Genomic DNA, 41,771 nt, shown 5'->3' on the forward strand with positions numbered 1-41,771 from the left:
CAGGGTGCCGTCGAGCTGCATCTACCCGACGAGCTCTACGCGGCTGCAACAAGTCTGGGGGAAGATTTGAAGTTCCTGTTCATCGTGTCTGACATCCAAATTGCTCGTGCAAACGAGGAAAAAATTGTGGTGAGCACCGCCCAAGGGGAGAAGTGCGAGCGCTGCTGGCATGTTCGACCCGACACTGGGGCAGATCCGGAACACCCAGGCATTTGCGGGCGCTGTGTCAGCAATTTGTTCGGTGAAGGTGAGGTACGCAAGCATGTCTAAGCCCGCAGCAGTTCAGCCCACTCAAAAAGCGCAGGCCGCACTCAAGCCCCCCCGCAAATCCATATTGCCGTGGCTGGGTTTCTCGGTCGTGCTCATTTTGCTCGACCAAATCACCAAGCTTTGGGTGCAAGCCCGGCTCGATTTGGGTGCGGTTGTTGAGGTCACTTCGTTTTTTAATCTTGTTCATGTGCTCAACCCTGGAGCTGCATTCAGTTTTTTGGCAGACCAGTCGGGTTGGCAAAAACATTTCCTCTCTGCCGTGGCGGTGGTGGCCAGCATCGTTATTCTGTTCATGATGCGATCATCCAGCCACCGAAAATTCTCCATGATTTGTTTGGCCAGCATTTTGGGCGGGGCCATCGGCAACCTCATCGACAGGCTTTTGCATGGCGCTGTGATCGACTTTCTCGATTTCTACGTGCAGCACTACCATTGGCCCGCTTTCAACGTGGCCGATGTGGCCATCACCGTGGGCGCAATTGGACTCATCATTGACGAACTATTCTTCAATCGCCAACAATCCAGGTAACCACACCAAACGGACCCACCAGCCATGCCCACTGCAGACTTGCCAACGTTGCCAGGCCTTCAAAACTTGAGGCTCGTCTTGGGCGTGTGTGGAGGTATTGCTGCGTACAAATCAGCCGAGCTGCTTCGTTTGCTGGGCAAGCAGGGCTGCAAGGTTCAGGTGGTGATGACCCCGGCTGCCACTCAATTCGTCGCTCCCCTCACCTTCCAGGCCTTGAGTGGTCAACCAGTGCATGTTTCCCAGTGGCCCGAGGGCGCCGCCGACCGTGGCATGCCTCACATCGACATCAGCCGTGCAGCCGACTTCATGCTGATCGCGCCCTGCACCGCCAACAGCATCGCCAAATACGCCCACGGCTTGGCCGATAATTTATTAGACAACCTGGTGCTGGCACGCAATTGCCCCATCGCCGTCGCCCCGGCCATGAATGTGGAAATGTGGAACAATGCCGCCACGCAACGCAACCTTGCACAACTGCGAGCCGACGGCATGCACGTGTTTGGGCCCGCCGCTGGCGAGCAAGCCTGTGGCGAAGTGGGACAAGGCCGCATGCTAGAACCTTCCGAGCTGGTCTATGAGTTGGCTAGGGCTGTGTCCCCAAAGCCACTGGCGGGAAAATCCGTGTTGATCACAGCCGGCCCCACCTTTGAAGCCATCGACCCGGTGCGAGGCATCACCAACCGATCCAGCGGAAAAATGGGCTACGCGTTGGCGCAGGCAGCCTGGCTGCTGGGCGCGCGCGTCACCATTGTGAGTGGACCCACGGCGTTGGCCACGCCTCACGGTTGCGTTCTTCAATCCGTCGAGTCCGCCAAGCAAATGCACAGCGTTGTGATGGAACAACTGAGCCAACACGACTGCTTCATGGGTGTGGCGGCTGTGGCTGACTACGGCATCAAAAGCCCCAGCGCCCACAAGCAAAAAAAGACTGAGGGCGCGGCCCCCGGCCTGGCCATTGAGTTCGACTTAAACCCCGATATTTTGGCCGATGTGGGTGCCATATCCCAACGCACAGGCCAACCGCGCACCGTGATCGGCTTCGCTGCCGAAACCCAGAACCTCGACGAATACGCCACCCAGAAACTACAAAAAAAACGGGCTCACTACATCATTGGCAACCTGGCGCAACATGCTCTTGGGGCCGACCAGGTGGAGCTAACGGCCTACAGCGCCGATCGAGCGCCTGTGCGCCTACCCAAGTTGCCCAAACTGCAGGCGGCGATTCAACTTCTTGAACACCTTGTTATTTAACCCTTTCGAGCCTTGCACATGACCATCCCAGTAGAACTGAAAATCCTCGACCCGCGCATGAACGAGCAGTTGCCCAGCTACGGCACACCGGGTAGCGCAGGCCTGGACTTGCGCGCTTGCCTGGATGCCCCCCTCACCTTACAACCCGGTCAGGCTGAACTGGTGCCCACCGGCTTGGCGATGCACTTGGGTGACCCTGCTTATTGCGCCACCATTTTGCCGAGGTCGGGTTTGGGTCATAAAAAGGGGCTGGTGCTTGGAAATTTGGTCGGCCTCATCGACTCCGATTACCAGGGCCCACTGATGGTATCGCTGTGGAATCGCAGTGCCGTGCCAGTCACAGTCGAGCCCATGGAGCGAATTGCTCAGCTGGTCATATTGCCGGTGGTACAAGCCAGTTTTAATGTGGTCAACGAATTTACACCTTCTGCACGCGGTGAAGGTGGTTTTGGAAGCACCGGCACCCGCTGAATCGTTTTGTAAACCTGCTGTAGCGGAACTTCCAACACGCGATCAACCACGAAGGTGAATCGTTTGTTGCGAGTTCGCTCATGAAATCCAACGCACTCGGGGCCACCAGCGGCATCCCCACTGCCCCACTCACCAAAGCGAGGCAAACCTGGCCAGTTGGGCATGCCAATGCGGGGCACCTGCGCTGGGCCACTGGCGTGTTGTGCGCTATCTTAGCCAGCGTGGCCATATTCACCTTGCTTCAGTTCAAGCAAGCCGATCAAGCGCTCCAAAAACGTCGGCTCCTCGAAGCCGCCATGCAAGACCTCATTGTTCAAAGTGTGCCCCTGCGCCACCTTGAGGCAACCCACATTGCCCAAACAAGGCTCGCATTAGAGCAGCGTGGCTACACTTCCACACAAGACCTGCTCAACCAACTTTCAGCCCGGCTTGCAGTCATCGAGACCGTGGCGCCACAAACCACACCAATTCATGCACAAGCCAAAGCGCTTCGCAAGCAGCTACAGGCCCTCGATCAAGCCGTCTTGCCCCCAAGCCAACTGCCCCCACAACATCTGGACACCTGGTTCTCAACCTTGGCTCAGTTAAATACACACCTGAAGGCGCTAAGCCTAGAACAAGACCAGGCAATGGCGACACTTCAACGCAGCACCATCGTGTTGGCGCTTGCAGTGCTTGGGTGCTGCGTGACCTATGTTGCACAGTCACTGTGGCGTCACTCCCGCTTTAGAAAGCGCCTGCTGGGTGAACTTCATCGAATCACCCAGCAAGCCCGAACCGACCCACTCACGGGTTTGCTTAATCGCAGGGGCTGGCAGCATGCCACCTCGCAGCACTTGCTCGCCACAAGCCGCCAAGCAGGCAGCAAAACCAGCATCGCCATTCTCGACATCGATTATTTCAAGCAATACAACGACACCTATGGCCATGGAGCGGGGGACACCCGTCTACAAGTGTTTGCCGACCTGTTGAAAATGAATTTCCGCCCCGGCGACTGCATTGCCCGCATCGGCGACGAAGAATTCGCAGTGTTGTTACACAATTGCAACGTGGCCGATGCCAAGCGCATCGTGGATCGCATGAGAGCCCAGGCCCCCAGTGAAGTGGGGTTTTCAGCGGGCTTGGCTGAATACGACGCAAAACTCAGCATCAGCCAGATCATGGCCATGGCCGATCAGGCGTTGTACCAAGCAAAAAAGAAAGGCCGCAATCAAAGCGTGGTGGCCAACAAAAACTAAACTGCCCAAGCAAAGGTCAACAAAAAACCCCGCACCAATACTGATGCGGGGTTTTTGATGTGACAGCTTGGAAGCGGCTTAATCCACCGCTACTTCAGTGCCATTCTCTGACTCTTCGCCGGCGGCACCTTCCGAGAAGGTAAGCACAACCTCATCCTTGCCATCGTCGTAATCCACGGACACCTTGCCACCGTTAACCAACTTGCCAAACAGCAGTTCGTCCGCCAAGGCTTTGCGAATGGTGTCTTGAATAAGACGCTGCATAGGGCGCGCGCCCATCAAGGGGTCAAAGCCTTTCTTGGCCAAGTGCTTGCGCAAAGCATCGGTGAACACCGCATCCACTTTCTTCTGGTGCAATTGCTCCTCGAGCTCCATCAAGAACTTGTCCACCACTCTCAGGATAATTTCCTCGTCCAGGGCGCGGAAGGAGATGATCGAGTCCAAGCGGTTGCGGAATTCAGGCGTGAACATGCGCTTGATGTCTTCCATCTCGTCGCCCTGCACTTTGGCCTCCATAAAGCCAATGCCACGCTTGGTCAAAGCCTCGGCACCCGCGTTGGTCGTCATGATGATGATCACATTGCGGAAGTCTGCCTTGCGACCGTTGTTGTCGGTCAAGGTGCCGTTGTCCATCACCTGCAACAAAATGTTGAACACATCGGGATGAGCCTTTTCGATTTCATCGAGCAACAGCACACAATGCGGCTTCTTGGTGATGGCCTCGGTCAGCAAACCACCTTGGTCAAAACCAACGTACCCGGGTGGCGCGCCAATCAAACGACTCACCGCATGGCGCTCCATGTACTCGGACATGTCGAAACGCAGCAACTCCACGCCCAATATAAACGCCAGTTGCTTGGCCACCTCGGTTTTACCCACCCCGGTGGGACCGCTGAACAACAACGAACCAATCGGCTTGTCGGCCTTGCCCAAACCTGCACGCGACATTTTAATAGCCGCTGCCAGCGCATCAATGGCGGGGTCTTGACCAAACACGGTGGCTTTCAAATCCCGGTCGAGGGTAGACAGCTTGTTGCGATCGTCGGTGTTGACCGACTGAGGCGGAATGCGGGCAATTTTGGACACGATGTCCTCAATATCCCCTTTGGTGATGGTTTTGCGCTGCTTGCTCTTGGGCAAAATGCGTTGCGCGGCACCGGCCTCGTCAATCACGTCAATGGCTTTGTCTGGCAAATGGCGGTCATTGATGAACTTGGCTGACAGCTCCGCAGCCGCGGAAATGGCCGCGCTGGAGTACTTCACGCCATGGTGATCTTCAAAACGGCTCTTCAAACCGCGCAGAATTTCGATGGTTTGCTCAACGGTGGGCTCGGACACATCGATTTTCTGGAATCGGCGTGACAAGGCGTGGTCTTTCTCGAAAATGCCGCGGTATTCGGTGAATGTGGTCGCACCAATGCACTTGAGCTGACCAGAGGACAAGGCAGGCTTGAGCAGGTTGGACGCATCCAGCGTGCCGCCCGATGCAGACCCAGCACCAATCAGCGTGTGGATTTCATCAATAAACAAAATGGAATCCGGGTTGGCCTTCAACTGCTTGAGCACCGACTTCAGACGTTGCTCGAAGTCACCGCGGTATTTGGTGCCAGCCAGCAAGGCGCCCATGTCCAGGGAATGCACTTGGGCACTCTCAAGAATTTCGGGCACATCGCCTTTTACAATGCGCCAAGCCAAACCCTCGGCAATGGCTGTTTTACCCACACCGGCCTCGCCCACCAGCAAGGGGTTGTTTTTACGGCGGCGGCACAGCACTTGAATAACACGCTCAACTTCCTGCTCGCGACCAATCAGGGGGTCGATCTTGCCATCTTTGGCCATCACGTTGAGGTTTTGGGTGTACTGGTCCAGGGGCGATTGCTTGTCGCCGGTGGTTTGTGCGGCCTCAGCTTCTTGCTCCTGATTTTCGTTTTGCTGGTTTTCCTGCTTGGGAGCTGGGGCCTGAGGCGTTTTGGTAATGCCATGCGAAATGTAATTCACCACATCCAGGCGTGTAATGCCCTGCTGATGCAGGTAATACACGGCGTGGGAATCCTTTTCGCCGAAAATGGCCACCAGCACATTGGCGCCGGTAACCTCTTTTTTGCCATTTGACGTGCTTTGCACATGCATGATGGCACGCTGAATCACACGCTGAAAACCCAAGGTGGGCTGCGTGTCGACCTCGTCTTGGCCCGACACCACGGGTGTGTTGTCTTTGATAAAGTTTTGAAGGTTTTTGCGAATCTCTTCGATGTCGCACGAACAGGACCTCAACACCTCGGCTGCAGAGGGGTTATCCAACAAGGCCAGCAGCAGGTGCTCCACCGTGATGAATTCGTGCTTTTGCTGACGGGCGTCAACAAAAGCCATGTGCAAACTTACTTCCAACTCTTGCGCAATCATGTTTCCTCCATCACGCACTGCAGCGGGTGTTGATGCTGCCTTGCGAAACTGCTTACCAGCTCGACCTTGGTCGAGGCAATGTCTTTGGGATATACACCGCAAACCCCTTTGCCCTCACGATGCACTTTCAGCATGATTTGGGTGGCCTGCTCTCGTCCCTTACCAAAAAACTTCTGCAAAACAATCACAACAAATTCCATGGGCGTGTAGTCGTCGTTCAGTAAAACGACTTGGTACATCGGGGGCAGCTTCGCTTTTTGCGTCTGCGCTTCAAGAACGGTTGATGGACTGTTTTGCGAACTCATAACTTCATTGTAATCACTTCTAAGGGGCATGCAACAAGGATTAGAGACCATTCCGCAGCCTTTATTGAAGGCTAGAAATTTCGCTGAAAAGCGGGTGACATATCCTGTTGAAAATTATGCAAATCTGGCTTTTGAAAATCAATTTCCGAATGGGTGGATTCGACCCCTTAAAAACGGTTACTTCTTGGACATGGGGTCGGCTTTGTCTATCACAAGGGGTAAACCCTTAAAAAATGTATTGATTGTATGGTTGACCCGCGCCACAACTGGCCAAAGAATAGTGTTCAAGCCGTTCTTAGTCGGCGAGTGATTGGGCTTTCCCAAGGGCTCCCAATCGTAGTATCAGTTTTTTGAAGGAGGTCTCGCGATGGCGACCGGTACCGTTAAATGGTTCAATGACGCAAAAGGTTTTGGCTTTATTACCCCTGATCAGGGCTCAGACGAGCTTTTTGCACACTTTTCCGCTATCCAGGCATCTGGGTTCCGCACCTTGAAGGAAGGTCAAAAGGTTTCTTTCGAAGTGGTCGATGGCCCCAAGGGCAAGCAGGCTCAAAACATCACTGTCATGGACGCCACAAGCGCCGCTTGACCAACGCTTTCAAGCAAGCATAAAAAAAGCCGGCCCCAAGCCGGCTTTTTTGTTTGGGGCACATCGAATTACATGTTTTCGATCATCACCTTGCCAAAGCCAGAACAGCTCACCTGAGTAGCGCCATCCATCAGTCGTGCAAAGTCGTAGGTCACCTTTTTGGATGCGATGGATTTTTCCATGGATGTCAGAATGAGGTCAGCTGCCTCGGTCCAGCCCATGTGGCGCAGCATCATTTCTGACGACAGAATTTGCGAACCGGGGTTCACATAGTCTTTGCCGGCGTATTTGGGTGCTGTGCCATGGGTGGCCTCAAACATTGCAATGGAGTCAGACAGGTTGGCACCGGGGGCGATACCGATACCGCCCACCTGTGCGGCCAAAGCATCAGAGATGTAGTCACCGTTCAGGTTCATGGTGGCGATCACGCTGTATTCGGCTGGGCGCAACAAGATTTGCTGCAGGAAGGCATCCGCAATCACGTCCTTGATCACGATGTCGCCATGGGCCGCCTTGATTTTCATCCAGGGGCCACCGTCGAGCAGCTCGGCGCCAAACTCGCGTTGAGCCAGTTCGTAGCCCCACTTGGCAAACGCACCTTCGGTGTACTTCATGATGTTGCCCTTGTGGACCAGGGTGACTGAGGGCTTCTTGTTGTCAATGGCGTACTGGATTGCCTTGCGGAACAAACGCTCGGTGCCTTCTTTGGAAATGGGCTTGATGCCAATGCCCGAGGTTTCTGGGAAGCGAATCTTGGTTACACCCATTTCTTCCTGCAAAAACTTGATCAGCTTTTTGGCCTTCTCGCCTTGCGCTTCGTATTCAATACCCGCGTAAATGTCCTCGGAGTTTTCCCGGAAAATCACCATGTCGGTTTTGTGGGGCTCTTTGACCGGGCTGGGTACGCCTTGGAAGTAGCGCACGGGCCGCAGGCAAACGTACAGGTCGAGCTGCTGGCGCAGGGCGACGTTAATGGAGCGAATGCCTCCGCCGACAGGCGTGGTCAGCGGGCCTTTGACAGAAACCACGTATTCTTTCAACACTTCGAGGGTTTCGTCGGGCAGCCACACGTCAGGGCCGTACACCTTGGTTGATTTTTCGCCGGCGTAAATTTCCATCCAGCTGATTTTGCGCTTGCCACCATAGGCCTTGGCCACGGCCGCGTCCACCACATCAATCATCACGGGGGTGATGTCGAACCCTGTGCCGTCTCCTTCAATGTAAGGAATGATGGGTTGATCGGGCACGTTCAAGGAGTAGTCGCTGTTGACGGTAATCTTCTCTCCGACGCTGGGTACTTTAATGTGTTGGTACATGGTCTCTCCGCTGCTTCTTGGGGGTGTTAGAGGGAACACTCTAGTGTATCCGCTCCGCCTCGAAATCACAATTATTCCGCAATATGAAACGCCATTCCTCATGGCGTTATGGCACTATAATAACTTGATCTTCTTGCAGTTCTCTGACGGTCACGACCTTTTCAGGCTTTAGCACCGCATGACACACCATACATTTAAAAACATCACCGCTGCAATCGCCACGGATTGGCCAAGGCAGGCAAATCGAGTTGCAAGGTTTGCCCTGCTGATGTGGTTTGTCAGCCTACAGGCTGCATGCGCTGCCCCCCTCGCGGTGCCACCCAATTTTCTGCCCGCCGCAGTTGTGCACATCCGGGGTGTCGAGATTCAGGCCGAAGTGGCCAACACACCAGCCACGCGGCAAACGGGATTAATGCACCGCAGAAGCCTTGAAAAAAACCATGGCATGCTGTTTGTGTTCGAAGGCCCGCACATCCAGTGCATGTGGATGAAAAACACCTTGATTGACCTGGATGTGGCCTTTATTGATGAATCGCTCAACATTGTGAACATCGAAACGATGCGGGCTGGCACCACCCAAATTCACTGCTCAACACAGCCTGTTGCACTGGCGCTTGAAATGAACGCCGGGTGGTTTGCACGAAATGGGGCCGGGCCTGGTACGCGGGTGGATTGGGCGATGGCCAAATAGACGTTGTGGTTCTTGTAAAAAAAACGGCCCAACACATTGTTGAGCCGTTTTTAATTTGCTTGGGTGCTACATCACGATGGCGTGATTAGCCCTCGAAGTTCTTGGAAACGAATTCCCAGTTCACCAAATTCCAGAAGGTTTCTACGTACTTAGGACGTGCATTGCGGTAGTCGATGTAGTAGGCGTGTTCCCACAGGTCGCAGGTCATCAAGGGTTTGTCTTGCGTGGTCAGGGGAGTGGCGGCATTGCTGGTGTTGACGATATCAACGGTGCCGTCGGGCTTCTTGACCAGCCATGTCCAGCTTGAGCCGAAGTTGCCTACAGCGCTTTTGCTGAAAGCTTCTTTGAACGCATCAAAGCTGCCAAATTTGGCGTTGATGGCCTCGGCCAATTTACCAGTGGGTGCGCCGCCACCGTTGGGCGACAGGCAGTGCCAGTAAAAAGTGTGGTTCCAAATTTGAGCAGCATTGTTGAATACACCGCCTGTTGATTTTTTTACGATGTCTTCCAGGCTGGAATTTTCGAATTCAGTGCCCTTGATCAAGTTGTTCAAGTTGGTCACGTAAGCAGCGTGGTGCTTGCCGTAATGGTATTCCAGGGTTTCTTTAGAAATGTGGGGCGCCAGGGCGTCCATGGCATATGGCAATTCGGGCAATGTATGTTGCATGTCAAGTATCCTCTCTCACTTCAAACATCAGAATGGGTTAGCTGGGGGCATCTCGTGTGTTTTCAAGACAAATTCTATCCTGATTTTGCGCCACCGCCTGCGCTGCTGGCCCCAGCCCGGGCTTTGCCTTCTACGGTTAACATCAATTTGCCATCGGCCAACGTGGCCACCACTGCATCGCCTGGCTTTGCGGAGGCAGCCCGTCCCAGCACCTCGCCGCTGGGCTGCTTTTGTAAAAAGGCAAAACCACGATCCAGGGTGCGTTGGGGAGAAGCCGCTTGCAATACACCAGCGACTTGCGACAGGCGTGTCTCCAAGCGCTCAAGATTTCGACGAAGCCCAACGCTGTGCGCCAGAACTTGTGAATCAAACACGCGCTGTTGGTGTTGAATGGTCTGCCGGGCCGCCACGGTCATAATCGCTTGTTGATGAAGCAGCGTTTGCTGTTTGAATTTGATGCCTTGCACCAAGGCCGAGGGCAAGCGCGCGGCCAGTCCATTCAACCGCGCCCCGAGCGCCTGTACATACGCGGTAGGGGTCACCAAACCGAGCTCTGCGCGGTCCACCGCCTGGCTCCAAGCCAACCATTGTTGCCGGGCCCGGCGGCCAAGTTGTTGCGATAACCGGTCAATGTGGGCCAACAGCTCTTGGGTGGGGGCACTCACCAACTCCGCAGCGGCCGTGGGCGTGGCGGCGCGTACATCGGCAGCCAATTCGGCCAAGGTGACGTCCGACTCGTGCCCCACCCCAACAACAATCGGGGTGTGACAAGCGGCCACAGCACGCACCACTTCTTCCATATTGAAGCACCAGAGGTCTTCCAGGCTGCCACCGCCACGGCATAACACGAGGGCGTCGTGGCCTGCCGCATCTGCCTTGCCCAGGGCCAGGGCGATCTGCGATGCAGCCAACTCGCCTTGGACTGGCGTGTGGTAGACCGTGTATTGCACATGGGGGCACCGGCGCTTCAAGGCTTGCCGCACATCGGCCAAGGCTGCCGCCTGCAAGGAGGTAACCACGCCGAGGCTAAAGACCATGCCGGGCAAACGGCGCTTGCGATCTGAATCAAACAGGCCTTCTTGGGCCAAGCGATTTTTGAGCTGAAGGTACTGCTCGTGCAAACTACCCTGACCGGCCTTGCGCATGACCTCAACAATCAGCTGAAGCTCGCCCCGCTGTTCGTAAATCGCCAATTGCGCCAGCACCTCCACCTGCTCGCCCACCACGGGCCGAAAGCCAGCCAACACATTTCGGGGCCGAAACATCACGGCTTTGATCTGCGCTTGCGCGTCTTTGAGCGTGAGGTACCAATGCCCCGAAGAAGCCGGGGTGAAGCTGGCGATTTCACCTTTTAGGCGCACGGCCGAGTGATGTTGCCGCAATTGATCATTGAGCAAACGGACAAACTGGCTAATGCTAAAAATGGGTTTGGGGTCAATCATTTATCGACAAACCATGGACTCGGCGAGGTACATTTCCACAACCGCTAGCAAAAACAAAGTTACCGTGCAAGCCGCAGGAGAAAGGCATTAAACCGTTCAACATATTGATTTTTATGGATTTAATTTAACCATGACACTGCACAAAAAGTTCATCTTTCGATGATTTTTGAGCAAAATCAAAAACGGAAGTGCTTTTTCCACAAAGTTATCCACAATTACATGAATTTCACGCAATAAAGGCGTTTGTGTAACTAACGCTTTTTCGCTACAGTCGCTGTCTTATTCACGAGGAGTCTACTGTGTGGGCGATCATCACAGCCGCTGGTTGGCCGATTTGGCCTTTGATTTTTGCATCCATCATTGCCCTGGGCATCATCTTTGAACGATGCTGGGCCCTGCGTGAAAGCAATTGGTTGCCCCCCCAGTTGGTGGCGGATGTATGTCGCGGTTTGGGCAACTTCAAAGACAAGCAAAATTTGGCGCGACTCGCAGGGCACAGCCCTTTGGGTGCAATGCTGGCCGCAGGCATTGTGGCGCACGCCCGCGGCGAATCGCCCGATGATGCCATGCAAACCCAAGCCGGCAGCCTTCAAGCCAACATGGAAAAGCACCTCGATGTGCTTTCCATGATTGCCAGTGCAGCGCCTTTGATGGGGCTGCTGGGTACGGTCATCGGAATGATCGAGATCTTCGCTGTTCAGGGCAGCAGTGTGCAATCCCCAGAGGCAATCGCCGCGGGCATCGCGGTGGCCTTGTACAACACTGCATTTGGCCTGATTGTGGCTATTCCTGCCTTGGTGGCCTATCGCCTGTTCAGGATTCGAATCAACACCCTGCTAGATAAAATTGGTGAGGCCATCAAGCCCTTTGAGGATTTGCTGGAACCCAATCGCAAAGCCAGACCATGAAAATCAAGCGCACTCAGCCAGGGCCGGAGGCCCCAGACATCAACCTGATTCCACTGATCGATGTGCTGTTGGTGATTGTTATTTTCTTGGTGGTTTCAACCACGTTTTTAAAGCCAAGTGCTCTGGCGGTTGACCTTCCTAGCACCCAGGCGGCACAAACACAAACCGAACAACCCGACGCCTTGCGCATACGTGTTGGGCGGGATGGCAACTTTGCCTATGGCAACCAAACAACCCTGGATGCCAAACAATTGCGCAGCGAACTCACCAAGGCGCTAGCCTCCTTGCCCAGCGACCCGCTGGGGCGACGCGCCATTGTAGAGGCCGACGCGGCGGCCAGCCATCAGTCGGTGGTCACGGTCATGGACGTTTTGGCAGGTTTGGGTGTGGCCAGGGTGTCGATTGCTACATCTGGCAAGCAACCATGAGCAAACCCTCGGGCAACCCGTGGCGTGCCCGCCTTGAAGAGCGCTTGCTCGGCATCTGGTACCAAGGCCAACCCACCGGCTTTTGGCTGGCCATCGCCTTAAATGGCCTCACCCTGCTGCACCGCCTGGCAAGATTTTTAAGCCAGCAAAGCACCAAAGTGACACAAAGTAAAACCCGCACCCAACCCGCTGTGCTGGTGATAGGCAACCTGATTGCTGGTGGTGCCGGCAAAACCCCGATTGTGATGGCCGTGTGCCAACACTGCGCCCAAAGGGATGTGCGTGTTGGGGTGGTTAGCCGTGGTTACGGCCGCCGCAATCAACTGCCCTGCCTGCTGAACCAAACCATGTTGGCCAGCCAAAGCTTGGACCAATTGGTGGAGCAGTTCGGCGACGAGCCTGTGTTTTTGGCGCAGCAAACCGGCTGCCCGGTGGCGGTGGGCCAGAACCGCCAGGCGGCAGTCGACCTTTTGTGTGCCCACCACCCAGACCTACAGCTTGTGGTGTCGGATGACGGGCTTCAACACCACCGCCTGCGACGCAGCCTGGAATGGGTTGTGTTTGACAGACGTGGACAGGGCAACGGGCGTCTGTTGCCCGCCGGCCCGTTGCGTGAGCCCAGCCAAAGGCTTGGGCACGTGGACGCCGTTCTAGCCAGCAATGTGGAGGTGTCAGCCCTTGCTGACATGCTACAAACCTCAGCGGGGCCCCATTGGCATGCGGTGCAGGTGCGCTTAAGCGGGTTTACTCAGCCTGCCACGCAAGAACACCTCAACTGCGAACAGGCGCTGGCGCGGTGGCGCAACAAGGGCGTGGCAGCTTTCACAGGCCTGGGGAACCCAGACAAGCTTTTTTCCGCCCTTCGGACAATTGGTTTGTCCTTGGCAAGAAGCCAGCCATTGCCAGACCACTTTCAATACCCTGCTGATTATTGCAAGGCCTTCACTGAAGATGTGCTGATTACCACGGGCAAAGATGCCGTAAAATTGGCTCCATATGACCCACGTTTGTGGGTGGCCAATATTGAAGTTGAATTGCCTGCTGCCCTGACCCAAGCCCTAGAGGACCACATTGGACACTCAATTGATTGACATTCTTGTTTGCCCCATTTGCAAGGGCCCACTCGAAAAACGCCCGACGGACGGATTCCTGGTTTGCAAGGCAGACAAACTGGCGTTTCCGGTGCGCGACGGCATTCCAATCATGCTGGTGGAACAGGCCGAACCCTTGAACAACCCTGCCTCGCCCCAATGATGGGCCAACATGCCCCGCTGGGAGCCATTTGATCATGTTCAAAGCCGTGATTCCTGCGCGCCATGCCTCTACCCGCTTACCCGGTAAGCCATTGCTGGATATTGGTGGAAAACCGATGGTGGTCCGCGTCGCCGAGCAAGCCCTGAAGTCGGGCGCAGAAGAAGTGTTGGTAGCCACCGACCATGAAGACATTGCCCGGGTCTGCGAGCAGCATGGCCTGGAGGCATTGATGACCCGCAGCGACTGGCCCACTGGCACGGATCGCATTGCCGAGGTGGTGCAAACCAAAGGCTGGGGAGACTCTACCGTGGTGGTGAACGTGCAAGGCGATGAACCCCTGATCGACCCAAAATTAATCGACCTGGTTGCCCAGGCATTGCTGGGCGGAGACCAACACATCGCCACCTGTGCACACCCCATCCATGACTGGGCTGAGTTTAAGAACCCCAACGTGGTCAAGGTGGCCTTGCGGGTTGATGGCGAGGCACTTTATTTCTCCAGGGCCCCCATCCCCTACCCTCGCGACCACTTTGCAGCCGAACAATGGCCTGCAGGCGGCCCCAGTGATCATCTTGGTCTGCGTCACATTGGCCTGTATGCCTACAAAGCCGGCTTTCTTCGACAATACCAAACCCTGGCCCCCGCCCCCGTGGAACAGTTGGAGTCGCTAGAACAACTGCGCGCGCTGGCCAACGGCTATCGCATAAAAGTGTGTATTATTCAGGATGCCCCGCTGCCAGGCGTGGACACTGCAGAAGATCTGGCTCGGGCCAGGGCGCTGTTTGAGTCCAACGCGGGTCGGGAATAAAAAATATTCTACCCAGGCCCTAGGGCCATGCTGGCGATTCCCAGGTAAGTTTGCTGCAAGGCCACACCTCCATAATCGCCGCATCAAAGGGTCGATCACCCTACACAAATTGGTTCGAAACTGCTGGCGCATGCAAGGTTCGAACACCGGATTTAAAACTCTTGAGGCGACTATGCGTTTAATTTTATTGGGAGCGCCCGGTGCTGGCAAAGGCACACAGGCCACATTCATCAAAGAAAAGTTTGGCATTCCCCAAATTTCCACCGGAGACATGCTCCGCGCCGCTGTGAAAGCGGGCACACCTTTGGGCGTCGAAGCCAAAAAAGTGATGGATGCAGGCGGCCTGGTGTCCGATGACATCATCATCAACCTGGTTAAAGAGCGCTTGAAAGAAGCCGATTGCGCCAACGGCTATCTGTTCGACGGTTTTCCACGCACCATCCCACAAGCGGAGGCCATGAAACAGGCTGGCGTAAAAATCGACTTCGTGCTTGAAATTGACGTGCCACACAGCGAGATCATCGAACGCATGAGCGGCCGCCGCACCCACCCCGCCTCTGGGCGCACCTATCACATCAAATTCAACCCGCCCAAGCAGGAAGGATTAGACGATGTAACAGGCGAGCCCTTGGTGCAGCGCGACGACGACAAAGAAGAAACAGTGCGCAAGCGTTTGGATGTTTACGAAAACCAAACGCGCCCCTTGGTGGACTATTACGGACAATGGGCCGCCACAGGCGACAGCAATGCACCAAAGTACCGCAAAATTGCCGGCGTGGGTTCTGTGGACGAAATTCGCCAACGGGCTTTTGACGCCCTAAAGTAAGCACCATCTGCCACATGGTCGGCAATGCGTAAAAAAGCACCTCTACGGAGGTGCTTTTTTGTTGGTGCATGCCCTATGGCCCATGCCCATCGCGCGTGTTTATTGGGGATGTTTGTGAGGTCGTGGGCCTGGGCTTTTGCAACAAGCGCCGGGGCCCCAAACCCAAGGCCGCCAGCACGCCGAAGTAAACCAGCCCGCTAGCGGCAATAACGCCCAACACGGCAAGCACGCGCAAGCTCGGCTGGCTGCCCATGGCCAGCCAGTCGAACTGCTGGTTCAAGACCAGCAACACAGCGGCCATGGCCACACAGGCCAAACACACTTTGAGGAAATACACCGCCCAGCCCGGCCCCGGCTGATACATGCCCTTGCGTCGCAAGCCCACATAGAGCACACCCGCGTTGACCAAAGCACCCAGCCCCACGGACAAAGGCAAACCCGCATGCCCAAGCCAGGGCACAAACACCAAGTTCATCAACTGGGTGAGCACCACCACCGCCACGCCGATTTTTACGGGGGTTTTGATGTCTTGTTTGGCATAAAAGCCCGGCGCAAGAATTTTAACCAGCACCAAGCCACTCAAACCCAGGCTGTAGGCCATCACGGCTTGGCTGGTCATGGCGACATCGTGTGCATCAAACCGGCCATAATGAAATAGCAGGGCCACCATGGCTTCGCTGAACAAACCCAAGCCCAAGGCTGCAGGCAAGGCCAACAACACCGTGAGCCGCAGCCCCCAGTCCATCAAGCCAGAGTACTCTTGCTGGCTTTTGGAAGCCGCAGCGGTGAGGGAGGGCAGCAACACTGTGCCCAGCGCCACACCCAGCAAAGCCGTGGGAAATTCCATCAAACGGTCACCGTAAGAGATCCACGACACACTGCCCTTCTCCAAGTGAGATGCGATGTTGGTGTTGATGATTAGACTGATTTGAGCCACCGACACAGCCAAACTGGCGGGCAACATATTGGCCAGCACCCGACGAACCCGCTCATCTGCCCAGGCTTGCCGAAGTCGCCCCCAACCGCCGAAAGGGTTGATCAGACAACCCGCGCGAGCCAAGCCGAACCACAGCACAAGCACCTGCAACAATCCACCCACCATCACCGCAATGGCAAAGGCCAACACGGCCTGCTCAAAATAAGGAGCCAACACCAAGGCTCCTGCAATGAAACTGAGGTTGAGCAACACCGGCGCAAACGCTGGCAATGCAAATGAGCGGAATGTGTTGAGCAAACCCGAGGCCAATGCCACCATGGAGATCAACAAGATATAAGGGAACATCCACTGGGTCAGGGTGACAGTGAGTTCATATTGATCTGAACCAGACGGCAGGCCACTGGCCATGCCAAACACCACCCAGCCAGCGCCCAAGGTGCCTGCCAGTACCACCAGCAGAAGAACCCAAAACAGCAACACGCTGGCACGCTGCGCGAGGTCAATCGCAGCCTGCTTACCAGCCTGAGCGTTGGTTTGGGCCAACACGGGAATAAAGGCCTGGGAAAACGCACCCTCTGCAAACAGGCGGCGCAGCAGGTTGGGAATGCGGAATGCGATAAAAAAAGCGTCGGATTCTGCACCTGCGCCCAACATGCGTGCAGTGACTGTTTCTCGAATCAGGCCGGTCACGCGAGATAGCATGGTCATCGCGCTGACCGCAGCGGCCGATTTCAATAAATTCATATAGAGATTGTGAAAGGGCTGTTATTTTGTTAAAATTGCGGGTTTTCGAAGTCTACACCCTGGGACGTTACTAAGATGGCCAACTCAGCACAAGCGCGCAAGCGCGCCAAACAAGCCGCGAAAGCTAACGCGCACAACTCTGCAATTCGTTCTGCCATGCGCACCGCCGTGAAAAAAGTTCGCGCTGCCGTGCAAGCCGGTGACAAAGCCGCTGCCCAAGCAGTTTATCGCGAAACCACCAGCGTGCTGGACCGCGTGGCCGACAAAGACCTGATTCACAAAAACAAGGCTGCCCGCCAAAAGTCGCGCTTGTCTGCCCTCGTGAAAGGCATGGCCGCCTAAAGATTGCCGGGCTGAGTTTGGCTCTGCCCACTTTGGCCAGCAAGTTTGGCCACGTTGCAGGCTAAAGGCGCAAGCAAAACTAAGCGAAAAACCCCGAACAGCATGATGCTTTCGGGGTTTTTGTATTGACCAACTTCCGGCAAATACGGGATTACCGCTAGGGGGGCAGTGGCTTAATCGTCGGGCAACAAGCAGGCATCAATGACTTGCAGGTCATTGTCTTTGGCAAAATTCAAAACAAAGTTCATGGCCATCGGCTCAAGGTCACGTAAACGCTCGTCCACCACCACGCATTTCACGCCATCCATCACAATGGGTTTGGCATAGGGGCTATAGACAAGGTGCTGCTGGCTGCTGTGACGGCCTGGGGGACGGTAGCAAGACAACACCCCACACAGGCGCTCTGCCCAGTCAGACGGCCGAAACACCTTGCCCTTGGAGGTGGTGCCGACGATGAAAATCTCTTTGGCTTTGACCGTTTCTGGTTCAGCCATGCTCAGTGTGCTCCCAAGGAAAACGTGTGGGCAGGTGGCCTCACAAATGTTCCTGAATTGTGGCAACCCTGGCTTACAACAGACTGATCAGTTGCAAGCCAGGCCAATTTAACGGTCGATGCGAGCGTAAGCCGAGTGATTGTGGATGGACTCAAAGTTTTCAGCCTCCACGGTGTACTGCCCCACCTCCTCGAGTTTGTTCAAGGCGATGGCCACATCACGCACCAAGTCTTCGACAAACTTGGGGTTGTCGTAGGCGCGCTCAGTGACATACTTCTCGTCTGGGCGCTTAAGCAGCCCCCACAATTCGCACGAGGCCTGCTGTTCAATTGCCTGAATCAGCTTGGCGATGTCGATGTTGTTCTTTAGCTGAACACGGGCGGTCACATGGGAGCGCTGGTTGTGGGCACCGTACTCCGAAATTTTCTTGGAGCAAGGGCACAGGCTGGTAACAGGCACCACCACGGTGAGGTGAATGTCTTGACCCTCCGAATTGGCACTGCCTTCCAGCGTCAGTTGATAATCCATGAGGCTGGACACCCCACTGATGGGGGCAACCTTGGACAGGAAATAGGGCAAGCTCATCTTGATGCGCCCCGAGGGTGCATCAAGGCGCTGCAACATGTCTGCGAGCATGGCCCGGAAGCCCTCAACCGTTAAGGTGTTGCCTTGGGACTCTTCGAGCAGGGCCACAAAGCGAGACATGTGGGTGCCCTTTTGATCAGCGGGCAAAAACACGGTCATCTCGAACTCGGCCACAGAGGGCATGGGCTTTTGGCCTTCGAGCGCGATAAGCACCGGGTACTTTACAGACCGAATGCCCACTGATTGGATCGCAATGTGGCGGGTGTCGATGCTGCTTTGGACATCGGGAATGGCTTGGTCGATTGGGTTGACCACGGCGTTCTCCAAGCCTTTGTCACGTGTATTCATAACTTCCTCATGTGTTTGCAGCGCGCCCTGCTACATGGCGCACTACATTGGTGTGGCGATCAAAAAGTTCGCCAAAGTGCTGCTTGATGGACGTTTCGATGCCTTGGGCGTCCAGGCCAAGATTCTTGAGCAGGAGAGCGGGGTCTCCGTGATCGATGAATTCGTCGGGCAAGCCCAACTGCAATACTGGGTTGGTAAAGCCCTGCGCATGCAGAAATTCGCTTACCGCGGACCCTGCACCACCCATGATACAGCCCTCCTCCACCGTCACAAAGCTGTAGCGTTGCTCTGCAAACTGGCGAATGAGGTGTTCATCCAGAGGTTTAACCCAGCGCATGTCCACCAGGCTGGCCCCCAAACTGCGAGCAGCAACCAGCCCTGGTTCGCACATGGAGCCGAAAGCCAAAATTACAAGCTTGATGCTGGCATCTGCCGGGGAGTAACGCACAACAGCCTTGCCAATCTCGACGGTGTCCAAAGATTCGTCAGCGACCACCCCAGGGCCGGTACCCCGCGGATAACGCACCGATGCGCATCCTGGGTGCTGGTAGGCCGTGCTCAACAATTTACGGCATTCGTCTTCATTGGATGGCGCGGCAATCACCATGTTTGGAATGCAACGCAGGTAAGCGATGTCGTAATTCCCGGCGTGGGTGGCTCCGTCTGCGCCCACCAAGCCTGCGCGATCCAAGGCAAAGGTCACGTCCAGATTTTGCAAAGCCACGTCGTGAATCAATTGGTCGTAAGCGCGTTGCAAAAAGGTCGAGTAAATGGCCACCACGGGCTTCATGCCCTCGCAGGCCAACCCTGCACCAAAGGTCACCGCGTGTTGCTCGGCAATGCCCACATCAAAATACCGAGAGGGGAAACGGCGCTCAAATTCGACCATTCCCGAGCCCTCACGCATGGCCGGTGTAATGCCAATTAGGCGTCGATCAGACTGGGCCATGTCGCACAACCACTTGCCAAACACCTGGGTGTAGGTGGGCGGCTTGGGGCCAGTGGCCTTTTGAATGCCCACGGTGGGGTCGAACTTGCCAGGGCCATGGTACAGAATGGGGTCTTGCTCAGCCAGTTTGTAACCAGCGCCCTTTTTGGTGATGACATGCAAAAACACCGGGCCTTTTAATGCGCGAAGGTTTTGCAAAGTGGGCACCAGTGCGTCCAGGTCGTGTCCGTCGATGGGGCCATAGTAGTTAAATCCGAACTCTTCAAACAAGGTGGCAGGGGTCATCATGCCCTTGACATGCTCTTCAAGGCGGTGAGCCAATTCATACAGCGGTGGGGCAACTCCCAACAAACCTTTGCCCATTTCTTTGACGTTGTTCATCATTCGGCCCGACAACAACTTGGCCAAGTATTTGTTCAGCGCCCCCACTGGCGGCGAAATCGACATGTCGTTGTCGTTCAGGATGACCAGCAAATCGATGTCAGGCGTAACGCCAGCATTGTTCATGGCCTCGAAAGCCATGCCTGCGGTCATGGAGCCATCGCCAATAATGGCCACGTGTTTGCGGTTGACTCCCAAATTGCGGGAGGCCACCGCCATGCCAAGCGCAGCCGAAATCGATGTGCTGGAATGGGCGGTACCAAAAGCGTCGTACTCAGACTCAGAACGCTTGGGAAAACCAGAAATGCCGCCATATTGGCGCAGGCCAGGCATGGCATCCCGGCGGCCGGTGAGGATTTTATGCGGGTAGGTTTGATGGCCCACATCCCACACCAGTCGGTCGTTGGGCGTGTTAAACACATAATGCAAAGCGACAGTCAGCTCAACCGTGCCCAAATTGGACGACAGGTGCCCCCCCGTGCGCGACACCTGCTCAACAATGTAATTGCGCAACTCATCGGCCAGGCGCGGCAACTGTTGCACATCCAGACGGCGCAAGTCGGCGGGGCAATCAATTTTTTTCAGCAGGTCTGTCATGATTTTCGGTTGGTTATGAGTTCTGCCAAGGCCAGCAAAGGCCCATTGCGCTCAGCGTTTAAGGCTTCACATGCCTCAAACGCCTGGCACCTCAAATCTTCAAGCAGCGCTTTTGCTGCGGGCATTCCCATGAGGCTCACCATGGTTGGCTTGTTGTTCAGGGCATCTTTGCCAGAGGTTTTGCCCAACATCTCGCTGGTCGACTCGACATCTAATATGTCGTCTATTGTTTGGTAAGCCAAGCCCAAAACCTTGGCAAACACCTCTAAATTGGCCAAGTCTTCTGCCTTGGCGGCGGGGTTACTAAGGTACCCCAAGCGCACCGAGGCCGCAATTAAATCACCGGTTTTGCGCGCATGCATGTGCTTGAGGTCAGCCAGTGACATGGATTTCCCCACGTGCGCCAAGTCGATGGCCTGACCCGCCGCCATGCCATGGAGGCCCGAGGCCCGAGCCAGCACTTTGATTTGCTCCAGCAAAATGCCAGGGCTGGCGCAGGCAGATTCGGCCAACCACTGAAATGCGGTGGTTTGCAATGCATCCCCAGCCAGCAACGCAAATGCCTCACCGTGCTGCACGTGGCATGTGGGTTTGCCGCGGCGAAGGGTGTCGTTGTCCATGCAGGGAAGGTCGTCGTGAACCAAGGAATAAGCATGCATGGCCTCAATCGCACAGGCGGCGTCCGTGAGCGCTTGCATGGGTGTGCCAACGGCATGACCGCTGGCCAGCACCAACAATGCCCGAAGCCTTTTACCGCCTTCCAAAAGCCCATAAGCCATGGCCTGGTTGAGCGCGTCGGAGGGGCCACCGAACTTACCGAGCTTGGCTGCTAGCGCCTGCTCAAAGCCAGCACGGGCCTCTTCTACCCAAGCGTGAGCGAGCATGCGTGTCACCCTGCCTCACCTGCCCCAGGGGCCTGCAGGCTGCTTTCGATGGCCTGAACCTCTTCGCGAACCTGCGAAAGGCGATCGCGACAATATTTCACCAACTGCGCGCCGCGTTTGTAATCTGTCAACAAGGCATCCAGACCCAATTGTTGATTGTCCATGGCTGCCACCAAGGATTCCAATTCCGCCATGGCTGCCTCGAACGATTCGGGTGGCTGGAACGCGTCCTCAGGGGCGTTGGTCTTGGTTGTTTGGGTGCTCATGGGAACTACCGACGATGCAAAGTCCTCTATTTTACTGCGAGATTGCACAAAGGCGAAAAGTCTTTGGCCGTAATGCAGACTAAAGGGTACAATCCCCCTTCGCATTTTGTCTTTTTGTTCAACAAGTTAATTTGCATCGGCGTCGAACAGGGCGCTGTTGAAGGGAGGTCCCCGGGATCATGTCCGATTTGAGTGATTTGTCCAATGTGTCACAGGCGTTGTCACAGTCAGGTTTGCAGCCCCATGTATCGGCTTACTTTGACGAGCGTGTTCTGAAGGATGAGATCCAACTACTCTATCGAGATGGACCGGGCTATGTCGGCCACACCCACTGGGTGCCAGAGGCTGGCGACTGGCGTTCCCTGCCCTGGGAAAACGATGGCCGCTTGTTGGTCAACAATGGTCAAGGTATTGAATTGTTGTCCAACGTTTGCCGCCACCGGCAAGCGGTGATGCTCAAAGGCCATGGCAATTCCAGCAATATTGTGTGCCCATTACACCGCTGGACTTACGACCTGAAAGGTGAACTGCTGGGCGCCCCCCACTTTCAGCAACAGCCCTGCACCAAGCTGCAGTCTTTTGACCTGCAAAATTGGCGTGGGCTGCTGTTCAACGGTGGCCGCAATGTGCTCAAAGACCTCGAAAAAGTGCCTTTCCTGGAAGAAATCGATTTTTCTGCCTTTCAGCTTGATTCGGTCAAAACCAACACCCTGCCATACAACTGGAAAACATTCATCGAGGTCTACCTGGAGGATTACCATGTGGAGCCTTTCCACCCAGGCCTGGGTCAATTTGTGAGTTGTTCGGACCTGCAGTGGTACTACGGCGAGAACTGGAGCGTTCAATCGGTGGGCATCAAGTCGGGCCTACGCCGCCCGGGCACCCCGGTGTACCGCCAGTGGCACGATGCAGTCATGAAATTCAGCAATGGCGTGGAGCCCAAGTATGGCGCGATCTGGTTCTGCATGTACCCCAATGTGATGGTCGAGTGGTACCCCCATGTGCTGGTGGTTTCTACCTTGCATCCCATGGGCCCTCAAGAGACCTTGAACGTGGTTGAATTTTATTACCCTGAGGAAATTCGACTGTTCGAACGCGAATTTGTTGAAGCCGAGCAAGCGGCCTACATGGAAACCGCTGTGGAAGATGACGAAATTGCAGAACGCATGGACCATGGGCGCAAGGTCTTAATGCAGCGCGGTGAAACCGATGCCGGACCGTATCAAAGCCCAATGGAAGATGGCATGGAGCACTTCCATCGATGGTACGCCAGAGCCATGAGCCCCAGCATTGCCCCGGGGCACTCGCTAAAGGGGACCAAGTAAGACCTGGTGGCGCCGCAATAGAAAATTACTATTCCAAACTTTTGGTTTTGTTCAACTTTTTTCTGGTACATTGGTTGGACAATAATAAAACTCTTGGAATATTAGCCTATGCGCGGCACCAACGATTCGACTGGGCCGGTCCTGAAAGGCGGTGGGCCCGCCTACCTCCAGATTCTGGATGTGCTTACCCGTGAAATCTCCCAGCAGGTTTGGAAGGTGGGCGAGGCTTTGCCCAATGAAAAAAAGCTGTCCGAGCGCTTTGGCGTATCCATCGGCACGGTTCGACGAGCGGTAGAGTCGCTTGAAAAAGCGGGCTTCGTGAGCAAAATGCAAGGCTTGGGCACCTTCGTCAAGGACACTGGCAACCTGCCTGTTTATCACTCCAATCTTCCGTTCAAATTGCATGCCCAATGGCTTGCAGAGGAACCCAGTCCAAAGGTTCGGTCTAATCTAATTCGACTCGAGAAGATGTCAGCGGGGCATGAAGAGGCAAATGCTTTGGGCCTGCAGATCGGCGACCCCATCTGGTCCATTGAGGTTCGCCACCAACTTGGCCAACAACTGATCGCCCTTGAACAACTGTGCGTGTCTACCCGTGTGTTTCCCACTCTGAGCATGGACATGCTGACGCAATCCGATGGTAATTTGTATCGCCTGGCTGCCGAGGTATTCCAGACCCGCGTTGGACAAATGGTTGACGAGGTGTCTGTTCGTAGCATGGACTCCCGCATTGCCAACCTCTTTAACAAACACATCGACACGCCCAGCCTACGCGTGTTTCGCATCACACGATCCTTGGACAACACCCCGATCGAGAAGCGAGAGGTGTGGGTCGACCCCAGCTACGCTCACTACAAGGCGACGCCGGGCAGCCACTGAAGGGATCCACGCCGAACTGCGCTAGAATCCCACCCCATGCAAGCACTCTGGATGTTGGTGGCCTGCCTGTGCTTTGGCACCATGGGCCTGATGATTAAACTGGCGGCCAATTCGGCAAGCCTGGGCGAAATTGTGTTGTTTCGCGGTCTGGTGCCGGCCCTGGCCCTGGCAATTTGGGCGCTGCTGTCGGGCTTTACTCTCAAAAGCCCGGTGTTTGGGCTTCACCTTCGGCGCAATGTGGCCGGCATTGTGGCCATGTGGTGCGGTTTTTATGCCACCACGCAGCTGCCTTTGGCCACAGCCACCACCTTGATGTACACCTCCCCTTTGTTTATTGCGCTCATTCTTTGGTTTTGGTTTGGCGAAAACAAAAACCGTGCGGAAAAAACTGCCATTGCAGTGGGTTTTGCCGGTGTACTTGCAGTGCTTCAGCCTGTGCTGGAAAGCCAACAACTGCCAACAGCGTTGATTGGCCTGGCTGGGGGCGCAGTGTCTGCCCTGGCTTACCTTCAATTGAAAAGCCTGGGGCAGGTCAAAGAGCCCGAGTGGAGAACCGTGATGTACTTTGGGGTGACCGCCACCGTCACAGGCGGCGCCTACCTCTTAAGCACAGGCCACGCGCATGCACTTGACCATGCTTTTTCAAGACTGGACCTGACTGGGCTGGCCTGGCTCCTGGGTCTGGGTTTGTTTGGGGGCGCCGGCAATTTGGCGCTGACACGCAGCTTTGGCAGCGGTTCAACCTGGATGTCGGCTGCGCTTCAGTACTTCACCATTTTGGTGTCGACCTTTTACGGCATTGTGGTGTTGGGTGACATTCCCACCGGCGCAACCTGGTTGGGTGCGGTGTTAATCATCGCCTGTGGGGTGTTGTCGGCCTACGCCACCCACCTGAAAAAAACCAGATGATGGCACGGCTTTAATGGTGGTGGTGCAGCACTTGCGCCAAGGTGGCCACCAAGGCAACACCGGCACCAATGCACAGCAATTGGACCAGGCTTTCGCCGATTCGAATGCGTTGTTGCATTTGGGGAATGAGGTCCGCCACGGCCACATACAAAAAACTCGCGGCCGCCAACACCAAGGCATACGGCAGCAGGCCTTGAATTTGGGTAAACAGGGTGTAGCCCAACGCGGCGCCAATTACCGCCGCTACGCCAGCAATCACCATGAGTCGTAGCGCTTTGGCCCGGGCAATACCAGCATTGCGCAGCACCAGGTAATCGCCAGTTTGCTGGGGTATTTCGTGCAAAACCACGCTCAGTGTGGTTACCAGCCCCAACTGGGAATCAACCAAAAAGGCGCTGGCAATTAACAAGCCATCGGCAAAATTGTGAAGGGAATCCCCGACTACGATGAGCAGGCCACCGCGGCCGGCCTCTTGCCGGTCAAAGCCGTGGTGGTGGTCGTGACCATCGTGCTCATGGTGGTGGCTGTGGCGAAAAATCGAAAACTTTTCCAGCACGAAAAAAAACAGCAAGCCTGCCAGCAGCAGGCCAAACACATCGTGATGATCCATGCCTTTGTCCATGGACTCGGGCAGCAAATGCAACAAAGCGGCCCCCAGCAACACACCAGTGGAGACGCTCACCATGGGCTCTAGGGATTTTGCAATCACTCGGGCTGTGAGCCACGCCGAAGCCAAAATGGCCAGCCCCGTGCCCAGGGCGGCTGCGGTCATCACCAGCAATAAACTTGAATGCACGATTTGGGCGCTTTAGAAGAATTAAAGGACGTTTTTGCCTCGCAAGAAGGCAAGCGCCTGATTGTACGCCTGTTTTGCCGCGGTGGAGTTGTATGTGTTTCTGTAATCGGCGTGAAACCCGTGTTGTGCATTGGCAAACACCGTGATTGACGATGCCGCTGCATTGACATTGCTGCCAGCGGCCTTAGTTAGCGCCAAGCGCATTTGCTCGACTGTATCCAGGGGGATGCCAGAATCTTCTGCGCCATACAAACCAAGCACAGGGGCCTTAAGGCCGGCCGCTATATCAACCGGGTGTTTGGGAGTCAGCGGGGAAACATTGCCCACCAAGCGCCCGTACCAAGCCACGCCTGCCTTGACATTCGGGTTGTGCGCCGCATACAGCCATGTGATGCGCCCGCCCCAGCAAAAGCCGGTTACTGCAAGCCTGCCTACGTCTCCACCCTCACCCGCGGCATGTTCGACGCACTTGTCGAGGTCACGCATCACCTGCGCGTCGTCCATTTTGGCAATTACGTTTTCAAGGATGGAGGCCACCGTGGCGTACTGCCCGGGTTCAGAGTGACGGAAAAATATCTCGGGGGCAATCGCATACAAACCCGCCTGCGCCAAGCGCCGGCAAACATCCTCAATGTAGGCATGCACGCCAAAAATTTCTGGCACCACCAAAATAACAGGTGGATTTTTTTTGTGCATGGGGCGTGTACGGTAGGCAAACATGTCATCGTCGCCCACATCCACAAACACGCGCCCCTCCTCCAGACCAGCGGCTGAAGTGGTGATGGCCTGCGACAGCACGGGGTTGGCCGCCACAGCGAACCCACCCGCAGTGAAGCCCTTGAGGAGGGTGCGTCGATCGATGCTCAATTTGCCCGCGCCTGCCAGAGAATTGATGTGTTCTTCCTGCTCCGGGTCATTGGTGTTGCTTTTGCTCACGGCCATCCTCCTTGACTCTTCATGCTGCCCATCAATGGGCTTCTTCCCAGTTGTTGCCGACCCCGCAGCCCACCTCAAGGGGCACGCGCAGTTTGGCCACGCTGGTCATGATTTCAGGCACACGCGCTTTTATCAATTCGAGTTCACCCTTGGGTACTTCAAGAATCACTTCGTCGTGTACCTGCATGATCATCTTCGAGGCGAGCTTTTCTTGGTGCAACCAATTGGACAATTCCACCATGGCCATTTTGATTAGGTCGGCGGAGGTGCCCTGCATGGGCGCATTGATGGCTGCTCGCTCGGCTGCAGCACGCCTCGGACCGTTGGGGCTTTTGATTTCGGGTAACCACAAACGCCTTCCAAACACGGTGCTCACATAGCCCTCCGCTTTGGCCTGCTGGCGAATGTTTTCCATGTACTGGGCAACCCCAGGGTAGCGGGTGAAATAACGATCGATGTACAACTTGGCTGCATCACGAGTAATGCCAAGGTTGGCTGCCAGCCCAAAGGCACTCATGCCGTAAATGAGTCCAAAGTTGATCACTTTGGCGGTGCGACGGTGATCAGAGTTGACCTCTTGCAAACTGACACCAAAAATTTCAGAGGCGGTGGCACTGTGGATGTCCAGCCCCTCGTTAAATGCAGAAATAAGCGCCTCATCCCCAGAAATGTGGGCCATGATACGCAACTCAATTTGCGAATAATCTGCAGACACCAACACGTGGTCGGGCGGTGCAATAAAAGCCTCGCGCACGCGACGGCCCTCTGCAGTTCGCACCGGAATATTCTGAAGATTGGGCTCATTGCTGGCCAAGCGGCCAGTGACTGCCACCGCTTGGGCATAGGTGGTGTGCACACGCCCTGTGTTGGAATTGACCATGCGGGGCAGTTTGTCGGTGTAGGTGCTTTTTAGCTTGGCCAAACCACGATGCTCGAGCAACTTGGCCGGCAAGGGGTAATCTTCTGCCAACTTGGACAGAACCTCTTCATCGGTGGAGGGGGCACCGCTTGCGGTTTTTTTAACCACAGGCAAACCCAGTTTATCAAAGAGCAACTCGCCAATTTGCTTGGGTGAATTGAGGTTAAACGACCCGCCCGCCAACTCAAAGGCCTGCTCCTCGATTCGCTTGAGCTTGTCGGCAATTTCGCTGCTTTGTTGATCCAGCTTGTTGCTATCAATCAAGACGCCGTTGCGCTCTACCTCGAACAGCACTTGCGCAAAAGGCAGCTCGATGTTGTTGTACAGCGCTTGCAGGTCTTTGGTTTTGGCCAGCTCATCGTTGAGCACGTGGGCCAGGCGCAGGGTGACCTCGGCATCCTCGGCCGCGTAACGTGTGGCTGTTTCAATGGGCACTTGGTCAAAGCTTATTTGGCTGGCGCCTTTGCCCGCGACTTCTTCGTATTTGATGGTGTTGTAGTTCAACCAACGCAGGGCCAGAGCATCCATGCCATGCGGCTTGTGGGCCTCCAGAACATAGGAGGCCAGCATGGTGTCGCCCACAAGGCCTTTTACCCATACCCCCTGGTTGGCCAGCACGTGCAAATCGTACTTGGCATTTTGAGCCACCTTGGGGCTGCGCTCGTCCTCGAACCATGGCTTAAGCCGCGCCAACACTTCTTCGGCGTGCAATTGAGGCTCCGAGGTTAGGTCTTGATGCGCCAAGGGGATGTAATAGCCCACGCCTGGCTCCAAGGCAAAAGACAAACCCACCAAACGCGCCACCATGGCATCCAACGAATCGGTTTCTGTGTCAAAGGCCACAAACCGCCCGGCTTTGGCCGCTGCCTGCAGAGCCAGCAGCAAAGCGTCCATGGCCGTGTCGGTGTTTACACACTCGGTGCGAATAGAGTCGATGCCCTGCGTGGGCGAGTCGAACAAACTTTGCGGCTCAAGAACACTATTGGGAGCGGCACCCGCCTTGGTGTTGTTGCCTGACGAGCCAGCGCTCTCCTCGCTGGCACCGCCCAAAGCCCGAAACCAGGTTTTAAATTCAAAACGCTGGAACAGATTGCGCAAGGCGTCGGTGTCTTCTGCACCTGCTTTGAGTTGGCCTTCGATGTGCCTGGCCAATTCAAACTCACAGTCGGTTTTGACAGTGACCAAAAACTTGGCAGTGGGCAGCCAATCAAGGGCTTTTTGCAGGTTTTCTCCCACCTTGCCACCAATTTTTTCGGCGTTGGCCACGATGCCATCGAGTGTTTTGTACTCGGCCAACCACTTGGCGGCCGTTTTGGGCCCCACTTTGTCCACACCGGGCACGTTGTCTACCGAGTCGCCCACCAGGGTGAGGTAATCCACGATTTGCTCGGGGTACACACCAAACTTTTCAAACACAGCATCGCGAGTCATCACGGCATTTTTCATGGTGTCGACCAGACGAACTTTGTCGCTGACCAGTTGGGCGAGGTCTTTGTCGCCAGTAGAGACCACCACTTCATCAAAGCCCTGCTCCACCGCCACACGTGCCAATGTGCCAATCACATCGTCGGCCTCAATGCCGGGCTCCATGATGATGGGCCAGCCCAGGGCGCGGGTGACCTCGTGAATGTGGGGGATTTGGGCAGCAAGGTCCTCGGGCATGCTGGCGCGCGTGGCCTTGTATTCTGCATAAACATCGTCGCGGAATGTTTTGCCAGGCGCATCAAACACACAGGCGATACAATGGGTGTCGGTTTGTTCGCCGGTGTAGTCGGCGCGCAAGCGGCGCAACATGTTGACCATCCCGTAAATTGCACCGGTGGGCTCACCGGCGCGATTGCGCAGGTCAGGCATTGCATGGAATGCGCGGTACAGGTAGCTGGATCCATCAACAAGGAGTAAACGCTTCATATGACAACCAAAAATAAAAACATTCCGACATTGCGCCACTTGCCTTCCAAGGAACAGTCCACCGCTGTGAAGGCCCGCGAGTCGTGGCATGTGCTTGGCATTATGGCAGAGTTCATTGAAGCGACTGAAAAGCTCTCGGCAATTCGCCCTTCGGTGTCCATCTTCGGCAGCGCACGTACACCCACCGACCACCCTTACTACACCCTCACCGAGAGCATCGCGCGGGCATTGTCCGATGCAGGCTTTGCCGTCATCAGCGGCGGTGGGCCAGGCATCATGGAGGCCGCCAACAAAGGGGCGCACGCTGGCGCTTCGCCCAGTGTTGGGCTTAACATCGAGCTGCCTTTTGAACAACATGGCAACCCCTACCAAAACATTTCGCTAACCTTCCGCCATTTTTTTGCGCGTAAAGTGGCCTTTGCAAAATACGCCAGCGCGTATGTGGTGATGCCCGGTGGCTTTGGCACACTGGACGAGCTTTTTGAAGCACTCACTTTGATACAAACCAGCAAGGGTCGAAAAATCCCGATTGTGTTGGTGGGTGCAGCCTTTTGGGGCGGGCTGATCGACTGGATTAAAAGCCATCTGCTTGGCGAAGGCATGATCAGCCCCGGGGACTTGGACCTGTTTGAAGTGGTCGAGACCCCAGACCAAGTGCTTGAATGCATTTTCCGCTTCTATGAGAAACGCACCTTCAACCCCTCGGACAGCGAGACAGAGAAGTTGCTTGACCTCTAATTTGGCGGGCAAACCCGGGTAAAATCCAGCTTGCTTAGTTCAGGCCCGCTGAATTTGCATTGCTCAACCCAGGACATTGAATGGCTGTTTTTACCCGCATTACCCATGAAGAACTACAGGATTGGCTGACCGGCCGAGATTGCGGTGAATTGCTCTCGTTTGAAGGCATTGAATCGGGTATTGAGAACACCAACTATTTTGTAAACACAAGCACTGGCCGATTTGTATTGACCATTTTCGAGAAACTCACGGCCAAGGAATTGCCTTTTTACTTGGGCCTGATGGGTCACTTGGCAGGCAAACATCTGCCGGTGCCAGGACCTGTGGCTGGGCAGCGGGGCGAGCTTTTTTCAAATCTCAAGGGCAAACCTGCAACCCTGGTGAATTGCTTGAAAGGCCGCTCAGTTGAACAGCCCAATGCCATACAGTGCGCGGCCATTGGCGATTTTTTGGCCAAGGCGCATTTGGCGGTACAAGACTTTGCTGGCAGCCTGCCCAACCCGCGGGATTTGAACTGGATCGCGGGGGTGCAAAGCCAACTCCAAATGCACCTGCCCGAATCGGTTCGCAGCCTTCTTCAAAGCGAAATTGCCCACCAGCAGACCGTTGTGCAAACCCCAGCTCACCGGGCATTGCCCCGGGGTGCCGTGCATGCGGACCTTTTTCGCGACAATGCCCTGATGCTAGGCGATGCCTTGGGCGGGGTGATCGACTTTTACTTTGCTGGCATCGACACCTTTTTGTTTGACCTGGCCGTGACCGCAAACGATTGGTGCATACACCTGGACACTGGCGAGCTGGATGCACTCCGTTTACAAGCCATGCTCGAGGCCTACCAGGCGGTGCGCCCACTCTCCACGGAAGAGCGGGCCATGTGGCCGAATGCGCTGCGGGCCGCCGCGCTACGATTTTGGACCTCAAGGCTCTTTGACTACTACATGCCACGCGAAGCGGAGGTACTCAATGTCAAAGACCCCGGTCATTTTGAGCGCGTGTTGCAGGCTCGCCGAGCTGGCTTGCCTTTTGAGTTGTAAACGATTTTATTTAAGAGGACCCACGCCATGGCAACGCACGTCAAAACCTGCACCCCAAGCACCGGGTGGGAATGGCTGATGCAGGGTTTGCGCCTTTTCAAACAAAAGCCTGGGGAGTTGTTCCTGTTCGGCAACACGTACTTATTCATTATTTTGTTTGTTGGCATGCTCATCCCCTACCTGGGAGCAGCCATTGTGACCCTTGCCACGCCGGCCCTGGGGTACGGCATCATGACGGCCGGCCGCATGGCCCAAAAAGGCATGCGGGTTGGGCCAGCGGTGATGTTCACCGCTTTTACCCAGGCCGAGCGGGCCAAGCTCAATCATTTCTTGGTGCTGGGCGGCATTTATACCGCGGGTTTTGCCATCATCAAACTGATTGCACATTTGTTTTTGGGGCCTCAACCCGAAGCCACTTTGGGCGATCTTCAAGGCGGCAACCCCGAGGCCAGCGCAGCGCTGTTTGAGTACGTCGTCATGTATATGGTGGTGGTTGGGGTTCTAAGCCTGCCCATTTTGCTGGCCTTTTGGTATGCACCTGTGCTGGTGGGTTGGCACAACATGAAGCCGGTGCAGGCGCTGTTTTCGAGTTGGGTGGCCGTGTGGCGCAACAAGACCACTTTCCTGATCTATGGCATGGGCTGGCTTATTCTAAGCCTTGGGTTTAGCTCGGTTTTTTTAACCCTGTTCACCATGCTGGGCTTACCAGCCCCGATCTTGAGCGCATTGAACATGCTGGCGGTGGCCATCGTGATGGCGGTCTCGCTGTGCACGCTTTACCCCACCTACCAAAGCGTGTTTGAGCAAGACCCGCATCTGGATGAGTTGGTTTAACCGGCTTTGCTCAATTTGGCAAGGCTTAGCATGAGCCACTTCATGCCCTGTTTGCCGAAGTTGATTTGAATCCGCTCATCATCGCCATCGCCTTCGTAAGCCACCACCACGCCGGTGCCAAACTTGGCGTGCTCAACGCCAGTCCCGATGGGGTAGGGGCGGCTGCTTGACTTGCTTGCATAGGTAATGCCCGCAGGCTTGGCATGGCCCCACACTTGATTGTCTAAAGCATCCCAGCCCTGGCTTGCAATATGGGCGCGCTTGGGCGTTAGCCACTTCAGCACATCATCAGGAAGCTCATCCAGAAATCTTGAGCGGATGTGATATCGAATTTGCCCATGTAACATGCGCTGCTGAGCGTGGCTTAAAAAGAGCTGTTCCCGAGCGCGGGTAATGGCCACATACATCAATCGACGTTCTTCCTCCACCGCCTCTACACTGCTGCCATCACCGGCCTCGATGGTATTTCCCACACTGTTTTCGTGGGGGAACAAGCCCTCTTCCAGCCCCGTTACAAACACACAGTGAAACTCCAGCCCTTTGGCCGCGTGCGCGGTCATCAACTGAACAGCCTGCTCGCCTGGGGCCGCTGCATTGTCACCCGCCTCTAACGAAGCGTGCGACAAAAAGTCCGCCAAGGGGGTGATCAATTTTTCTTCGTCCAGCATGGTGGCTGCAGCGTCTTGATAATAGCCCTCTGCCACAGCAAAAGAGGCGGCTGCGTTGACCAATTCCTTCAAGTTCTCGACACGATCTTCACCATCTTTGTCGGCTTGGTAATGGGCCAACAGGCCAGAGTCCGCAATCACCTTGTCAACCAAGGCCGCCAACCCCAAACCCCGGGTCTCGAATCGCAAACGATCAATCAGCTCCGAGAATTTGTTCAGGCTCGCCTGCGCTCGCCCTTCCATGTAACGAATTGCGCGGAACAATGATGTTTGATTGCTGGTGGCCAAATCCTGAAGCTGCTCAATGCTCCGAGCGCCAATGCCACGGGTGGGAAAATTCACCACCCTAGAGAAGGAATTGTCGTCGTCGGCATTGTCGAGCAAGCGTAAGTAAGCCAAAGCGTGCTTGATTTCAGCCCGCTCAAAAAAGCGCAAACCACCGTAGACGCGATAGGCAATGCCGGCGTTGAACAACGCTTGCTCCACCACCCGCGATTGCGCATTGGAGCGGTAAAGAATTGCGATATCAGATCGGCTGTAGCCCTCCTCCAAGGTGAGCTTCTTGATGCGGTCAATCACAAACGCTGCTTCGTCTTGATCACTGACAGCCTCATACACCCGAATGGCCTCGCCCTCCCCGGCATCGGTCCAAAGGTCTTTGCCCAAACGCGCTTTGTTGTTGGCAATAAGCACATTGGCGGCCTTCAGTACATTGCCCACTGAGCGGTAGTTCTGCTCCAGCTTGATGCGGTTTTGAACATTGAAATCGCGTTCAAACTGCGCCATGTTGGCCACACGCGCGCCACGGAAAGCGTAAATCGACTGGTCATCATCACCCACCGCAAAGATACAACCCTGTGGGCCAGCCAGGCGTTTCAACCATTGGTATTGCAAGGTGTTGGTGTCTTGAAACTCGTCGACCAAAATGTACTTGAAGCGTGCCTGGTAATGCTCGCGCAAGGCCGGGTTGGCGCCCAACAACTCAAAACTGCGAAGCAACAACTCGGCAAAGTCCACGACTCCCTCACGCTGGCACTGAATTTCGTAGGCCTCGTACAGGCGCACCATCATGCGGTTGTACTCGTCGTACGCATCCACATCTTTGGGGCGCAGGCCCTGCTCTTTGGCAGAGCCAATGAAGTAGCTCAACTGCTTCGGTGGAAATTTATCTGCATCGATGTTGAGCACCTTGTACATGCGCTTAATGGCAGACAACTGGTCTTGCATGTCCAGAATTTGAAAGGCCTGTGGAAGCCCAGCCTCTTTCCAGTGCGCGCGCAACATGCGATTGCACAAGCCATGAAATGTGCCTACCCACATGCTGCGGGTGTTGATGGGCAACATGCTGGAGATTCTGTGCAACATCTCTTTGGCGGCCTTGTTGGTGAAAGTAACCGCCAACACGCCCCCCGGGCTCACCTGCCCTGTTTGGATCAACCAGGCAATTCTCGCCGTGAGCACCTTGGTTTTGCCACTGCCAGCACCCGCAAGAATTAAAGCAGATTCTCGCGGCAGCGTAACAGCCGCCAGTTGTTCGGGGTTCAGGCTTTCTAACAAAGACACGTTTGGCACCAGGGTTGCTTCAAATCCTGTTGATTTTAACAGTGTTTCGCGATGGGGCATTCCGCTTAAAAAACAGAAACACCGATATAATGCTCGATTGGCCCAGTCAGGCTGCAAAGGGCAGCCCGCGCTGCAAACCCCTCAAATTTTTGCCACCCACCATGCTCGACAAATACGCCGCCCAAGACATTGAAACCGCCGTGCAAGGCCAATGGAAAAAAACGGACGCCTACAAGGCAGAGGCTTTTGCAAAAAATGCGCAGGGCCAACTCAAGCCCAAGTATTACTGTGTGTCCATGCTGCCCTACCCCAGTGGCAAATTGCACATGGGGCACGTGCGCAACTACACCATCAACGATGTCATGATCCGCCAAAAACGCATGCAGGGTTACAACACCCTGATGCCCATGGGTTGGGATGCGTTCGGCATGCCAGCCGAAAATGCGGCCATGGCCAATGGCAAACCGCCCGCCGCGTGGACCTACAGCAACATCGACTACATGAAAAAGCAAATGGAGTCGATGGGCCTTGCCATCGATTGGTCCAAAGAAGTTGCCACCTGCAAGCCCGACTACTACAAATGGAACCAGTGGTTGTTTTTGAAGATGCTTGAAAAAGGCATCGTGTACAAAAAAACCGGCACAGTAAACTGGGACCCCATCGACCAAACCGTGCTGGCCAATGAGCAGGTCATTGATGGCAAAGGCTGGCGCTCGGGCGCCGTGGTCGAAAAGCGCGACATCCCCATGTATTACATGGCCATTACCAACTACGCCGATGTGCTGCTCGATGACCTTCACGGTTTGCAGTGGCCCGAGCGTGTCAAAGTGATGCAAGAAAACTGGATTGGAAAATCCACCGGTGTGCGCTTTGCGTTTACCCACAGCATCACAGACCAGCAAGGTCAACTGGTGCAGGACGGCAAACTGTATGTGTTTACCACACGGGCTGACACCATCATGGGTGTCACGTTTTGTGCAGTCGCCGCCGAGCATCCTCTTGCAACCTTGGCTGCACAACACAACCCCGCGCTTCAGGCTTTTATTGCCGAATGCAAAGCTGGCGGTGTAGCCGAAGCCGACATGGCCACCATGGAAAAAAAGGGCATGGCCACTGGCCTGAAGGTCACCCACCCACTCACTGGCGAGGAAGTGCCGGTTTGGGTCGGAAACTATGTGCTTATGAGCTATGGCGACGGTGCTGTGATGGGCGTGCCCGCCCATGATGAACGCGACTTTGCGTTTGCGCTAAAGTACGGTCTGCCAATTAAACAGGTCATCGACGTCGAAGGCGAAGTGTTCAACAACGCCCAATGGGCCGAGTGGTATGGCGACAAAACCCGCGGCGTGTGCACTGCCAGCGGCCCCTTGGATGGACTGAATCACAACGAGGCTGTCGACAAAGTGGCTGAACTGCTGGCCTCCAAAAGCTTGGGTGAAAAGCGCATTCAATTCCGCTTGCGTGACTGGGGTATCTCGCGCCAGCGTTACTGGGGCACGCCCATCCCCATCATTCACTGCGACGCTTGTGGCGATGTGCCCGTGCCAGAAGCCGATCTGCCCGTGGTGTTGCCAGAAGACCTCGTTCCAGACGGCAGCGGCAACCCGTTGGCCAAGAGCGCAGCCTTTTACGAATGCAAGTGCCCAAAATGCGGCAAGCCCGCACGCCGTGAAACCGACACCATGGACACCTTCGTGGATTCCAGTTGGTACTTCACACGCTATGTGTGTAACAACGCCACCACCATGACCGATGAGCGCAGTGATTACTGGATGCCCATGGACCAGTACATCGGTGGCATTGAGCACGCCATTTTGCATTTGTTGTACAGCCGCTTCTGGACCAAAGTCATGAACGACCTTGGGCTGGTGAAATTCCGCGAACCCGCCACTGCCCTGCTCACTCAAGGCATGGTGCTCAACGACACGTACTACACCGAAGAGGCCAACGGCAAAAAAACCTGGATCAACCCAGCCGAAGTTGCAGTGGAGTTCGACGACAAAGGCCGCCCAGTGGCCGCACGTCTGGCCAGCAGTGGCTTGCCAGTCCACATTGGGGGCGTTGAAAAAATGTCGAAGTCTAAAAACAACGGCATTGATCCGCAGGCCTTGATCGATCAATATGGCGCCGACACTGCGCGTCTGTTCACCATGTTTGCAGCACCACCCGAGCAAAGCCTGGAGTGGAGCGGATCGGGTGTGGAGGGTGCACACCGATTCCTGAAACGCTTGTACCAGTTGGCGTTGAATCATCAAGAAGTCATCAAGGCCCAGCCAGCATTGAATGCGGGGGACTTGGGTAAATCCGCACAAAACGCCCGCCGCGATGTGCATGAAATCCTCAAACAGGCCAACTTCGATTACGAGCGCCACCAGTACAACACCGTGGTGTCTGCAGGCATGAAAATGCTCAACACCTTGGATGCGTTTGCAAGCGAGGCCAACTCATTGGCTGACCAAGCGGTGCTTACCGAGGGAATGGGCATTTTGCTGCGCGTGCTTTATCCGATTGTGCCGCACATCACCTGTCACTTGTGGAGCAGCCTCAATTACAGCGCCCAACATGGAGATTTGCTGGATGCGCCTTGGCCTGAGGTGGACGACAAAGCCTTGGTGCGTTCAGAATTAACGTTAATGGTGCAGGTCAACGGCAAACTGCGTGGCAGCGTCGAGGTGGCTGCAGACGCCGACAAAACCAGCATCGAGGCCGCTGCCTTGGCCAGCGATGCTGCGCAAAAGTTCATGGAAGGCAAAGCGCCCAAAAAAGTCATCGTTGTGCCAGGCAAACTGGTCAACATTGTGGTGTAAAGCACCAAAGGAACAAGCCCATGAATCGAGCTCTAAGGTGGTTTTTGCTCCTCGCTCTAAGCGCAGCGCTTGCCGCATGCGGTTTTCAACTGCGCGGGCAATACAGCTTCGATTTTGATCGTATCACGCTGCGTGGGCTCGACAATTCTGAAATGCAGAAGAACATGGACCTGCAGCTACAGATTCTCGACCTGAAAGTGAACCCGGCCAGCGGCGCTCCTCTCACCCTGAACCTGCTTCGGGAAACCCGCGACCGGAGCATTGTTACTTTCAGTGCCAGTGGCCGAGCCCGTGAAGTGCGCATCACTTATGAGCTGTTTTATGAGGTCACGGATGCCAAAGGTGAATACCTCATAGCCACCAGCCAACTCAGCCAACGGCGCGAATTGCTCTACAGCGACGATCAAATTTTGGGCAAAGAAGCCGAAGAAAGCCGTCTTTACACCGAAATGCAACGCGACATTGCAAGGCAGATCATCAGCCGCTTGAGCGCATTGCAGCTGGGCACACAAGACGGTGCTGCCCCAACTCAAAACGGTCGCCAGTGAAACAGATCCCCTTGGACACTTGGCTGAGCATGCTTGATGCGGGCCAGGCAGCCCCCTTGCCACCGTTTGTGTGCGTGTTCACCGATGAGCCACTGTTTTTAACGCAGGCCACCGACGCGTATCGTGCAAGGCTGCGCAAACTGCACGATTGCCAGCGCCAAGTGCTGGATCTGGATCGGCAGTTTGATGAACAGGCGTTTTTGAGCCTGTTTGCAGAAGTGTCACTGTTTGGTGACATCACCTTGGTCGACCTTCGCCTAAACCAGCCCAAACTCAACAAAGAACCAGCCGCTGCGCTGGCCACCGCCAGCCAATGGATTGCTGAGGGCAAAACCAGCAATCACCTGCTCATCAGCGGTCCAAAACTCAACAAGACCCAAGAAAAATCCGCAGGCTTTGCCGAAATCTTTCAATTTGGCTGCGAAATCCAATGCCGCCCCGTGACTGCCGACAGTCTGCCCGGCTGGATCGCCCAAACAGCCAAACGAAAACACCTGAACCTGGACCGCGAAACCTGCCTCTGGTTGGCCGAAAAAACAGAAGGCAATTTGCTGGTGGCCCACCAAACCATCGAAAAGCTGGCACTAGAGGCCGCCACAGGCGGGGAAACCGGCCTCGAGCAAGTGCAGCACATGGTTGCCAACTCGGCGCGGTTTAATGTGTTCGACCTGGGCCCAAGCCTGTTGGCCGGTGATGCAAAACGGATCACCCGCATGCTAGAAGGCCTGTGCGCCGAAGGCGAAGCCGCCACCTTGGTGCTTTGGGCCATGCAAGAAGAAATTCGTGCGATTCGAGACACACAAGTGGCCATGCGGCGCGGAATGTCTTTGTCCGATGCCTGCAGACAAAATAGAATTTGGGGTGCTAGGCAGAGCAACATCGCCCAAGCCCTAAAACGTCACACACCTGGCACCTTGCAAGCTCTCACCGCTTGGTGCTACCAGGCTGAAAAAACGATCAAAGGCATGAGAACCGGCGAGCCTTGGACCCTGCTTGAAATCATCGGACTGGGCATTGCCGGGGTGCAACCGCCCGCCCACTGGAATTGAATATGAGCATTGAACAACACATACTGGCCATTGGTCAAAAAGCACGTGCCGCCTCTGCGGCCATGGGCCGCGCCAGCACAGCGGCGAAAAACCAGGCCCTGCTTGAAACCGCGCGGCTAATTCGCGCCAACAAAACCGCCCTGCAAACCGCCAATCACGAAGACATGGCTCAGGCCCAGGCCAACGGTCTGGAGCCCGCCTTGCTTGACCGCTTGGCTTTGAGCGACCAAGCCATCGAAACCATGGCCTTGGGCTTGGAGCAAATTGCACAATTGCCCGACCCCATCGGCGAAATGAGCGACTTCAAAAACCGCCCTTCCGGTATTTTGGTTGGCAAAATGCGTGTACCACTGGGGGTCATTGGCATCATTTATGAATCGCGCCCTAACGTGACCGTGGATGCAGCAGGGCTATGCATCAAATCGGGCAACAGCACGATTTTGCGTGGGGGGTCTGAAGCATTTCGCTGCAACCAAGCACTGGCCGATTTGGTGGCTCAGGGCTTGGCGGCTGCAGGGCTGCCCGCTGACGCAGTACAAGTCATCGACACCACAGACCGTGCTGCGGTGGGCACCCTCATTACCATGACCGAATACGTGGACGTGATTGTGCCCCGGGGTGGCAAAAGCCTGATTGAACGAATTTCACGCGAGGCCAAGGTGCCTGTGATTAAACACCTCGATGGCATCTGCCATGTGTTCATCGACGAGTCGGCCAATGTTGAACAGGCCATCAACATTGCAGACAACGCAAAAACACATCGCTTTGGCACTTGCAACACCATGGAAACCCTTCTGGTGCACCAGCACAGTGCCAAATCTGTGCTGCCAGCCTTGGCTACCCGCTACGCCAGCAAAGGGGTTGAGCTGCGCGGCTGCAAGCGCACCCTCGCCCTACTGCCCAGCGCCAAACCTGCCACCGAGCAAGACTGGGACACCGAATATCTCGCCCCCATTCTGGCCATCAAAATCGTGGAGCATCTAGACCAAGCCATTGCCCACATCAACCGCCATGGTTCGCACCACACCGACAGCATCGTCACCGAAAACCACAGCCACGCCATGCGATTTGTGCGCGAGGTCGATTCCGCCTCTGTCATGGTCAACGCCTCTACCCGGTTTGCCGACGGCTTTGAATATGGTTTAGGTGCCGAAATTGGCATTTCCACCGATAAAATTCACGCCCGCGGCCCGGTGGGCCTAGAGGGACTAACCAGTCAAAAGTACGTGGTGTTTGGCCACGGCGAAATTCGTCAATAAAGGAGTAGTACACATGGACGGATACCTTTGGGTTAAATCATTTCACATTCTTTTTGTCGCCGCATGGTTTGCGGGCCTGTTTTACCTGCCACGCATTTATGTCAACCTGGCGATGGAAACCGAGCCTGCAGCCACTGCCCGATTGCTGTTGATGGCCAAAAAACTCTACAAATTCATGACCCTTCTGGCCATTCCCGCCCTTCTTCTGGGTTTTGCCTTGGTGGGGGTCTACCAAATTGGCATCGGTGGTCAAAGCGGCTGGTTGCACGCCAAAATCCTGATTGTGTTTTTGATCGCCGGCTATCACCATGGCTGCGGTCGCTTGCTGCGCAAATTTGAACGCGGCGAAAACACCAAAAGCCACACTTTTTACCGTTGGTTCAATGAGGTGCCTGTGGTGCTCATGGCGATTGCCATCATTCTTGTGGTGGTTAAACCCTTCTGATGCAAACCCACTCCAACAAAAAGCCTGCCGCCAGCCAGGCTAGCACGCGAAGCAAAGCGCGTGACAACTCCGCCACGCGCCCGGTCTATTCCTGCTTTGCCAGTTGCCCGCGAGGCCTTGAGCCCCTGCTCACTCAGGAACTTGAGACCATGGGTGCCAAACGCCTCCGTGCCGTCACGGGTGGCTGCACATTTGAAGCCAGTTGGCGACAGGCCACGCGCATGACCTACTGGAGCCGCTTTGCTGGTCGAATCGGTCTGGAATTGGCACGCGGACCATTCTCTGGTGACGAAGACCTTTACAAACTGGCCAAAAGCGTCGATTGGCAAAATTGGTTCAAGCTGTCTCACACCTTTCGGGTGGACCTGAACAACCTGGGTGCAGACCTAAAAAGCCCCCGCTTCACCCAATTGCGTTTGAAAGACGGCGTGTGCGATGCCTTCAACGAGCAATTCGACGAGCGGCCCAATGTGTCTGTTGATGCACCCGACGTGCGTATTTTTGCCGCTGTCACGCCCTCTGAGGCCATGATTTACATTGACCTCGCCGGGGAAAATCTTTTCAAACGCGGATGGCGTCAAGAGCAAGGCGTGGCCCCACTGAAAGAAAACCTGGCCGCGGGCCTCTGGCGAATTGCTCATCAAAGCGCAGCGGGCCAAAGCTCAAACGTGTTTCTCGACCCGTTTTGCGGCAGCGGCACCCTGGTGATCGAATCCCTGTCAGCCTTGTGTGATCGAGCTCCGGGCCTTGAGCGGGCATTTGCCTTCGAAAACCTCAAGCCCTTCAAAGCCGAGTGGGGTCAAGAGTTGCAAGAAGACGCCAACAACCGTTTCAACAAAGGTTTGGATCGCGCGCTGGCCGAGCGCCCCTTCACCTGGTTTGCAAGCGACATCACCGAGGTGTTGGTTGGCATGGCCATTGAAAACACCCAACGGGCTGGCTTTGAAGAATTGCTGGAGGCTGGGCTCGTGCAGTTCGCGCAACGCGACGCGCTCACCGTTGAGCCACCCGCCCCGGCTGGCATTGTTTTAAGCAACCCGCCGTATGGTGAACGGGTCCGAGCCAAAGGTGCAGACGTGCCCGAAGACGAGGCCTATGAACGACTTTTTAAAGCCTACGGCGATGTGCTTAAAAACAAATTTTCAGGCTGGACTGCCTTTTTGTTCTCGGGCGATTTGCAAATCAAACACACCTTGGGTTTAAGCCCCAAGCGCAAAACACCTCTGTT

The 41,771-nt window shown here is 55.4% G+C and carries 41 protein-coding genes; 26 read left to right on the forward strand and 15 right to left on the reverse strand.

Annotation, left to right across the window (positions count from 1 at the left end; translation table 11 throughout):
* From ACEQU8_RS05895 to ACEQU8_RS05915, 5 genes are all read left to right on the forward strand, one after another.
* A partial coding sequence (locus ACEQU8_RS05895) for a zinc finger domain-containing protein (protein WP_370262228.1) occupies positions 1 to 270 on the forward strand: 270 nt, incomplete at its 5' end.
* Complete coding sequence (gene lspA / locus ACEQU8_RS05900) at positions 263 to 799, forward strand: signal peptidase II (protein WP_370262230.1); 537 nt, start codon at positions 263 to 265, stop codon at positions 797 to 799. The genes ACEQU8_RS05895 and lspA, both read left to right, overlap by 8 nt.
* Positions 800 to 823: 24 nt before the next feature.
* Positions 824 to 2,050 carry a bifunctional phosphopantothenoylcysteine decarboxylase/phosphopantothenate--cysteine ligase CoaBC gene (gene coaBC, locus ACEQU8_RS05905; protein WP_370262233.1) on the forward strand — a complete coding sequence of 409 codons (1,227 nt, stop codon included), beginning with the start codon at positions 824 to 826 and terminating at the stop codon, positions 2,048 to 2,050.
* Between the two features lie 18 nt (positions 2,051 to 2,068).
* A complete protein-coding gene (gene dut / locus ACEQU8_RS05910) occupies positions 2,069 to 2,521 on the forward strand; it encodes a dUTP diphosphatase (protein ID WP_370262235.1) in 453 nt (150 codons plus the stop codon).
* An 80-nt stretch (positions 2,522 to 2,601) separates the two neighbouring features.
* Complete coding sequence (locus tag ACEQU8_RS05915) at positions 2,602 to 3,759, forward strand: diguanylate cyclase domain-containing protein (protein ID WP_370262236.1); 1,158 nt, start codon at positions 2,602 to 2,604, stop codon at positions 3,757 to 3,759.
* 78 nt (positions 3,760 to 3,837) lie between these two features.
* Here the strand turns inward: ACEQU8_RS05915 and clpA are convergent, their stop codons facing one another.
* On the reverse strand, positions 3,838 to 6,162 hold the full coding sequence (clpA, locus tag ACEQU8_RS05920; protein WP_370262237.1) for an ATP-dependent Clp protease ATP-binding subunit ClpA: 2,325 nt from the start codon (positions 6,160 to 6,162) through the stop codon (positions 3,838 to 3,840).
* Complete coding sequence (gene clpS, locus ACEQU8_RS05925; protein WP_370262239.1) at positions 6,159 to 6,467, reverse strand: ATP-dependent Clp protease adapter ClpS; 309 nt, start codon at positions 6,465 to 6,467, stop codon at positions 6,159 to 6,161. The genes clpA and clpS overlap by 4 nt, the downstream gene beginning before the upstream one ends.
* Positions 6,468 to 6,834: 367 nt before the next feature.
* Between clpS and ACEQU8_RS05930 the strand changes: the two genes are divergently transcribed.
* Positions 6,835 to 7,056, forward strand: coding sequence for a cold-shock protein (locus ACEQU8_RS05930; protein ID WP_370262241.1), 222 nt, complete (start codon positions 6,835 to 6,837; stop codon positions 7,054 to 7,056).
* A 68-nt stretch (positions 7,057 to 7,124) separates the two neighbouring features.
* Here the strand turns inward: ACEQU8_RS05930 and icd are convergent, their stop codons facing one another.
* On the reverse strand, positions 7,125 to 8,372 hold the full coding sequence (gene icd / locus ACEQU8_RS05935; protein ID WP_370262242.1) for an NADP-dependent isocitrate dehydrogenase: 1,248 nt from the start codon (positions 8,370 to 8,372) through the stop codon (positions 7,125 to 7,127).
* A gap of 178 nt (positions 8,373 to 8,550) precedes the next feature.
* Here icd and ACEQU8_RS05940 point away from each other — a divergent pair, with 178 nt between their 5' ends.
* Positions 8,551 to 9,063 (forward strand): DUF192 domain-containing protein, encoded by a 513-nt coding sequence (locus ACEQU8_RS05940; RefSeq protein ID WP_370262243.1) that lies wholly within the window; start codon positions 8,551 to 8,553, stop codon positions 9,061 to 9,063.
* An 85-nt stretch (positions 9,064 to 9,148) separates the two neighbouring features.
* Here ACEQU8_RS05940 and sodB read toward each other — a convergent pair whose 3' ends face one another.
* Positions 9,149 to 9,730, reverse strand: a complete 582-nt coding sequence (gene sodB / locus ACEQU8_RS05945) for a superoxide dismutase [Fe] (protein ID WP_370262245.1) — start codon at positions 9,728 to 9,730, stop codon at positions 9,149 to 9,151.
* Positions 9,731 to 9,804: 74 nt separating this feature from the next.
* A complete protein-coding gene (gene xseA, locus ACEQU8_RS05950; RefSeq protein ID WP_370262246.1) occupies positions 9,805 to 11,172 on the reverse strand; it encodes an exodeoxyribonuclease VII large subunit in 1,368 nt (455 codons plus the stop codon).
* A 299-nt stretch (positions 11,173 to 11,471) separates the two neighbouring features.
* Between xseA and ACEQU8_RS05955 the strand changes: the two genes are divergently transcribed.
* From ACEQU8_RS05955 to adk, 6 genes are all read left to right on the forward strand, one after another.
* On the forward strand, positions 11,472 to 12,080 hold the full coding sequence (locus ACEQU8_RS05955; RefSeq protein ID WP_370262248.1) for a MotA/TolQ/ExbB proton channel family protein: 609 nt from the start codon (positions 11,472 to 11,474) through the stop codon (positions 12,078 to 12,080).
* A complete protein-coding gene (locus ACEQU8_RS05960; RefSeq protein ID WP_370262251.1) occupies positions 12,077 to 12,508 on the forward strand; it encodes an ExbD/TolR family protein in 432 nt (143 codons plus the stop codon). The genes ACEQU8_RS05955 and ACEQU8_RS05960 overlap by 4 nt, the downstream gene beginning before the upstream one ends.
* Entirely contained in the window at positions 12,505 to 13,599 is a 1,095-nt protein-coding gene (lpxK, locus tag ACEQU8_RS05965) for a tetraacyldisaccharide 4'-kinase (RefSeq protein WP_370262252.1), read from the forward strand. The genes ACEQU8_RS05960 and lpxK overlap by 4 nt, the downstream gene beginning before the upstream one ends.
* Positions 13,580 to 13,762: a Trm112 family protein gene (locus tag ACEQU8_RS05970; RefSeq protein WP_370262253.1), complete on the forward strand. Its 183-nt coding sequence runs from the start codon at positions 13,580 to 13,582 to the stop codon at positions 13,760 to 13,762. The genes lpxK and ACEQU8_RS05970 overlap by 20 nt, the downstream gene beginning before the upstream one ends.
* A gap of 34 nt (positions 13,763 to 13,796) precedes the next feature.
* Positions 13,797 to 14,570 carry a 3-deoxy-manno-octulosonate cytidylyltransferase gene (gene kdsB / locus ACEQU8_RS05975; protein WP_370262255.1) on the forward strand — a complete coding sequence of 258 codons (774 nt, stop codon included), beginning with the start codon at positions 13,797 to 13,799 and terminating at the stop codon, positions 14,568 to 14,570.
* A gap of 172 nt (positions 14,571 to 14,742) precedes the next feature.
* Positions 14,743 to 15,396, forward strand: coding sequence for an adenylate kinase (gene adk / locus ACEQU8_RS05980; protein WP_370262256.1), 654 nt, complete (start codon positions 14,743 to 14,745; stop codon positions 15,394 to 15,396).
* A 73-nt stretch (positions 15,397 to 15,469) separates the two neighbouring features.
* On the opposite strand, the gene murJ is transcribed toward adk, so the two are convergent.
* Positions 15,470 to 17,077 (reverse strand): murein biosynthesis integral membrane protein MurJ, encoded by a 1,608-nt coding sequence (gene murJ, locus ACEQU8_RS05985; protein WP_370262257.1) that lies wholly within the window; start codon positions 17,075 to 17,077, stop codon positions 15,470 to 15,472.
* Positions 17,078 to 17,152: 75 nt separating this feature from the next.
* On the opposite strand from murJ, the gene rpsT reads away from it, so the two are divergent.
* The gene (gene rpsT, locus ACEQU8_RS05990) at positions 17,153 to 17,419 is read left to right on the forward strand and encodes a 30S ribosomal protein S20 (protein ID WP_370262259.1); all 267 of its coding nucleotides are present in this window, start codon (positions 17,153 to 17,155) and stop codon (positions 17,417 to 17,419) included.
* A 173-nt stretch (positions 17,420 to 17,592) separates the two neighbouring features.
* On the opposite strand, the gene ACEQU8_RS05995 is transcribed toward rpsT, so the two are convergent.
* The 5 genes from ACEQU8_RS05995 to xseB form a co-directional block, all read right to left on the reverse strand.
* Positions 17,593 to 17,913: a DUF3579 domain-containing protein gene (locus ACEQU8_RS05995; protein ID WP_370262260.1), complete on the reverse strand. Its 321-nt coding sequence runs from the start codon at positions 17,911 to 17,913 to the stop codon at positions 17,593 to 17,595.
* Between the two features lie 108 nt (positions 17,914 to 18,021).
* A complete protein-coding gene (gene folE2, locus ACEQU8_RS06000) occupies positions 18,022 to 18,846 on the reverse strand; it encodes a GTP cyclohydrolase FolE2 (RefSeq protein WP_370262261.1) in 825 nt (274 codons plus the stop codon).
* 7 nt (positions 18,847 to 18,853) lie between these two features.
* Positions 18,854 to 20,776 (reverse strand): 1-deoxy-D-xylulose-5-phosphate synthase, encoded by a 1,923-nt coding sequence (dxs, locus tag ACEQU8_RS06005; RefSeq protein WP_370262287.1) that lies wholly within the window; start codon positions 20,774 to 20,776, stop codon positions 18,854 to 18,856.
* Positions 20,770 to 21,657 carry a polyprenyl synthetase family protein gene (locus ACEQU8_RS06010; RefSeq protein ID WP_370262263.1) on the reverse strand — a complete coding sequence of 296 codons (888 nt, stop codon included), beginning with the start codon at positions 21,655 to 21,657 and terminating at the stop codon, positions 20,770 to 20,772. Before ACEQU8_RS06010 ends, dxs begins: the two co-directional genes overlap by 7 nt.
* A gap of 5 nt (positions 21,658 to 21,662) precedes the next feature.
* Positions 21,663 to 21,923, reverse strand: coding sequence for an exodeoxyribonuclease VII small subunit (gene xseB / locus ACEQU8_RS06015; RefSeq protein ID WP_370262264.1), 261 nt, complete (start codon positions 21,921 to 21,923; stop codon positions 21,663 to 21,665).
* 197 nt (positions 21,924 to 22,120) lie between these two features.
* On the opposite strand from xseB, the gene ACEQU8_RS06020 reads away from it, so the two are divergent.
* From ACEQU8_RS06020 to ACEQU8_RS06030, 3 genes are all read left to right on the forward strand, one after another.
* A complete protein-coding gene (locus tag ACEQU8_RS06020; protein ID WP_370262288.1) occupies positions 22,121 to 23,248 on the forward strand; it encodes an aromatic ring-hydroxylating dioxygenase subunit alpha in 1,128 nt (375 codons plus the stop codon).
* A 108-nt stretch (positions 23,249 to 23,356) separates the two neighbouring features.
* Positions 23,357 to 24,127, forward strand: coding sequence for a GntR family transcriptional regulator (locus ACEQU8_RS06025; RefSeq protein ID WP_370262265.1), 771 nt, complete (start codon positions 23,357 to 23,359; stop codon positions 24,125 to 24,127).
* A 36-nt stretch (positions 24,128 to 24,163) separates the two neighbouring features.
* A complete protein-coding gene (locus ACEQU8_RS06030) occupies positions 24,164 to 25,036 on the forward strand; it encodes a DMT family transporter (protein ID WP_370262267.1) in 873 nt (290 codons plus the stop codon).
* A gap of 10 nt (positions 25,037 to 25,046) precedes the next feature.
* On the opposite strand, the gene ACEQU8_RS06035 is transcribed toward ACEQU8_RS06030, so the two are convergent.
* Genes ACEQU8_RS06035 through polA form a run of 3 tightly spaced genes read right to left on the reverse strand, consistent with a single transcriptional unit; the run spans position 25,047 to position 29,598 of the window.
* On the reverse strand, positions 25,047 to 25,832 hold the full coding sequence (locus ACEQU8_RS06035) for a ZIP family metal transporter (protein ID WP_370262268.1): 786 nt from the start codon (positions 25,830 to 25,832) through the stop codon (positions 25,047 to 25,049).
* A 21-nt stretch (positions 25,833 to 25,853) separates the two neighbouring features.
* Positions 25,854 to 26,768 carry a dienelactone hydrolase family protein gene (locus tag ACEQU8_RS06040; RefSeq protein WP_370262270.1) on the reverse strand — a complete coding sequence of 305 codons (915 nt, stop codon included), beginning with the start codon at positions 26,766 to 26,768 and terminating at the stop codon, positions 25,854 to 25,856.
* 31 nt (positions 26,769 to 26,799) lie between these two features.
* Positions 26,800 to 29,598: a DNA polymerase I gene (gene polA, locus ACEQU8_RS06045; protein ID WP_370262271.1), complete on the reverse strand. Its 2,799-nt coding sequence runs from the start codon at positions 29,596 to 29,598 to the stop codon at positions 26,800 to 26,802.
* Between polA and ACEQU8_RS06050 the strand changes: the two genes are divergently transcribed.
* From ACEQU8_RS06050 to ACEQU8_RS06060, 3 genes are all read left to right on the forward strand, one after another.
* On the forward strand, positions 29,599 to 30,336 hold the full coding sequence (locus ACEQU8_RS06050) for a TIGR00730 family Rossman fold protein (protein WP_370262272.1): 738 nt from the start codon (positions 29,599 to 29,601) through the stop codon (positions 30,334 to 30,336).
* Between the two features lie 80 nt (positions 30,337 to 30,416).
* On the forward strand, positions 30,417 to 31,370 hold the full coding sequence (locus ACEQU8_RS06055) for a homoserine kinase (protein WP_370262273.1): 954 nt from the start codon (positions 30,417 to 30,419) through the stop codon (positions 31,368 to 31,370).
* Between the two features lie 27 nt (positions 31,371 to 31,397).
* On the forward strand, positions 31,398 to 32,204 hold the full coding sequence (locus tag ACEQU8_RS06060; RefSeq protein WP_370262275.1) for a BPSS1780 family membrane protein: 807 nt from the start codon (positions 31,398 to 31,400) through the stop codon (positions 32,202 to 32,204).
* Here ACEQU8_RS06060 and ACEQU8_RS06065 read toward each other — a convergent pair.
* Positions 32,201 to 34,435, reverse strand: a complete 2,235-nt coding sequence (locus tag ACEQU8_RS06065; protein WP_370262277.1) for a UvrD-helicase domain-containing protein — start codon at positions 34,433 to 34,435, stop codon at positions 32,201 to 32,203. The two genes, ACEQU8_RS06060 and ACEQU8_RS06065, sit on opposite strands and share 4 nt — an antisense overlap.
* A 161-nt stretch (positions 34,436 to 34,596) precedes the next feature.
* Here ACEQU8_RS06065 and leuS point away from each other — a divergent pair, with 161 nt between their 5' ends.
* The 6 genes from leuS to ACEQU8_RS06095 all read left to right on the forward strand — a co-directional run.
* Positions 34,597 to 37,242, forward strand: coding sequence for a leucine--tRNA ligase (leuS, locus tag ACEQU8_RS06070; RefSeq protein ID WP_370262279.1), 2,646 nt, complete (start codon positions 34,597 to 34,599; stop codon positions 37,240 to 37,242).
* 20 nt (positions 37,243 to 37,262) lie between these two features.
* On the forward strand, positions 37,263 to 37,790 hold the full coding sequence (gene lptE, locus ACEQU8_RS06075) for an LPS assembly lipoprotein LptE (protein WP_370262281.1): 528 nt from the start codon (positions 37,263 to 37,265) through the stop codon (positions 37,788 to 37,790).
* 11 nt (positions 37,791 to 37,801) lie between these two features.
* Entirely contained in the window at positions 37,802 to 38,839 is a 1,038-nt protein-coding gene (gene holA, locus ACEQU8_RS06080) for a DNA polymerase III subunit delta (RefSeq protein ID WP_370262282.1), read from the forward strand.
* Between the two features lie 2 nt (positions 38,840 to 38,841).
* The gene (locus ACEQU8_RS06085) at positions 38,842 to 40,098 is read left to right on the forward strand and encodes a glutamate-5-semialdehyde dehydrogenase (RefSeq protein ID WP_370262283.1); all 1,257 of its coding nucleotides are present in this window, start codon (positions 38,842 to 38,844) and stop codon (positions 40,096 to 40,098) included.
* A gap of 13 nt (positions 40,099 to 40,111) precedes the next feature.
* Positions 40,112 to 40,543 (forward strand): CopD family protein, encoded by a 432-nt coding sequence (locus tag ACEQU8_RS06090; protein ID WP_370262284.1) that lies wholly within the window; start codon positions 40,112 to 40,114, stop codon positions 40,541 to 40,543.
* Positions 40,543 to 41,771, forward strand: a 1,229-nt coding sequence (locus ACEQU8_RS06095) for a class I SAM-dependent RNA methyltransferase (protein ID WP_370262286.1), incomplete at its 3' end; no start/stop codon positions are given. The genes ACEQU8_RS06090 and ACEQU8_RS06095, both read left to right, overlap by 1 nt.

The organism is Limnobacter sp. (genome assembly GCF_964228395.1).
GTDB lineage: Bacteria > Pseudomonadota > Gammaproteobacteria > Burkholderiales > Burkholderiaceae_B > Limnobacter.

Excerpts from the sequence above, each read along its gene's own strand:
- lspA (WP_370262230.1), top strand. The coding sequence starts at position 263 with ATGTCTAAGCCCGCAGCAGTTCAGCCCACTCAAAAAGCGCAGGCCGCA.
- coaBC (WP_370262233.1), top strand. The coding sequence starts at position 824 with ATGCCCACTGCAGACTTGCCAACGTTGCCAGGCCTTCAAAACTTGAGG.
- dut (WP_370262235.1), top strand. The coding sequence starts at position 2,069 with ATGACCATCCCAGTAGAACTGAAAATCCTCGACCCGCGCATGAACGAG.
- ACEQU8_RS05915 (WP_370262236.1), top strand. The coding sequence starts at position 2,602 with ATGAAATCCAACGCACTCGGGGCCACCAGCGGCATCCCCACTGCCCCA.
- clpA (WP_370262237.1), bottom strand. The coding sequence starts at position 6,162 with ATGATTGCGCAAGAGTTGGAAGTAAGTTTGCACATGGCTTTTGTTGAC.
- clpS (WP_370262239.1), bottom strand. The coding sequence starts at position 6,467 with ATGAGTTCGCAAAACAGTCCATCAACCGTTCTTGAAGCGCAGACGCAA.
- ACEQU8_RS05930 (WP_370262241.1), top strand. The coding sequence starts at position 6,835 with ATGGCGACCGGTACCGTTAAATGGTTCAATGACGCAAAAGGTTTTGGC.
- icd (WP_370262242.1), bottom strand. The coding sequence starts at position 8,372 with ATGTACCAACACATTAAAGTACCCAGCGTCGGAGAGAAGATTACCGTC.
- ACEQU8_RS05940 (WP_370262243.1), top strand. The coding sequence starts at position 8,551 with ATGACACACCATACATTTAAAAACATCACCGCTGCAATCGCCACGGAT.
- sodB (WP_370262245.1), bottom strand. The coding sequence starts at position 9,730 with ATGCAACATACATTGCCCGAATTGCCATATGCCATGGACGCCCTGGCG.
- xseA (WP_370262246.1), bottom strand. The coding sequence starts at position 11,172 with ATGATTGACCCCAAACCCATTTTTAGCATTAGCCAGTTTGTCCGTTTG.
- ACEQU8_RS05960 (WP_370262251.1), top strand. The coding sequence starts at position 12,077 with ATGAAAATCAAGCGCACTCAGCCAGGGCCGGAGGCCCCAGACATCAAC.
- lpxK (WP_370262252.1), top strand. The coding sequence starts at position 12,505 with ATGAGCAAACCCTCGGGCAACCCGTGGCGTGCCCGCCTTGAAGAGCGC.
- kdsB (WP_370262255.1), top strand. The coding sequence starts at position 13,797 with ATGTTCAAAGCCGTGATTCCTGCGCGCCATGCCTCTACCCGCTTACCC.
- adk (WP_370262256.1), top strand. The coding sequence starts at position 14,743 with ATGCGTTTAATTTTATTGGGAGCGCCCGGTGCTGGCAAAGGCACACAG.
- murJ (WP_370262257.1), bottom strand. The coding sequence starts at position 17,077 with ATGAATTTATTGAAATCGGCCGCTGCGGTCAGCGCGATGACCATGCTA.
- rpsT (WP_370262259.1), top strand. The coding sequence starts at position 17,153 with ATGGCCAACTCAGCACAAGCGCGCAAGCGCGCCAAACAAGCCGCGAAA.
- ACEQU8_RS05995 (WP_370262260.1), bottom strand. The coding sequence starts at position 17,913 with ATGGCTGAACCAGAAACGGTCAAAGCCAAAGAGATTTTCATCGTCGGC.
- folE2 (WP_370262261.1), bottom strand. The coding sequence starts at position 18,846 with ATGAATACACGTGACAAAGGCTTGGAGAACGCCGTGGTCAACCCAATC.
- ACEQU8_RS06010 (WP_370262263.1), bottom strand. The coding sequence starts at position 21,657 with ATGCTCGCTCACGCTTGGGTAGAAGAGGCCCGTGCTGGCTTTGAGCAG.
- xseB (WP_370262264.1), bottom strand. The coding sequence starts at position 21,923 with ATGAGCACCCAAACAACCAAGACCAACGCCCCTGAGGACGCGTTCCAG.
- ACEQU8_RS06025 (WP_370262265.1), top strand. The coding sequence starts at position 23,357 with ATGCGCGGCACCAACGATTCGACTGGGCCGGTCCTGAAAGGCGGTGGG.
- ACEQU8_RS06030 (WP_370262267.1), top strand. The coding sequence starts at position 24,164 with ATGCAAGCACTCTGGATGTTGGTGGCCTGCCTGTGCTTTGGCACCATG.
- polA (WP_370262271.1), bottom strand. The coding sequence starts at position 29,598 with ATGAAGCGTTTACTCCTTGTTGATGGATCCAGCTACCTGTACCGCGCA.
- ACEQU8_RS06050 (WP_370262272.1), top strand. The coding sequence starts at position 29,599 with ATGACAACCAAAAATAAAAACATTCCGACATTGCGCCACTTGCCTTCC.
- ACEQU8_RS06055 (WP_370262273.1), top strand. The coding sequence starts at position 30,417 with ATGGCTGTTTTTACCCGCATTACCCATGAAGAACTACAGGATTGGCTG.
- ACEQU8_RS06060 (WP_370262275.1), top strand. The coding sequence starts at position 31,398 with ATGGCAACGCACGTCAAAACCTGCACCCCAAGCACCGGGTGGGAATGG.
- leuS (WP_370262279.1), top strand. The coding sequence starts at position 34,597 with ATGCTCGACAAATACGCCGCCCAAGACATTGAAACCGCCGTGCAAGGC.
- lptE (WP_370262281.1), top strand. The coding sequence starts at position 37,263 with ATGAATCGAGCTCTAAGGTGGTTTTTGCTCCTCGCTCTAAGCGCAGCG.
- ACEQU8_RS06085 (WP_370262283.1), top strand. The coding sequence starts at position 38,842 with ATGAGCATTGAACAACACATACTGGCCATTGGTCAAAAAGCACGTGCC.
- ACEQU8_RS06090 (WP_370262284.1), top strand. The coding sequence starts at position 40,112 with ATGGACGGATACCTTTGGGTTAAATCATTTCACATTCTTTTTGTCGCC.